Source organism: Brucella daejeonensis (genome assembly GCF_014199265.1).
GTDB classification, from domain to species: Bacteria; Pseudomonadota; Alphaproteobacteria; order Rhizobiales; family Rhizobiaceae; genus Brucella; species Brucella daejeonensis.
In genome coordinates, this window is record NZ_JACIJG010000009.1 from 115,344 (window position 1) to 173,014 (window position 57,671).

A 57,671-nucleotide genomic window follows, 5' to 3' on the forward strand; every position below is an offset into this window, starting at 1 on the left:
TAATTCAAAATTTGAAGCAATGTCAAAATATATTAATACGTTTACGTAAACACGCAGAAATACGGCACTTTATATTTTACATCATATCATTGCGTGCCCGATTGTCGCCACAGACTGACTATCGGCCATTCAATACTGCATCGATCAAGGTTTTTTGCTGCTGTAAACATTTCGACAACCTGAACCGATTTTCGACGGTTCTCCGTGCCGCCGCCCGCATCTGAAGGCAGGCATCCGGGTCGCGCAGAACGTTCATGATCGCTTCGGCCAGCGCGTCACTGTCGAAAAACGGCACGAGCAGGCCGTTCTGCCCGGAACGGATGACTTCGCGTACCGGCGGCGTATCCGAGCCGATGATGAGCGCGCCGCACGCCATGGCCTCGACCACCGACCACGACAGGACGAAGGGGTAAGTGAGATAGATATGGGCGGTGGATATCTGATAAAGCTTGCGCAATTGCACGTGCGGAATGGTGCCGGGAAAAACGACCCGGTCGGGCGGCAAATCTACCGTCTTCAGCAGATGCTCGCGCCATGAACCGCCGCCGGGTGGCGGCGTTCCGTAGCTCACCCCGTCTCCGCCGACGAAGACGAAAACCGCATCATCGTTCTGCCGAATGACTTTGGCCGCCGCTTCCAGCGCCTGCGGGAATCCCCGATAAGGCTCCAGATCGCGGGCCACGAAAGTGATCACCCGCGATTCTCCGGCTTTCAGGACCCGCCCGTCCGGCAACTGGATCGAGGCGTGACGGTCGGGGTAGAAGAGCTTGGTGTCGACACCCTCATGCACCACGGCAATCCGGTTCTGCACCGAGCGCGGGTAAAGGCTTTTCTGCCAATGGGTGGGGCTCAGCCCCCCATCGATCGCTTCGAGCGTCACGAGCTGGGCCATATTCCGCAGCCGAAGCCTTTTATGCGTTTCGATATTGGGACGATCACCGGGAGCGAATCCCACATCCGCGCCCTGGGCACGATAGAAAAACTCGCAATAACCAAGAGCGGGCGCTGCGGGCAGCACGTCCTTTACGAACATCATGCTGCCCCAACCTATGTGACCGACGACGATGTCGGGTGACTGACCATGACGGACCATTGATTCGAGTGTCTCCGCCACGCGGTACCCGATCCTCGTATGATGATCGGGTACTTCGAGATACCGGGCCATTGCACCGCCGGTGCGGGGGCCGGATTCCACTCTGTGACGGATGACGCGGACCGCTGGGAGGCGACGATCCACTGTCTCGCAAATCAGGCTTACATCATGTCCGCTCGTCGCCAGATTTTCGGCCAGTGCAGCAAACTGACCAAAACCACGCCTGTGCACGAATGCTATACGCATGTTACAAAACGTGCTCGACGGGAAGCCAAAAGACGGCGCGGCACATCAAATGCCATAACGTGCGGCATTGCCCCACACGAGTTCAAGTCTGTGTAGGGTCTGATAGGCGATCTCCAGATTACGCAGATCGTCATCGTCACGGGTGAGAATATGGTTGTAGGTCCGGCTTGCATTCCGCAAGCTGGCGCACAGCCTTTCACCCTTTTCCGTCAGGCGGATACGTGCGGATCGTTTGTCTCTTTGCGAGGCTACGCGATCGACATAGCCGCCATCCGTAAGCTGCTTGAGATAATAGGAAATGTTGGATCCGACATAATGTCCGCGATCCAGCAATTCACCAACGGTGAGTTCGACATCGCCGATAGCCATCAGAACCAGTGTCTGGGCCGGACCGATATCTTCCACACCTAATTTCGTCAGCTCTGTTTTCAGCAAACTCACAAAGCGGCGGTTTACTCGTTCTATCATCCGGGCCAGTTCGAAATGCGTAATGACAACTGTATGGGCCGGACGTCTGCGTTCCTGTTTTTCGGCGCTAACTTCAGGGAAATCAACGGCTGTGAAGCCGTCAACTGATGTTTCGACTTCCACTCCCTCGTGTAGAAGTTTTTGCATCTTTTGCTCTCCATTTTCAATTTTACTTCAAAATTTGAAGAAATTTCCGGTTATATTTTCTTGCCTCCTTTCGCATTTCCCCGCCGTAAGAACCTTTTTTCTGTCACATTCTCTGCAGTATTACTTTACTGAACTTGAGAACTAGCACACAGTTTTTAGGGATATCCGCCACCTGTGACCATTCCAAGGCAGATAGCGTATGAATGATACTCGCGAAATCAACTCGATTGGCAAGAGCCCTGCTCACAAAAAAGAGACAGGCGATCCGGCGACAACGCCCAAAGGCCTGATTTTCAGGGCCCGCCGCGTTTTCCTGTCAGGATTGCTTTATGCAGTGCTGCTAAGCGCCTGTATCAATTTGCTACAACTCACTGTACCCCTCTATATGTTGCAGGTTCATGATAGGGTACTGAACAGCCGAAGCATGGATACGCTCACCATGCTGACCATTCTCGCCGTCGGGGCGATGCTGGTTTTCGGCGTTCTGGAATATATCAGGTCCCTTTCCTTCCAGGCCATGGGCAGCGCATTGGTGCGCCGCCTGAACCTTGCCGTATTGACCGCGGCGGTTCAGGCTTCGGTCAATCAGGGTATGCCTAAAGCGACACAAACGCTCCGGGACCTGACCGAACTGCGCAGCTTTCTGACGTCCCCCGCCATCAATGCTCCGCTCGATGCGGCATGGTCCCCGATCTTCCTCGGGGTTCTGTTCATCCTGCATCCGATGCTTGGCGTCATCGGCCTTGTGGCCGTGCTCATTCTGGTCGCCTGCGGCGTCCTCACCGACCTCCTGACACGCAATCTCGTGCAGGAAGCGAATCAGGCCAATGTCGAGGCGATTGCGAAAATCGGCAGCAGCCTACGCCATGCCGAGGTCATCGAAGCCATGGGGATGCTGCCCGCGCTTGCGCGCCGGTGGCGCACGATGCAGCTACAGGCGCTCGAAGTGCTCGACCTTGGCGGAACCCGCGCTCGCGCCCTGTCCTCGTTTGCACGCACGGCGCGGTTCATCATCCAGATCGGATCACTGGGTCTGGGCACGCTTCTGGCCATGCAGCAGGAAATCTCGCCGGGCGCGATGATCGCCACCAGCATCATCATCGGCCGCCTTCTGATGCCCTTCGACCGCATTGTGGAAAACTGGCGTCAGTGGGTCAGCGCCATAGCAAGCTGGAAGCGCGTGCAGTCGCTATTGTCCGAAAACCTTGCCGTGCGCCAGACCATGCCCACACCGCGCCCCAACGGCGACCTGGTGGTGGACAAGCTGATCTATGCCGTGCCGGGTGTCGACGTTCCGATCATCAAGGGCATCTCGTTTTCGATCTCGCCGGGCGAAGTGCTCGGCATTGTCGGCCCCTCCGCCGCCGGCAAATCGACGCTGGCGCGCCTCCTCATCGGCATCGTCAAACCGTCATCGGGCGGCGTCTTCCTCGACGGCAACAATGTCTATCTGTGGGAGCGTGGCTCCTTCGGTGAAATCGCAGGCTACCTGCCGCAATCGGTGTCGCTTCTCGACGGAACCATCAAGGACAATATCGCCCGCATGGGCGACAGCGACCCGCACCGGGTGCTGGAAGCCGCACGCCTTGCCGACGTGCACGAAATGATCGGGCGCATGCCGCTCGGCTACGACACGCCGGTCGGCGACGGAAGGCTGACGCTTTCAGGTGGCCAGCGCCAGCGCATCGGGCTTGCGCGCTGCCTCTACAACCGCCCGCGCCTGATCGTACTCGACGAACCGAATTCCAATCTCGATGCCGTTGGCGAACGCGCCTTGATCCGCGCGGTCGAACATGCCCGCGACGACGGGGCAATCGTCATCATGATTGCACACCGCCCGTCCATCATGCAGGTAGCCGACAAGCTTCTGGTTCTGGAAAACGGCCGCATTTCGCAGTTCGGCCCGCGCACGGACGTGGTCGCCTCGCTGACACCGGCCAATAATGGCCCGAAAATGGGAGCAGCAAACGCATGATGGGCAAATCCGTTATTCCTCGTCGTGTTTCCAGCCTGCTCGCGCCACGTGCAGAATCATCGGATCATCGCGCCCTCACCCGCTTCGGCAGCGTCAAACCCGAATGGGCGCTCGATCTGGAGCGTGAAGATGCGCGTTCGCCGCTGCGCGGCCTCATCATCGCAGGCCTTGCCACAATCGGCGTCGCCTTCGGCGGCTTCTTTGCCTGGGCGTATTCCGCCAATCTTGGAAGCGCGGCCGTTGCCATGGGCACCGTGATCGTCGATTCCAAACGCAAGACGATCAGCCACCTCGAAGGCGGTATCCTCGATCGCCTGCTCGTGCAGGAAGGCGATCTGGTCAAGGTCGGCCAGCCGCTTCTCCGGCTCGACGACACCAAGGCCCGTTCCGATCTTCAATCGCTGGAGAGCAGGCGCATCGGCCTGATTGCAAAACTGGCGCGGCTGCGCGCCGAGCAAGCGAGCGCGAAGGAAATCGCCTTTCCGGAAGGCTTTGCCGAAAGCGGCGAAAATGCCGAGAATGCCGTTCGGGCCGAGAACATCTTTTTCCAGAAACGCCTGGCTCAGAAACTCAGCAAGATCGACATCCAGCAAAAGACCATCGAGCAATATACCGAGCAGGCCAAGGCTTCCGCCGCACAGATTGCCGCCACGGATCGCCAGATCGAACTGATCGGCGACCAGCGCAAGGCGATTGCAAGCCTTGTCGACAAGGGTTTTGCCCAGAAATCGAAACTCACCGAGATCGATACGCGCCTCAGCCAGCTTGCGGGAGATCGCGGCGAATATGCAGGTGACAAGGCCAAGGCCGAACAGGCGAAGGCCGGAGCGGAATTCGCCCTGTCCGGCATCGAAAGCGATCTTCAGTCTGAAATTGCCGGTGAAATCACGTCGAGCCAGGTGGAACTTTCCGACGTTCAGGAACGTATCGTTGCGGCGAAGGATGTGATGCGGCGCGTGGAAGTTCGCTCGCCGCAGGAAGGCATCGTCGCCAATATCCGGCTGCGCACGCCGGGCGGCGTCATTGCGCCGGGCGAAGCGATCATGGATATCGTCCCGGAAAACGAACCGTTGGTCGTCGAAATGAAAATCAGCCCGCGCGATATCGACAGCATATCGGTCGGCGCCAGCGCCCAAATTCGTCTGACCGCCTATAATCAGCGCACCATGGCGCCTCTCGACGGAAAGCTGACCTATATCGCCGCCGACCAGTCGCTCGACGAAAAAACCGATACGGCATTTTTCGTGGCCCGCGCGGAAATCACTCCAGCCGCTCTCGCCGCAAATCCCGCCGCCCGGCTTTATCCCGGAATGCCTGCCGAAATCATCATCGTGCACAAGGAACGCCGGGCCATCGACTATCTCGTCTCGCCGATTACGGACAGTCTCAACCGTGCCTTCCGCGAAGATTAATATGAAGAGTATTTCTCAGTAATACTCAAGCCTGGGTTGAAATCCCGCATCATACAGATGCCGCGCGTGAAGATTCATGCGCGGCACTATCTATTTGAAACCACTTTAAAAATACCCTCCACATGATGAAATTTCGATTTTTGAAATAAATTGCACATAGATACAATGTAAATATAAATTATAATAACAAGAAAATTAATTTATAAATTATTTCATAGAATCGTAATATAAATTACACGTAATAATTTGTTACTTACGCTTGCCTAAATTATACCAATTGGCAATGTTGCAATTCCACTTAATGCATAGCAGACTACTAAGAGCATAATGGTCGGAGCATTCCGGCTTGTGGAAACCCCATACAGGAACACAAGGAGAAGCAGATGGCCACTTTAGAAGGCGGCGCCTACGACGACGTGTTGTTCGGCTCCCGCTTTGACGATTTCATCCGCGCCCATGGCGGTGATGATCTTGTCTTCGGCGGCGACGGCAATGACACGGTCTTCGGCGGCAACGGGAGTGACATCCTTTTCGGCGGCACGGGCGACGACACCCTGTTCGGCGAAAACGGAAATGACATTCTCTTCGGCAATGAAGGAAATGACGTCCTGAGCGGCGGCAATGGCAACGACGTGCTGTTCGGCCACAATGGAGATGACATTCTCCAGGGCGGCAATGGCTCCGACCTGCTGTTTGGCGGCGCTCATAATGACATTCTCGAAGGTGGAAACGGCAGCGACATCCTCGATGGCGGTGCAGGAAACGACGTTCTCATCGGCGGGCATGGCAGCGATACATTCCTGTTCAGCGGTGGCGGCGGCAACGACGTCATTCTCGACTTCAATCCCGGCGAAGACATCCTGCAGATTCAGAAGGGTATCAACGGTCTTGATATTTCTTCGGCGGATGATCTTACCGACCGTGTCACGCAGGTTGGTGGCAATGTCGTTGTCGATCTCGGCAATGGCGACACCGTCACCCTCGTAAACACCGATGCAAGCGATGTGCAGGAACATCCCGATCAGTACTTCACTGTTCACTGATTAAACAATCGAGAGCGTGCCCGGCTATCCTCCCGTCGGGCACGTTTCATCTTCCCGGACCTAGTGGTCTGATTCCGACATTTGCATCCCTCTGATACAGGCGCCGAGCAAATGTCGGAATCGAAAAGACCACTAGTAAGTTTATGTATCTAGTGGATTTTTCGAATTTGACGTTTGAAACAGCATCTCATTCAGTCGGGATCCAAACGTCAAATTCAATCCACTAGTTATCCAAATAACTTCGCGTTTCCGGGCCTCCGAAAGAATGAAAGGGCCTCACATTGAACCTCGACCATTCGGCGGACATTGAAAGCAAAACCGAAAACCTTTCCATCTGCCGTCTTTGCGCCGATGTCGCTGTAGTCATCTGGGATATCCCGGCCCCGGCTCGTACAACCACCAAATGCACGCTTGAAATGCCCGTCCAGCCGGTTCCGCTGGTGAGCGTGGGCATCCCGCTCGAAAGCGGCGGCATACGCATGTTCTGGGCGATGCGCACCGGCAGCGATCCCGTTGAACTCTCGCTCTCCGCCGGTTCTCTCGGCCCGACGGCCCAGACGGTCGTCTATCCGGCCAACGAGCTCGCTCCCTTCGACGTCGAATATGTGACGAGTGATCTCACCCTACCCGGCCACATCAAGCTTCTGACCAATATTCTGACCACGTGGCGCAGCACATTCCGGCTTTCGCGAAACCAGACTTTCGCATCTCTCGTGCGTGACCTGACTTTCGCATTGACGCCCGAACCACGTGAAGCCCAGCATTGCGGCGAGCCCGTCCAAAGCCATCACCTGCTTGAAACGGCGGTCGATCCGATGCTGGGCGAGATTTCCGCCATCTATGGCATCACGTCGGGCAGCGTCATGGTTATTCCGCCCAGATTCGTTGTCGGCAAACAGGCCCGCAATGCCTGGCAGCCATGCCATTTTCTGCTGGAAGCGACACAGGACCTGCCATCGTCGCTCCTGCTGGTACTGACGGGCCAGAAAGGCGTTGCCGTCCGCAAGCTGGCCAGCCCCAAAAGCGAGCAAACGGATTTCGCAAAATGGTGGACCAAATGGCAGGGTAACGGCGCGCTGCGCGAATTTCTTGTCCGCCAGCTCGGCAAGCTCGGCCCCGCCGGCGCGGCCGTCGCCATCGACCTGCAAACGCGTACGCCACTGCCCGTGCGCCAGATCGCACAATCGGCCACCCATCCCGCGGCGGAAATCGACCTCGCGCTTGCGCTTGACGGCGGGCTGATCGTCGGCGGCTGGATGCACGACCCGGCAGCCATGCTTGCCGATATCGAATATCTGCCCGAAAACGGAAGCGCGCTGTCGCTGAAACCTCATTTTCACAAGTTTCCGGGCAAGGTCGCCAAAAGCCCGGATGCCCCGCAGCAGGATGTGACCGGCTTCGTCGCCTGGCTTCCTTCGGTGCAGAATCTCGGACCGCTGCTGCAACCGCGCTTCCAGATTCGCCTTGCTTCCGGCGCGACCGCGCCGCTCGTCCCCGCGCCCCAGCCTTTCGAGCCATCCGCGCAGCGCAACCGCATCCTGCGCTCCGTACCGCCGCAGCAGGCGCGACCCGACGTATTCACGCATATCCTGGCGCCCGCGCTGACCGAAGTCGAAAAGAAGCTGGGCGCAACGGTGCGGATTTCCGAAGTCAAGGATTACGGCCAGACGCCAGCCTCGCCGCTCGCGTCCATCGTCATCCCCCTCTACCGCAATCTCGATTTCCTGCGGTTTCAGTTCTCGGCAATGGCCACCGATCCCTGGCTGATGGAAAACGCAGAATTCATCTTCGTGCTGGATTCGCCCGAAATTCAGGACGATACGGAACACATGCTGGGCGGGCTGCACATCCTGCACGACATGCCCTTCAAACTCGCCGTGATGAACCGCAACGGCGGTTACGCCCGTGCCTGCAATGCGGGCGCCGGCATCGCGACAGGCACCACCATCGTCATGCTGAATTCCGATGTGGTTCCGACGGAACACGGCTGGTTGCAGCAACTCGTCCAGCCTCTGTTCGATCAGCCCAAGCTCGGTGCGATCGGCCCGCGCCTCCTGTTCGAGGACGGCTCCCTCCAGCACGCCGGGCTTTATTTTGCCCGCGACCGTCAGGGCATCTGGCTGAACCATCATTATTACAAGGGCATGCCCGGAAACTATCCGTCCGCGCTGCGCGCACGGGAAGTGCCGGGCGTTACCGGCGCCTGCCTCACCACACGCAGGGATATCTTCGACCTGGTCGGCGGATATACTGAAGATTATATCATCGGAGACTATGAGGACAGCGACCTGTGCCTGAAGATAAGGCAACTCGGCTTCGGGATATACTACGAACCCGCCGTCGCTCTTTACCATTTCGAGCGCCGCTCGATCCGCCGCAGCGCGGACTACATGCGCGGCCTCGCCAGCCAATATAATTCCTGGCTCCACACCCAGCGCTGGGACGACGATATTGCCGAACTGATGGTTCCATCGCAAGACGACGATCGGGCGGCCGATCTGTCGAATGTGATCATGACCAAGTCTGAAAGGAACGCCGCTTGACGGATGTGGTAATGCTGAAACAGCCAGCCCCCGAAACCGGACCCGCTATTCCGGATACGCAGATCGACTGGCTGATGCAGTCTGTTCTGAAGAACCGCTTTCTGCCCTCGCCCGACCCGAACAGCGTCTTCGTCGGAGATGGCGATTATCGCGCGGTAGGCGCCGAATTTCTCGGCCATTTCATCCGCAAGGGCGGGCTGCGGCCCGATGCGCGCGTGCTCGACATCGGTTCGGGCATAGGCCGCATGGCCGTGCCGCTGACGCAATATCTCGACCCTGCCAGGGCGCGCTATTCCGGCATCGACCCGGTGGCGGGCGGCGTCAACTGGTGCCGCCAGAACATCGCGTCGCGCTACCCGAACTTCGATTTCCGCCACATCGATATCGCGCACGATCTCTATAATCCGAAGGGGGTGGTCAATGGCATCAGCCTCGTTCTGCCCTTTCAGGACAAGAGCTTCGATTTCGCGATCATGACGTCGGTCGTGACGCATCTGCCGTCGGATGAGGTCAAGGTCTATCTGCGCGAAGTCGCGCGCGTTCTCGCGCCCGGCGGCAGGCTTTTCATGACCGCTTTCGTCGTGGACGATATTGCGGCGCGCGACCGGCATGGCAAGCGTGACAGGCGTCTCGCCTTTGAACGCCATGGCGACGGTCCATGCTGGTTCGTGCCGGATCTGCCGCCCCTTGCCGCAGTCGGCTTTGAAAGCGGCTTTCTCGACCGCGCGCTGGCGGGTGTCGGCTTGATGCTCGAAACCAAATCTCTCGGCCACTGGCGCGGCGTCGACGCCGATCATTATCAGGATATATTCATTGCCTCGCGAGGTGCCATCTGATGGCTCCGCGTGTCCTGATTGCCGCCCATAACCATCCATCGCTGCACCCCGGCGGCACGGAGATATTCGCTCACGACCTTTTCCGCGCCTATCAGCGTGCGGGGTGCGAAGCGATGTTCATGGGCGCGACCAACAAGGTGCATCGCGAGGCCCGTCCCGGCACAAGCTTCCAGAGCATCGGCAATGGCGGCGACGAAATCCTGCTCTGGTCCGGCCATTTCGACCGCTTCTACATGAGCCAGATCGATCTTTACGGCATCGTGCCGGATATCGTCGAACTGCTCAACGATTTCCGGCCCGATGTCGTGCATCTGCATCATCTGCTTTTGCTTGGCGCGGAATTTCCGCATATCGTGCGCCGCACATTACCAGATTGCCGTATCGTTCTGACTTTGCACGATTATTATCCAATCTGCCATCATGACGGCCTGATGGTCCGCACCACCGGCAAGGAATTGTGCCATGGGGCTGGCCCCGACCGCTGCCATGCCTGTTTCAAGGATATTGCACTCGACAAATTCGTGCTGCGCGAACGCCACATCAAGTCGCTGCTGAGCACCGTCGATGCATTCGTTTCGCCGAGCGAATTCCTGAAACAGCGTTATGTCGAATGGGGCCTGGCGGAAGAACTGGTCAGCGTCATTCCCAACGGCCAGCCCGAGCGCCCCTCAATTCCGACCCGGTCGGCGGAGCGTAAAAAGCCGGTCTTCGGCTATTTCGGCAATCTCAATCCGTGGAAAGGCACGACGGTTCTGCTCGAAGCCGCCCGGCAGCTCATTTCCGAAGGTTTCGATTTCGAATTGCGCGTGCATGGCGCAGCGCCGTTCCAGAGCGAAAGCTTCGTCAACGACCTCGACCGGCTCTTTGCCGAAACATCGCCCTTCGTCCAGCGTCGCGGCGCCTATCGCCGCGAGGACATTGCGCAACTGATCCAGACGGTCGATTGCGCCGTCATGCCTTCGATCTGGTGGGAAAATGCCCCACTCGTCATTCAGGAAGCGCAGGGACAGAACTGCCCGGTCATATGCAGCAATATCGGCGGGATGGCCGAAATGATCGAAAACGAGGTCAATGGCCTCACCGTTCCGCCGAACGATCCGCTGGCACTCGCACAAGCGATGCGGCGCATGGCGGAAAACCCGGATCTGCGCCGCTCGCTCGGTAGCAATGCGCGTCATCCGGATACCATCGACACCACGGCGACACGCTATCTCGATCTCATCGGGAACTTGCGTATCGCCCGTGTCGAGGCAGCATGAGAGGTAAACCATGAACATCGCGACCAAAGTTCCATCTGGGGGGCCATCCGTGGGGGAAGCAAGGCAGGCGACGGCGGCCAATGCCGCAGCCGCGCCTCAAAGGACCGAAGCCATGAAAGGACGCGTTGACGCAATCGAGGAAGGGCGGCTCTACGGCTGGGCCTTCGACCCGTCATTTCCGACGGAGAGACTTCTGATCCGTGTCCTTCTGGACGACAAGCCGATCGCCGAGGCCCCCGCGGACAAGGATCGCCCGGACCTGAAGCGCAACGGCATCGGCGACGGCAAGCACGCTTTTGAAGTGATGCTGCCGCAATTCGCCGCCGCGCGCGCCGGTGAACTCGTGGTCGTTGCTGCCAATGCGGCGGGGACCGAGCAGAAACTGCGCGTGCCGAAACCCGACGAACAGGCCGCCGAAGCACTGATCGCAGCCCCGATGGCGCGCATTCTCGACAAGCTCGACATGCTGATGGCCGCACAGCGCCAGTTGCAGGTCAATCAGCGTTCGCTCCAGCGCGTTGCGCCGACACTCGATGCATCGGGCAATGCCGCGCCTGCCGAACTGCTTGACATTGCAGGCTCGGTCGATGGGCTGCGAAACGACCTGCATCAACGCATGAGCGAACTTGACGTGCATATCATGCGCATGGACGGCGTCGTCGCCGGTCTGGAACAGCGCATGGAGGACGTGCGCAAACGCAGTAATGGCGACATCAAGCTTCTGTTCATGCTGATTTTCGTCCTGGCGGGCTTTATAGCCGGCGCGCTTCTGACACTCGCGGTCATGCCCTGAGGACATGGCAATGTCGCAGGACGAAAGACCAACCGCACAGCCCACCGCCAGACTTGCCCGCGCACCGGATCGCCCACCCATGATGATGGAAGGCGAAATGGTCGTCGGCAGCGTGATCGAAGACACGCTGGTTCTGGTGCTGGGCATCGGCGGCGCCGCCACCGATCAGGTGACGGCCTTCCTCAATGGCGACCCGGCGATGAGTGTGAAGACCAGCCTCATCACCTGGCCGCTCAAGGAACCATCGCCCGCAGGAACTCACGGTTTCGTCGCCATCGTGCCGACCAATGCCCTGCGCCGGGGCATTCTGAAGACGATCATGTTCCAGCATCGGGCCAAGGTCGCGCGCTATAATTTTGCCTCACGCTCCGCCTCCATCGGCGATTTCGTCGCCATGATCGGCGATCTTGCCGGAGCGAGCCTGCCGGGTGTGATCGATGAACTGGTGGAAGGGCTGATTTCAGGTCCGATCAGCAGGAAGAAACTCTCCGCCATCACTGTTCTTCTGCAAGCAGGAGCGCGCTCCGACGGCTGTATCGAACTCATCGGCGGCAGCGACGAAGGCGAGATTTTCGTGCAGGGCTGGGCGCAGGACCTGGCGCCCGCCGTCACGCGCCTGCTCATCAGCGGGAAGAATCCGTCGCTCGCCGAATGCGCGATCAGCGTTTTTGCGCGACCCGATCTCAACGATCAGGCATCGGGCTTCGCGGGCCTGTTGCTCGCCAACGAGCCGGTGGAGCCGACCGACATCGAAAGGCTGTTGTTTCGCGGACGGCGCGGCTGGCGTTTTACCGAAGTTTATGACCGCAGGATGCTTGCCGGCGCCCGCGAAACGCCGGGACACATTCGCGCCATCCTGCCGCGCGTGCGCAGTTCGACCGACATCCTGCTACGGATGCGCTCGGCCGCCAACCGCTTCGACGGGGCCGACACTGTTTCCGGCCTGCCTTTCCCCGTGCGCATGGGGATCGACAATGTCTTTCGCGTCGAGGGCAGCGGGTTGCTTGTTTCCGGCTGGCTTCTCGATCCCGACAGCCATGTGGAAAGCGTGAAGCTGCGCCGTCATCGCGGCGAAATCCAGATCGACACCACATGGACCCGCATCGACCGGCCCGACGTCACCCGCGAATTCGACAACCAGCCGCCGTTCAATGCGGGTCTCGACCCCAGCCGCCATGCCCATGGTTTCGTTGCCTTCGCACCGGAACTTGCGGGTGACAGCACCGCGCCTTTCTATATCGAGCTTGCGATCAGCGACGGGCGCCGCGCCTTCTTCCCGCTGACGCCGACCCGCGTAACCTCGCGCGACGCCATCGTGCGTCAGCTCCGTGCGACCGATCCCAACGCATGGGCGCTGCGCCATATCGTCGACCAGCAACTCGTGCCGTTGCTGCGCGGGGTCAATCGCCCCGCGCCGGAAGTGTTCGGCGTGGTCGATCTCGGTCCGTTCGAGGATGCGGCAGGCCCCGCGATCATTATCGGCATCGATGAGCGCGTCGAGGAAATCGAGCCTTTGCTCGCGCTGCTGGCGCTCGATCCCGAAACGCGGATCGCGCCGATCGTCATTGCGGCCGCAACTGAAATCATCGATCGCGTCGGCGTACAGATCAGGCGGCTTGCGGATTTCTATCGCTTGCGCATCCGTCTCGTATCGGCCAACGGGTCGGAAGACCTTTACGACGCGCTGGAGGTCGGCGCGCGCACGGTTTCCACCGATCAGGTCGTGTTTCTCGCCGGATCGCTGTTGCCGCGCCGCGCCGGATGGCTGAACAAGCTCGTCACCGCCTACCAAGCGCACAAGGATTGCGTGCTTTCGCCAACCCTTGCCTATGAAGATGACTCCATCCGCTGGGCGGGAACCTGGGTCGCGGGACCGCAATCGGACCGCGCCCTCATCAGCCGTTATGCCGGATACCCCATCGGGGCCGTATCCGGCATGTCGCTGACGGAAGTGGCGACGGCCACATTCGAATGCTGCATTCTCCCGCGTGAAGCCCTGTTTTCCGTCGGAGGCTTCACGCGCGGCTATCTCGGCACGCATGAAAAGGGACTGGATCTCGGCTTGAAACTCAAACAATCGGGCCTGCGCTCCTATTGGCTGCCGTCGGCGCAGATGCTTGGCGCGGACGATGCTTCCGTGACGGACAGGGCATCGACCATAGCCCTTATCGAGCGGATCGACCGGCAGGTCTTCGATGCACGCTGGTCTTCCATCCTTGCCGGAAGGCGCAATGTCCAGTTGGAGGAACCCGCATGAGCGACAAACTGCGTGTCCTCGTCATCTCCCATGCCCATCCGTCGATCTCGCTCGGCGGCGGGGAGATTGCCTCCTATAATCTGCACAAGGGGCTGAACAGCATTCCCGACGTGCAGTCGGTCTATCTGGCGCGGGCTGGCCAGCCGCTGCCGCGCCACGGCACCACGGCGCTGATGAGTATGCGTCGCGCCAGCGATGAAATCCTGTTTCACGCCGACGAATACGACCATTTCTACCTGTCGAACAAGAACACGGACGAGATACGCCGCGATCTCCTGCGCTTCGTGCGCGATTTCGACCCGGATATCGTGCATTTCCATCACGTTCTGGGGCTGGGTCTCGAAACGCTCTATGCCATTCGCGAGGCGTTGCCTGACCGGATCATCCTGGTCACGTTCCACGAATTTCTGTCCATCTGCAACAATGATGGACAGATGGTGAAGGCGGGCACGTCCAAGCTCTGCAACGAGGCTTCGCCCATCGATTGTCATGCCTGCTTCCCGCAGATACCGCCTGCGCGTTTCCTGAAGCGCGAGCGTTTCGTGCGCGGTATGCTCGAACTGGCGGACGCTTTCGTTTCACCCAGCGATTTTCTTGCAAACCGCTATCTCGAATGGGGGCTCGATCCACAAAAGATGAGCGTGATCGAGAACGGCATCGCCATCCGCGATGTCACGCCCCCGCGCGAACTGACAGGCCCGAATCCGCGCCGCAGCCGCTTCGCCTTTTTCGGGCAGATCAATCCGTTCAAGGGCATCGACGTCCTGATCGACGCCATTTCACGAGTGCCGGAACAGGTATGGGGCGAGGATTCACGCCTTATGATCTTCGGCGGAAATCTGGAAAAACAGCCTCCCGCCTTCCAGGAGAGGATGCAGAAACTGATCGAGGAGGCCGGGCCGCGCGTGCACTTTTATAGCGCCTACCAGAATGCGGAAATGCCGCGCCTCATGCAGTCGGTCGACTGGGTGGTCATGCCCTCGATCTGGTGGGAGAATTCCCCCATCGTCATTCAGGAAGCGCTGCATCACCGCCGCCCGGTCATCTGTTCCAATATAGGCGGCATGGCCGAGAAGATTCGCGACGGCGAGGACGGCCTGCATTTTCGTGTGCGCAGCGCCGAAGACCTTGCCGACCGCTTCACCGAAGTGCTGAGCGATCCGAGCATCTGGGACCGGCTGCACCGCTCCATCCGCAATCCGGTGCACTATGTCGATTGCGCGAAGGAACATCTCGATCTCTATAACCGGCTGCGCGAGGCAAAGCCCCGCAGACAGAAACCGGCAGTCACAGAAACTGCCCTTTCTCAGGCAAGCTGAGCCTGGTGGATTGAATTTGGCGTTTGAATCCCGACTGAATGAGATGCTGTTTCAAACGTCAAATCCGAAAAATCCACCAGTTTGCCTGTATCATGAAAAAGGAAAAACGCATGGCACGAGCCCTCGTCATGATCCCTGCGGGAGAAGTCTACGATCACGACAATGTACGCTGGTATCGTCATACAGACGTGCAGGGCAGCATCAATCACTACCACAATATCGGCGATGCCTTCGTTTTCGAGTCGTCGCTGAAGCTGATGAATTACGAAAAGGCATCCGAACTGCCGATCACCAATTTCTCGCCGGAGAAGATCGATCAGCTGCGTGAAGACTATGATTATGTGATCCTGCGCGGTTCGAACTACGTCAACAAGGACATGAACTGGCGCGACGCGATCCCGGTGCTGCAACGGCTCAAGCTGCCCGTCATCGCATTCGGCATAGGAGCGCAGGCGCCGGTCAGAGGGGAAATCCAGCTTTCGGAGGAAACCAAGGCCGTCCTTCGTATTATTGCCGATTCCACCACTTCCATCGGCGTGCGCGGTGCCTATACGGCGCAGGTGCTCAACGATATAGGCATCCGCAATGTGCGTATCGTCGGCTGTCCGACGGCCTTCCGCCGCAACAACCAGCACCTTCGCATCAAGCTGCCGCCGATCGAAACCGTGCAGCAGGTGGGTGTCACGGTGCGCCGCGAAGTGTCACCCGCCTATGCGCAGGATATCGAGCAATATCTGACCCGCCACCGCGACCTCGTCAAATCCATGGCCGGGCGCTTCGATGTCACCTTGATGGCGCAGGGCGAGATCGAAGAAAAGAAGATGGTTTTCGGCACGCCCGAGCAGAAGGAAGAAGCCATAGCCGCCCTCAAGGCGCATCGCTGGACCGCCGACTGGTATTTCGACGATGAGATGGAAAACCTCTATCGCCACCGCATGTTCTATTCGGATGTCGTCGCCGATTATGAAAATCTCGTGCGCAGGCAGCAGCTCGTGCTCGGCTATCGCCTGCACGGCAATCTGATGGCGCTGGCCAATGGCGTACCGTCGATCTATTTCACCTATGACAGTCGCACGGCGGAATTTGCCGAAACCTACAAGATTCCGAGCTACGACGTCTTCAGCGACCAGCCTTTCCGGCTGGAGGATTATTGGGATCAGTCGCTGTTCGACAAATATAACCGCGCCTGGTTCGAGACCTATGCCGAGATGAAGCATTTCCTCGATGAAAACGGCGTCGACAACAAGATGACCGAAACCGGCCTGCCCATTGCGGAGTTGAAAGTCGCCTGACGGTCATTCCTTCGGCAGATGGGCGGGATTGCCCTTCTGCTCTTCAGCCAGCAGCGACCATGCGGCGATGAACATCGCCGCAATCAACGGACCGATCACGAAGCCGTTGATGCCGATCAGCGATATGCCGCCCACCGTGGAAATCAAAACCACATAGTCCGGCATGCGTGTGCCTTTTCCGACCAGGGGCGGACGCAGGAGATTATCGACCAGGCCGATCACGAACACGCCGATGAAGACCAGGATTCCACCGCTGATCCAGTCGCCGCTCGCGAAGAACCAGGCCGCAGCCGGTATCCAGACAAGTGCCGCCCCGACAGCGGGCAGCATGGAGAGGAAGGTCATCATGACGCCCCACAGCAGAGCCGCCTCCACGCCGAGGAACCAGAACGTGACGCCGCCTATCATGCCCTGAATGATGGCGATGATGATGTTGCCCTTCACGGTCGCCCGTATGACCGCCGTAAATTTTTCCAGAAACTGGCGCGTATAATCGTCGTTGAGCGGAATGGCCCGCCTGATCTTTCGTCCCAGTTCCGCTCCGTCGCGGAACAGGAAGAACAGCAGGTAAAGCATGATGCCGAAGCCGATGAAGAATTGCAGCGTGTTCTGGCCGAAGCTGACAAGCCTGCCGGCAAAAAGCTGGCTACCCTGCATGATGGCCGAGGAAATGCGCGAGCGCCATTCCGCGAAATTGCCAAGCTCGAACCGGGTCAGCCATTCCTCAAGCGAATCCGGCAGGGCGCCAAGGATGCGGGAGATATAGCTGTTCAGGTCGAATTCGCGGCTGCTCAGGCGCTGGAAGAGAGAATTACCCTCCTGAACCAGCGAGCTGAAGATGGCCAGCATCGGAATGATGACGAGACAGATGCACATGAGCACGGAAAGCAGCGCCGCGATGTTTTTACGCCCGCGCAGCAACCGTTCCAGCCCCTGCTGGACCGGATAGAAGATGACGGCCAGAATAACCGCCCAGAGAACCGCCGTATAATATGGCAGCAGCAACCACGCAAAAGCGATGGTGACCAGAGCCAGTAGGATGTAGAAGCTCGCGCGCTCGACGGACATATTCACCTGTTGGCTCGGGATTTCCGGTTATCTTGGAGCCTGTTCCGGCTTTCGGGAGACATGCCCTATCATGAATCTGCCCGGAAATCTCTTTTTGTTCAATAGCAACGATGGCGAAGCAGCTCACGCCGCTTCCAGCGCGACGGCCTTTTGCTGCGGCAGGGCACGCGCGACCGCGCCCAGAAGATCGGTCTGCGATACCAGCCCTACGATGCGCCGCATTTCGTCCACGATGACGACGGCGTGGGTAAGCCCGTCGGTCAGGGTCGGCAAAAGGCCGAAAGCCGGATCGTTTTCCGAAGCCGTCGATGCGCCGACGATATAATTGCGGAAATCGTCGCCTGGATGCATCAGCTCCCTCAGCCCGACGACGCCCCGCAATTGCCCGTCTTCCGCCCGCACCGGCAGGGTCAGCAAATTGTGCCGCATGATCAGATCGCGTGCATGGCTCGCTGTTTCGCCTTCGTCCACGCTCACGACATCGCGCGACATGATATCGCCGCAGGTCAGATCGCCATGCGAGCGGATGGTAACTTCAAGCTCCACCTGTCGGAAAAGCCGCGCCAGATCGTTGCGGTCGATATCGAAGCTCTCATCGAGGGCAAGCAATGCCCGGTCGATGTCGTCCTCACGAATGCCGAGCCTTACCGAGGGCGGCAGGTCTTCGGTCTTGTGCTGGTTCGCAGGCGCTGGCACCGCCGCATGAGGATATTTCCTGCGTGACAGCTTGTGAAACAGGATGCCGAGCCCGACCAGGAGACAGGAATTGAGCGCCACCGGGACGAGCGGAAACAGCAATCCCCATTTCGCGACGGCCGAACCGCCGAGAATTGCGGTCAGCGCGGCGGCGCCTCCCGGCGGATGCAGGCTGCGCGTAACGGACATCGCCGCAATCGCCAGCGCGACGCCGAGGCCTATGGCCAAAGCCGGATCGCTGACCACATATGTGACCGAGAGTCCGACAAAAGCCGAAATCGTGTTTCCGCCGATAATCGACCATGGCTGTGCCAGCGGACTGCTCGGTACGGCGAAGAGCAGCACCGCCGAAGCGCCCATCGGCGCAACGATGAGCGGCAGATGCGCACCATTGCCGAGCAGAAGGCTCGACACGAGACCGGTCAGCACGATGCCTATCAGCGCGCCGGCACATGCGATCGACCGCTCGCGCAGCGTGGCGCCGGCCAGAACGGGTTTGAACAGCCGAAACCTGCGCGGCTGGCCAGAGCCTATCCCGAAAAATGTAAAACGGTTTTCGGACAAGATGCGCTTCAAAAACAAAGAGCTGGAGCGCCGATCTGATGCAATTGGATCGAAACGCACTTCAGGTTCGGGATCTTTTTCGTTCATTCCGTCAATCAGGGCCGATGATAGGGGCGGTTCAGCGAAACACGCTGAAACCGCGAACTGTCTCTTGGGGGTGAGACACTATCCTGCCCTTGACGCTTTCGAACAAGAAAGCAAATCCGTATCTGGCAAGCGGAACGGGAAAATCGTTCCGCTGCCGTGAGCCCGCCGAGAATAACGGTTCCGGCGGGCAGCTATCCGCGCCTCGTACCCGACGAAACGATATCGAGATAGACCGCCAGCACGAGAATGCTGCCCTTGATGATCTGCTGCCAGAACGTATCGACGCCGAGCATCGACATGCCGTTGTCGAGGCTGGACATGATGAGCGCGCCGACCAGCGCACCGATCACCGAGCCGACGCCGCCGCGCATGGATGTTCCGCCGATGAAACAGGAAGCGATGGCGTCCAGTTCCCCGCCCATGCCCGCCGATGGCGTTCCTGCCGCCAGACGCGACGTTGTCGTGAGCCCCGCCACCGCGGCCATCAGGCCCATGAGCGCAAAGACCGCCATCTTGACGAAATTGACATTGACGCCGGAAAAGCGGGTTGCCTCCATATTGGAGCCGACGGCATAGATATGACGGCCGAACACGGTCTGCTTCGCGACGACGGTGAAGACACCGAGAATGACCAGCAGGATGAGAACCGGAACCGGCACGCCCTGATAGTTGTTCAGGATCAGGATGAAAGCCAGGATCAGCGCCCCCATGCCGAGAAGCCTCGCGACTTCCATGGCGTATGAGAGCGTCTGCAGATTGTGCTTGCGCTTGCTGGCGCGGGTGCGCAGCGCTATCAGGATCAGCACGCCGAAAAGCGCTATCGCACAAAGATTGCCAAGCCAGCCCGGCAGATAGCCCTGCCCGATATATTTGAACCCCGGCGAAATCGGCGCGATGGTGACGCCGCCCATGATGCCGAGCACGATGCCACGAAAGACAAGCTGCCCGCCAAGCGTGACGATGAAAGACGGTATGCCGAGATAGGCGGTCAGCCAGCCATTGAACGCGCCGAACGCCACGCCGAGCGCCAGAACCGTGACCACCGTGGCCCAGAGTGGCCATCCGTAGATCACGTCGAGAACGGCGGCGATGCCGCCCAGAAGCCCCAGAAGCGCGCCGACTGAGAGGTCGATCTCGCCCGCGACGATGACGAACACCATCGCCGATGCGAGCATTCCCGTGATCGCCATCTGGCGCAGCAGATTGGAGAAATTGCGCGCGGTCAGGAACTGCGAGCGCCCCATCTCCGGATCGTAGGTCAGGATCGCGAAAAAGGCCCAGATGAGCGCCACCACGATCAAAAGGGCGACAATCTTGTATTCCGCCAGAAACTTTCGAAGGCTTTTGCCTGTCAACGTCATATCATGCACCGGTCAGATTTATTGCGGATCAGGCCGCATTGGTTGCGGGCTTGCCGATTGCTGCGGCAAGCACCTTCTCCTGTGTGAGATTCTCGTTGGGAAAATCGCCGCGCAGCCTGCCCTCGCCGATGACGAGAACCCGGTCGCTGATACCCAGCACCTCCGGCATTTCCGAAGATACCATCAGCACCGCGACGCCCTGCTTCGCGAGCGCGAAAATGAGCTTGTAGATTTCGTATTTCGCCCCGACATCGACGCCGCGCGTGGGCTCGTCCAGAATGAGCACTCTCGGTTCCGGCAGCATCATTTTCGACAGCACGGCCTTCTGCTGGTTGCCGCCGGAAAGCGCCGCGATTTCAAGCATCGGGTCGGCCGTCTTGACCTTGAGGCGCAGGATTTCACGCTGGATCGCAGCAAGTTCCGCCTCCTTGTCGAGCAGTCCGCGCAAGGAAAAACGCTCCAGCACCGAGATCGTCATGTTGTGGCCGACCGGCATGATCGGCAGGATACCGTCGCGCTTGCGGTCTTCCGGCACCATGCATATACCCTCGCGCACCGCATCGCGCGGCGTGCGGATTTTCAGTTCCCGGCCTTCCAGAAAGACCTTGCCCCCATGCGCTCCGGGCCAGACACCGAACAGGCTCGACACGAGTTCCGTGCGTCCCGCGCCCACCAGTCCGGCGATGCCGAGGATTTCGCCACTCCGCAGCGCAAACGAGACATCATCGACCACCTTGCGGTCGGGATTGGTCACGTCCCAGCAATTGATATTGCGCGCCTCGAAAATGACCTCGCCAATATCGTGCGGCTCACGCGGGAAAAGGTTCTTCATCTCGCGTCCCACCATCATCGTGATAATGGCAGGCGTCGTCAGTTCGGCCATCGGCCTCGTGCCGATATGCGTCCCGTCGCGGATAACCGTCACCGTGTCGGAAATTTCCGCCACTTCGTCCAGCTTGTGGGAGATATAGACGCAGGCCATCCCTTGCGCCTTGAAATCCTTCACCAGATCGAGAAGCACGCGCGTTTCGGATGCCGTCAGCGCCGATGTCGGCTCGTCCAGAATGAGAAGTTTTGCATTCTTGTTGATCGCCTTGGCAATTTCGATGAGCTGCTGCTTGCCGCCCGAATAGTGATAGACCGGAAGCGCGACATTGATGTCGTGAATCTTGAGGCGCGCCAGAAGCTCCGTCGCGCGCGCATTCATCTGGTCATAGTCGATAAAACCGCCGCTGGTCGGCTCCGATCCGAGGAAGATGTTCTCCGCAACGGAGAGATGCGGCACCATCATGAGTTCCTGATGGATGATGACGATACCCGCCGCCTCGGTATCGCGAATGCCGCTGGCCTTGAGTTCCCGCCCTTCCCAGAAAATCTCCCCGGTCCAGCTACCGTGCGGATAGACGCCGGAAAGCACTTTCATCAACGTGGATTTGCCCGCGCCGTTTTCACCGCAAAGCCCGACGCATTCGCCCGCGCGCACCTTGATATGGATTCCATCCAGCGCTTTCACGCCATTGAAATCCTTGCCGATATTGCGCATTTCCAGAAGATATTCCGACATCGCATGTGACCTTGCAGTAATGCAGCAGGATGAGCCGCCCGGAGCCGAAGCGCGCAGTCTTTGAGCGGAAATATTCCAGACAACGCTGTCAGTGACAGATTCAAAAATCTGGCAGGCCGGAGATCGGAGAGTGACATCCATATCTCCGGCCCCACTGCCCCCCGGCCGTGTTCCGGAGCGGTTCCTGTCCCGAGGGAAGTCGGAACCGCTCTGTCCGTTGATCGTATTTCCAGACGCAAAGCCGCATCGCCTTGGCTGGAAACACTGCGGGAAGGCTTACTTCCCGTAGATCTGCTCCTTGGTGTAGAAGCCGTCCTGAACGTAGATGTCGATATTGTCCTTCGTCACCGCAGTCGGCGTCAGCAGAAGCGTGTCGACCTGCTTGCCGCCATTATCCAGCTTGGTGTTGAATTCCGGCGTTTCGCCCTTGACCATCTGGACCGTCAGCTTGGCGGCTTCGGTCGCGATCAGCTTCAATGGTTTGTAGACCGTCACCGTCTGCGTGCCGTCGATCAGCCGCTTGACGGCGGCAAGGTCGCTGTCCTGGCCGGAAACCGCTGTCTTGCCAGCCAGCCCCTGCGCGGCAAGGGCCTGAATGGCGCCGCCGGCAGTGCCGTCATTCGAAGCAACGACGGCATCGATCTTGTTCTGCGCGGCGGTCAATGCGTTTTCCATGATGGAAAGCGCCTCGGTCGGGCTCCACTCCTTGACCCACTGCGAGCCGACGACCTTCACCTTGCCGGAATCCATAGCTTCCTTGAGCGCCTTTTCCTGACCGGCGCGCAACAGCTTGGCATTGTTGTCGGTCGGCGATCCGCCGAGGAGGTAATAATTGCCTTCCGGCTTGGCCTTCAGCACGGCTTCGGCCTGCATGAAGCCGACGCGCTCGTTATCGAACGAAATATAGGCGTCGATATCGGCATTGAGGATCAGGCGGTCATAGGACAGGACCTTGATGCCGGATGCCTTCGCATCGGCGACAACCGCATCGAAAACCTTGGAGTTCATCGGCACGATGACGATGGCGTCCACGCCCTGCGCGATCAGGTTTTCAACCTGCTTGACCTGCTTTTCCTCATTGCCGTCAGCCGACTGGACATTGACCTTGGCACCCAGCTTTCCCGCCGCCTCGATAAAATAATCGCGGTCGCGCGCCCAGCGCTCGACACGCAGATCGTCGATGGAAAAACCGATGACCGGGTTTTCCGGTGAAGCATAAACTGGCGTAGACGCCATCGCGCCAACACCCATAGCGGCGGCAACCAGTGCGCCGGTCAGAAAATTACGACGTTTCATGCACTCCTCCTCCAAACACTGCCGGCTCGTTGCCGGCTGATACCAAACTTCGCCCCCGAACGTGTTCCGCCCCCGGAGTTCGGCACGACAAAACAGCCCCGCATGGAGCCGTTTTCTTTTGAATGGACAATCCTCCCATGGCGCCCGCGCCAGGATCACTCCATCGAGGGCAATGCGAAAAACACACCGCCCCATCCTCCGACATCATTGATACGTGAAGAAAAACGAATGGCAAGCATTTTTTGATTTACGTACCTCATTTTTGCTCTTATGGTCCGCTGCAAGGAGCAGGGATGAAACCTACAGTCCATGATATAGCCAGAACAGCGGGTGTCAGCCTTGCCACGGTGGATCGCGTTCTGAACGACCGCCCGGGCGTCCGGGCCAAGACGCGCGACCGGGTGACGGCCGCCATGAGCACGCTCGGCTATGTGCGCGATGTAGGCGCGGCAAATCTTGCGCGCGGCAGGCTCTATCAGTTCGTCTTCATCCTGCCGGACAATGAAAACACCTTCATGCTGAGCCTGCGCGCGGAACTGGAATCCGCGACCGAGCGCGCGCTTGCCGAACGCGTTCTCGTCAATGTCGTGCTCGTTCCCGCGTTCGATGAAGCGGCATTGGTCGCCGCGCTCGACGAGTGCGTCGCCCGCAAGCCCGATGGCGTTGCCTTCGTGGCGGTCGATACCGATCCCGTGCGCGAAGCCTGCGCGCGTCTCGGCGAACAGGGCATTCATGCGGTGACGCTCGTTTCCGATCTCGGCCACTCGTCGCGGGCGCATTATGTCGGCGTCGACAACGGCGCGGCGGGCCGCACGGCGGCGCGGCTTCTCGGCCTTTTCGCCAATGGCACCGAAGGCGCGTTCGCAGTCGTCGCCGGTTCGCTCAAAGTGCGCGATCACCAGGAGCGCTTCGACGGCTTCAAGGCCGCCATGTCGTCCGACTTTCCCGGCCGCGAAATCCTGCCGGTTCTGGAAGGGTTCGACGAAGGACCGCGCGTGGAAAAGCTCGTCGGCAAGCTTCTCGATGAACGCGACGACATAGCGGGCATCTACAGTCTCGGCGCCGGCAATAGCGGTCTGGTGAAGGCGCTCGAGGCGCATTCGGCCAACCGACCCCTGGTCATCGCCCATGAGCGCGACAGCGTGACCTCCAAAGCACTCGAAGAGGGAACCATCCATGCGGTTCTGGCGCAGGATGCGGGCCATGAAATCCGCAGCGCCATCCGGGTTCTGAAGGCGTCGGCGGACCGTCTGGCCATCGTGCCGGGCCAGGAACATATCCGCATTGAAATCTTCCTCAAAGACAACCTGCCGCATTTCGACTGATGCGCGGGAGATGACGATCATCCGACAGGAGCAAGCATGTATCTCGGGCTCGATCTAGGAACATCCGGTGTCAAGGCGCTGCTGATCGATGACGGGCAGGCGGTGATCGGTTTCGCCCATGGCGAACTGGACGTTTCCCGCCCACATCCCGGCTGGAGCGAACAGGACCCCGCGCAGTGGATCGAGGCCTGCCGCATGGCGATCGAGGCCTTGCGCGCAGCGCATCCCAAAGCGTTTTCCGCCGTTGCCGGTATCGGTCTTTCCGGCCAGATGCATGGCGCGACCCTGCTGGACGAACAAGACCGGGTGCTGCGCCCCTGCATCCTCTGGAACGATACGCGCAGCTATCGCGAAGCAGCCGAACTTGACGCCGATCCGGCCTTTCGCGCCATCACCGGCAATATCGTTTTTCCCGGCTTCACCGCGCCGAAACTGGTCTGGGTTGCAAACAACGAACCCGATATCTTCGCCCGTACCCGCAAGGTACTGTTGCCAAAGGATTATCTGCGCCTCTGGCTGACCGGCGAATATGTGTCGGATATGTCGGACTCGGCGGGCACGAGCTGGCTCGATACGGGTGCCCGCCGCTGGTCGGGCGAACTTCTGGACAAGACGGGCCTGAGCGAAGACCAGATGCCGCGCCTTGCCGAAGGCACCGACACAACCGGGCTTTTGCGTGCCGAACTTGCCGCCGAATGGGGCATTGCGGGCCAGCCGGTCGTGGCGGGCGGCGCTGGCGACAATGCGGCTTCCGCCTGCGGCATGGGCACGGTCAGGCCCGGACAGGCTTTCGTTTCGCTCGGCACGTCGGGCGTGCTTTTCGCGGCCAACGGCTCCTACCAGCCGAAGCCTGAAAGCGCCGTGCACGCATTTTGCCATGCCTTGCCCGGCACATGGCACCAGATGGGCGTGATCCTGTCAGCGGCAAGCGCCCTCGACTGGTATGCGAAGCTCGTCGGCAAAACCCCGCACGAACTCGACCGGGCGCTCGGCGAAACGCTGAAGGCGCCGGGCGGCGCGACCTTCCTGCCTTATCTCTCCGGTGAACGCACGCCGTATAATGACGCAAAGATCCGCGGCGTCTTCGCCGGTCTGGAACATGAAACCGATCAGTGCGCTCTCACCCAGGCCGTGCTGGAAGGCGTCGCCTTCGCGATCCGTGACAATCTCGCGGCTCTGCAATCGGCAGGCACCGAAATCCATTCGCTCATCGCCGTCGGCGGCGGCTCACGTTCCGCCTACTGGCTGAAAGCAATTGCGACAGCGCTCAACGTGCCGGTTTCGCTGCCGGAAGAAGGCGATTTCGGCGCTGCCTTCGGTGCTGCCCGCCTCGGCCTCATCGCGGCAACCGGGGCCGACCCGTTCGCCATCTGCACGCCGCCGCGTACGGACCGCACCATCGAACCGGAGCAGGCCCTGCGCCCGGCCTATGACGAAGCCTATCAGCGTTATCACGCCCTTTATCCGGCGCTTCACGCACTTGCCTGAAGCCGCCGTCACGTACAACCGGACAGACAATACTGGAATGGGAGGACAGGAATGAGCACCGGGTTTTTCGGCGACACCCAGAAGATTAGATATGAAGGGCCGGACAGCGACAACCCGCTCGCCTTCCGCCACTACAATCCCGACGAAATCGTCCTCGGCAAACGCATGGAGGATCACCTGCGTTTCGCCGTCGCTTACTGGCACAGCTTTGCATGGGAGGGCGGCGATCCCTTCGGCGGGCGCACTTTCGACCGGCCATGGTATTCCAATGAACTCGATGCCGCAAAGCTCAAGGCGGACGTCGCCTTCGAATGCTTTTCCCTGCTCGGCACGCCCTATTACTGCTTTCACGACGCCGATGTGCGCCCGGAAGGCCGTAATTTCGCGGAAAACACGAAATACCTCAACGAAATCGTTGATATCTTTGAGAAAAAGCAGGCAGAAACCGGCATCAAGCTCCTGTGGGGAACCGCCAATCTGTTTTCGCAGCGGCGTTATATGAGCGGTGCCGCCACCAATCCAGACCCCGATGTGTTCGCTTTCGCGGCCGCCACGGTCAAGAGTTGCATCGACGCCACCAAACGGCTCGGCGGCGAGAATTATGTGCTCTGGGGCGGTCGCGAAGGTTATGAAACGCTGCTCAACACCGATCTTTCACGCGAACTGGACCAGATGGGACGTTTCCTCAATCTGGTGGTCGAGTACAAGCACAAGATCGGCTTCAAGGGTACGATCCTGATCGAACCGAAGCCGCAGGAGCCGACCAAGCATCAGTATGACTACGACGTCGCCACGGTTTACGGCTTCCTCAAGCGTTACGGCCTCGAAAACGAGGTGAAGCTCAATATCGAACAGGGCCATGCCATTCTGGCCGGGCATTCCTTCGAGCACGAGCTGGCGCTCGCCCGCACGCTCGGCATTTTCGGTTCCATCGACATGAACCGCAACGACTACCAGTCGGGCTGGGACACGGACCAGTTCCCGAACAATGTGCCGGAAATGGCGCTTGCCTATTATCAGGTCCTGCTTGCAGGCGGCTTCACCACCGGCGGTACGAATTTCGACGCCAAGCTGCGCCGCCAGTCGCTCGATCCGCAGGATCTGCTGATCGGTCATATCGGCGGAATGGATTGCTGCGCGCGCGGATTGAAAGCGGCAGCCGCAATGCTGGAAGATGGCGCATTGTCCAGGCCGCTCGATGAGCGCTATGCGGGCTGGGAGGGCGATTTCGGCAGGAAGCTTTTGACCGGCCTGTCGCTGGAACAGATCACGGCTGAAGTTGAAACGAGGGACATCAATCCACAGCCGAAATCCGGCCGGCAGGAATATCTGGAAAACGTGGTCAACCGTTACGTTTGAACGTTACCCCGCTTGGTCAAAGCGGGGTTTTCGTCTCATTCGACGCTACATTATGCGGTGTGCGGCAGGCCGCGAAACGGTCGAGCTTCCCGTCATACGCCGTCGTTTTGACCGCCATCATTCCCAGCACCGTATGGAACAGGTTGTCATGGGAAGACGGCTCGGAAACCGTCTTCTTCAGGCAATCGAGATCAAGCCCCGTATCGGATGCATAATCGGGCGCGAACCAGGCGACAAAAGGCACGTGGGTCTGCTGCGACGGTGCGATGAAGTAAGGCGCGGCATGGAGATAGAGACCGTCCTCTCCCAGAGACTCGCCATGATCCGACATATAGATCATCGCCGAGGCGAACCTGTCTTCATGCGCTTTCAGCATGTCGATGATTTCCGACAAGATGTGATCCGTATAAAGGATTGAATTATCATAGGCATTGACGATTTCGTCTTGCGAGCATTTGGCGAAATCATTGCTGCGGCAATCGGGCTTGAACTGTGCGAGCGCTTCGGGATAGCGGCGATAATAGGCCGGGCCGTGGCTCCCGGTCATATGCAGGACGATGGTTGCATTGCCGGTTGTTGCGTCGAGTTCCCTTGCCAGACTGTCGACCAGAATCTGGTCCTTGCACTCGCCGCCCTCGCAATAGCGTGTATCGCCGGAATCCTGCAGATCGACCTGCTTGATACGGTCCGCGACACCCTTGCTGCCCGTGTTGTTTTCGTACCACGAAACCTGCACGCCCGCGTGGCGAAGCACATCCATCAGGTTTTCTGAGCCGCGGAACTTGGTCGATGAATATTCGCTACGGGTAAAGGGCGAAAACATGCACGGCACGGAGACCGAGGTTTCGGTGCCGCAACTGGTCGTATCTGTAAAGGCTATGACGCCGCGTTGCTTCAGTTCCGGGTTGGTTTCACGCGCATAGCCATTGAGGCTGAAATTTTGTGCGCGCGCCGTTTCGCCCACGGCCACCACCGTCACCAGTTTCCTGGCCGACGGCAACTGCGTCACCGTCTGGCGCGCATCCAGGCCCAGCGGCTGCATCGGAATGTCCCGGTTCTTGAAGGTGTGCGCCGCATATTGGATCGTGCTGGCAATGGGCGTGGCAGGCATGAGCTTCTGCATGATGTCCGGGCCGTGCTCACGAAACATGGAGGAATAGGCCGCGAAATTCGTACCAAGGACGACCACCGCCGCCATAAGGCAGGAGAAGATGACGCCGGTATTGACCATGACCTTGCGCAGCAAGGGCCGGTGTTTGACACGCACCCACGCAATCAGCAGCGAGGGCACAACACCGTAAACGAGCATATGCCAGGCAAAGCTTGGCGTCAGCAATGCGCCGCCTTCCGCCTGTGTCGTCGTCAACGCCGCTTCCACGACGTATTTGTCGATGATGGTGCCGAATGTATCGGTGAAATAGGAACCGCCCGCCGCGATGAAAACGAACAGGATCAACGCCGGCTTGATGACGTATTTGGCCGAAAACGTCACGAGCAGCGATACATAAAGCAGCAGAAGCGTGAGCGCTATTCCCGCGAGTTTCCACGGTGCGTCGGCGTAATAGGTACCGATTGCGTGCCAGAACGAAGCATTGGTGAAAACAAGAACATAGAGCGCCGTCAAAAGGCACAGAGGCCCACTGGCAATCACGGGACGGAATTTCTGCATAGAGGCTTCTTGATACGGCTTTGAATGGGTGCCCATCGCAAAGCCGCATATCGGCGCTGGGACAATGCGTCCCAAAAGGCGCATTGCCCCAGACATACTACTAAAATGGCTTTTCTACGGCGAACGCGACCTCATCAAAGCGCCACCCAGGCACCGTTTCTCTTCGATGAACGGACGCAGGCATCGATGAAGGCGACCCCCTTCACGCCATCATCCACCGTCGGATAGATGACGGCGCGGTCCCGCTCGCGCCCGTCGCGATGGGCCGCGATGGCATTGGCCGCTTCCGAGTAGATCGTGGCGAAGGCTTCGAGATAGCCTTCCGGGTGGCCTGCCGGGATACGCGTCACGCGCGCCGCGTCGCTTCCGGTTCCCGCCCCGCCCCGCGTGACGAGACGCTTCTGCTCGCCGAACGGCGTGAACCAGAGCCGGTTCGGATCTTCCTGCGCCCATTCAATGCCGCCCCTGGTACCATAGACGCGCAGACGCAGCGCATTCTCGTTGCCGGGCGCAACCTGGCTGCACCACAGCATCCCCTTCGCACCGCCCGCGAAACGCAGCATCACATGGGCGTTGTCGTCGAGGCGGCGTCCCGGAACGAAACTGTCGAGATCGGCGGCGAGCCTATCGAGCGTCAGGCCGGTCACGAAGGATGCGAGATTGAAGGCATGGGTACCGATGTCGCCCGTCGCGCCGCCAAGGCCGGACTGGGCCGGATCGGTACGCCAGACAGCCCCCTTCGCGCCGGTGGCCTCCACCGCTTCGGTGAGCCAGTCCTGCGCATATTCCACCTGCACCACGCGCAACGCGCCAAGCTCGCCATTGGCGATCATCTCCCGCGCCTGCCGGACCATCGGGTAGCCGGTGTAATTATGGGCCAGGACGAAGAGCGCGCCGCTTTCGTCGGCCACCTTTTTCAGCTTTTTCGCATCCGCAAGCGTCGAAGTCAGCGGCTTGTCGCAGATGACATGAATGCCGCGCTTCAAAAACTCCTTCGCCGCATCATAATGCACATGGTTTGGCGTCACGATGGAGACGGCTTCGATACCGTTTTTCAGCCGCGCCTCGCGGATCGCCATATCCTTGTAGCTGGAATAGATGCGGGTCTCCGCAAGCCCCAGTTCACGACCGGAAGCCTGCGCCTTTTCCGGCGAGGCGGACAGCGCGCCCGCCACCAGTTCGAAACGGTTGTCGAGCCGCGCCGCCATGCGGTGCACCCCGCCGATGAATGCGCCCGCACCGCCGCCCACCATGCCGAGACGGATGCGGGGGGCTGCGGTTTCCGTGGTTTTGGCTTCAATCGTCATTGCGTCCTCACAATCCCAGCATACGTCGGTTGGCGGCTTCGTCGGTACCGCCGGAGGCGAAATCGTCGAATGCCTTTTCGGTGACGCGGATGATATGCGCCTTCACGAATTCCGCGCCTTCGCGCGCGCCGTCCTCCGGGTGCTTCAGTGCGCATTCCCATTCGACCACGGCCCAGCCATCGAAATCGTTCGCCGCCATTTTCGAGAATATGGCGCCGAAATCAATCTGACCGTCGCCCGGAGAGCGGAAGCGCCCCGCACGATTGACCCAGCCCTGATAGCCGCCATAGACACCCTGCCGTCCGGTCGGGTTGAACTCCGCATCCTTGACGTGGAACATCCTGATGCGGTCCTTGTAGATATCGATATTGTCGAGATAATCGAGGCATTGCAGCACGTAATGCGACGGATCGTAGAGCATGTTGGCGCGCTTGTGGTTCTTCACCCGCTCCAGAAACATCTCGAAGGTCACGCCGTCGTGCAGGTCTTCGCCCGGATGGATTTCGTAGCAGATGTCGACGCCGTGCTCCTCTGCATGGTCGAGGATCGGCGTCCAGCGGCGCGCAAGCTCGTCGAACGCGGTTTCCACCAGACCGGCGGGCCGCTGCGGCCACGGATAGATGAACGGCCAGGCCAGCGCGCCCGAAAACGTGGCATGGGCGCCAATGCCAAGATTGCGCGAGGCCCGGATTGCCATCTTCACCTGTTCGACGGCCCATTCCTGCCGCGCCTTTGGATTGCCGCGCACTTCGGGCACGGCAAAGCCGTCGAATGCCTCGTCATAGGCCGGATGCACCGCCACGAGTTGCCCCTGAAGATGGGTCGAAAGCTCCGTTACCTCGACACCGTTCTGGCGCGCCACGCCGGCGAATTCGTCGCAATAATCCTTCGATTCGGAAGCCTTCTTCAGATCGATCAACTGGCTCGCCCATGTGGGAACCTGCACCCCCACATAGCCTTTTTCGGCAGCCCATCTGGTGATGCCATCCCACGTGTTGAACGGCGCTTCATCGCCCGCGAACTGTCCGAGAAAAATCCCCGGCCCCTTGATCGTTTTCATAGAAACTCCTCCAGAACGAATTAGAGCATGATCCCAAAAAGTGGGAATCGGTTTTGGGGAAAAATCATGCTCAAACAAAGAGTTAGATCGGGATGATTCAACTTGAAATCATCCCGATCCAGGGCGCGCCCCTGATGAGGCGCGCCAGACCGTGATCAGAACGGCGAATCCGGGAAATAAAAGTCCTTGGCATTGTCCTTCGTCACGAGTGTCGCATCGAGGATGTAGCTGCCGCTCACCGGAATCTGATCGTAGAAGTGACCCGCGGCCAGTTCCATGGCGGTGGAAACCATTGCCGGTGGATAAAGCACATCGACCGGCACCAGCTTGTCGCCGTCCATGACCTTCTTGATCATGTCCTTCGAACCCGCGCCGCCAACGATATACTGGATATCGGAACGGTTGGCCTGCTTGATGGCTTCGAGCACGCCGACGGCCATATCGTCATCCTGACACCAGACCACATCGATTTTCGGATATTTGGTCAGGAAATCCTGCATCACGCGGAAGGCGTCATCGCGATTCCAGTTGCCGTACTGACGATCCAGAACCTTGACATTGGAGCCCTCTATGCCCTTGTCGAACCCGTCCTGACGCTGCTGGTCGATGGGGATCGGCAGGCCACGAATGACGACGACCTGTGCGTCGGGCGTGGTCTCCTTGATATATTCACCGGCAACCTGCCCGAGCGCCGGATTGTTTCCGGCGACATAGAGATCGCGGATGGAGTTGTCGTTGGTGCTCGGCGCGCGGTCCACCAGCGCGACGAAGGTGCCCTTGTCCTTGACCTCCCTGATGGCATTGACGAGCGGATCGGGATCGGTCGGCAGAACGACCAGACCGTCCAGCCCCTGCACCGCCAGGTCCTGCAACGCATTGGCCTGCGATGCCGCGTCGGGCGACGTCTTGACGATGACGTTGAGGCCCGGATGCTCTTCCATCAGAAGTTTCGCCACACGTTCGGCGTGATAGACCACGCCTGCCGTCCAGCCGTGGTCGGCGGCCGGAATGGAAACGCCGATCGTTACTTTTTTGTCCTGTGCGCTTGCCGCGCCGGAAAAAGCCAGCGTGCCCGCCGTCAATGCGGCGAAAGCAAGCTTCATCAAATTCCCTCGCATGATCTTCCTCCCGTTATATTTGCGGGGCTCTTCTCCCATTCTGGCCGGAATCGCCCCACCAATCCCGCCAATCCGTAAATCTATCTCCTCGACAAGGACCGCTGCACCAGCATCGCGATAATGATGATAGCACCCTGAATGGCGCCGATGAGATATTCGCTGACGAAATTCGACAGCAGCATGATGTTGCCGATGATCTCCAGAATGAAGGCGCCGCAGATCGTGCCCCATACGCGCCCGACGCCGCCACGCAGCGCCGTGCCGCCCACGACCACGGCGGTAATCGCCTGCAATTCCCACATCAGGCCGGTCGTGGCCGAGGTGGAACCGAGGCGCGGCACATAGAGAAGCACCGCGACGGCCACGCAAAGCCCCTGAATGATAAAGGCGATGGTGCGTACCTTTTTCACCGAAATGCCGGAATAACGCGCCACGTCCTCATTCGATCCGACCGCGATGACATGACGGCCATAGCTCGTGCGATAAAGCACGAAGGCTGCGAGCGCCGCCGTCACGAAAATCACGATGACCGGCACCGGCACGCCGAGCACGGAGCCGAAATAGGCCGGGCGATAAAGCGCCTGTATGTCGGGATTGCGCAGCGTGATCGCGCCGCCCTGCGACAGCCAGGTGGTCAGCCCGCGATAGATGCCCATCGTGCCGAGCGTGGCGATGAACGGTTCGATACCGCCGACGGTGGTTATGACACCGTTGAGCAGGCCGCAGGCCGCACCGACAATGACCGCCAGCATGACGGCGGCGATCAGCATCATCGCCGGATCGGCGATGACCCCGCTATTCATGAACAGGATCATGATGCTGGCAACGAATGCCACCATGGCGCCCACCGACAGGTCCAGCCCGCCCGACGAAATCACATAGGTCGCGCCGAGCGCGATGATCGCGATGAAGGCGCTGCGCGTCGCGACATTGAGAAGATTGTCGATGCCGATGAAATTCGGATTGGCAACGGCACCGAGAATGAGCAGCAGAGCGAGCGCGATAAAGGGCGCAATCGCCCTCAGGTCCCAGTCCTTCGATGTCTTCAGCGCTGTGCTTTTGTCGGTCGCAACCTGTGTCATCTACTTCCCACTTTATTGTTCTTATGCGGCATTTTCGGCATCAACGCCGGTTGCCAGTACGACGATGTCGTGTTCCGTCATGCGGTCGCCGGTCACCTCGCCTGCGATCCGCCCTTCCCGCATCACGACGATGCGGTCGCAGATGCCGATCAGCTCCGGCATTTCCGACGAAACCACGATAATGGATTTTCCGGCCTCGGCCAGGTTTGCGATAAACTGGTAGATCTGCTCCTTCGTGCCCACATCGATGCCGCGCGTCGGCTCGTCTATGATGACGATGGACGGATCGAGCATCATCATCTTGGCAAGAAGCAGCTTCTGCTGGTTGCCGCCGGAAAGCTGACCGGCCAGAATGTCCTTGCGCCCCGTGCGGATATCGAATTCGCGGATCGCATCGTCGAGCGCCGCCCGTTCCCGGTTGCGGTCGATCTGCAATCCGCTGACGAATTTCTTCAGCGAGGCGAGCGTCAGGTTGACGCCGATATCCTTGGACAGAAGCAGGCCCTTGCCCTTCCGGTCTTCGCTCAGATAAACGATCCCCGCCATCTGGCTTTCATGCGCGTTGCGAAAATGAACCGGCCTGCCATCGTGGCGCACTTCGCCCTTGCCGGGACGCAGGCCCGTGACCCCTTCCATCAGTTCCGTGCGCCCCGCGCCCACGAGACCGGCAAAGCCGAGTATCTCGCCGCGGCTCAGGCGAAAGCTTGCATCCCGGACGAAACCCGGCACGTGAAAATGCTCGACTTCCAGAATGGCAGCGTTGTCATGCCTGCTCGCGCGATCGGGATAGAGCTTTGCGACGTCGCGCCCCACCATCAGCCGCGCCATATCGGCGGGCTGGAGTTCGGAAGCCGGATGCGAGGAGACAAGCTTGCCGTCGCGCAGCACCGTCACCCGGTCGGATATTTCCTTTACCTCCGGCAAGCGGTGGGAAATATAGAGAACGGCTACGCCCTTGGCGCGGATGTCGCGGATGACTTTCAGGAGCGCTTCCGTTTCAAACGGGGTCAGCGAAGCGGTCGGCTCATCGAAGATCACCACGCGATGCGGCACCAGCAGCACGCGCGCGATCTGCACAAGCTGCCGCTGGGCGATCGACAGCGAGCCGACCACCGCATCGGGATCAATATCGGCGCCGAGATCGCGGATCGCCTTGCGCGCGCCCTCGCGCATCGACCTGTCATCGACAACCAGCCCGCGATTAAGCTCACGCCCGAGATAGATGTTCTGCGCCACCGTCAGATCGGGTGCGAGCAGAATTTCCTGATGCACCAGCACGATGCCCTGCGCTTCCGCCTCCACCGGCCCGGAGAAGGCCACGGGCCTGCCATCGATGCGGATTTCCCCATCCGTCGGACGCTCGTTGCCCGCAAGGAGCTTCATCAACGTGGATTTTCCGGCTCCGTTCTCGCCTATGACCGCGTGAACCTCGCCGCCATATACGCGTAGGTCGATATTCTTCAGAACCTGAACCGGCCCGAACGATTTGGAGAGGGAAACAGCTTCCAGAAGTGCCGGCCTGTCGTCTTGCGCGGGTGAATTCATCATGCGCGACCACCAATAACGGCCAATCGCGCAGGGCGTTTCCCGGACACCTTCCTTCTCGATGCAGTCGCTTGCACGTGAACTCCTCCCAAAGCCTCGCATTGAAAGCTTAGCTGTCGTTTTGAGGTACGTAAAGCATAATATGTGCTCTTTTCGGAACCTCGCCCCGCTCCGACCGAAACTGAACGTCGATTGGGTCCGAAACGCCTGGGAGTAGTGTCATTCCACCCGAACCGAACGGGATTGATCTTCCATCGGAAATTGCCTAGCTGCTTGATAGGAGCGCGACAAAAGGCGGAGGCTGGGAGCATGAACGAATTGGCCGACTGGTTATCGGACAAACATCCGATCCAACGGAAGAATGCGGCGGAAGCCGTATTCGACGATATACGTTCGGCGATCACATCGGGCCGGCTTGCCATCGGCACCCGCCTGCCCTCTGAAACCCGGCTTGCCGACAGGTTCGGCGTCAGCCGCCCCATCGTGCGCGAGGCGCTGAGATCGCTCCAGACACTCGGCCTTACCCAGACCCGCACGGGCAGCGGCACTTACGTCCTCAACGCCGTGCCTGCAAGCGAACTGGTCTATGGCGGTTATTCGGCACGCGATCTGATCGAGGCGCGCCCCTTCATCGAAGTGCCGGCGGCGGGCTGGGCCGCGCTGCGCCGGACCTCTGCGCAACTGGCGCTGATGCTCCAGCTTTGCGACAAGATGGACCGGCAGACAGACCCTCACAAATGGGAACTGCTCGATTCCCAATTCCATTGCGCCATTGCCGAAGCGTCGGGCAACACGCTTTTCGCCAAGATCGTGGCCGATGCGCGCGATGCGCTCGTGCAGCAATCGGAACTCGTCAACTTCATGGCGGGGCGGCGCGAGGCATCCAATGTCGAGCATCGCCGGATTATCGCCGCCATCGAAGCCGGATCGGAAAGCGAGGCGCGACTGGCCATGCAGGACCATCTGGGCAAGGTCAGAACCGCCGTCGCCTCCATCGTCGGCAAGGAAGATGCATAGAGCATCATTCCCGTATGCCGGTCGGACTCCACCCGATCAACACCCGGAAAACGCGTTTTCACGACTTTGTAACGTCCGCAGCTAAGACTTTCTTTCCGCTTTTATATTTGCGTTTCAACGGAAGCGAACCGCTTTCTTGCGGCGGGCGGGATGCCGCGCGATACTTGACGCGTCATTTTTTATATGCGTAAACCGCCTCCAAACCTGTCATACAGCTTAACAGCATATCCTTTTAAAGGCGGAAGAATTCGCCGCCCGTCGAATGGTCCGGTATCGCGTCCGCACAATTGACGCCCCGGATGACCGCCTGTCGAAAACGCGCTCACAGGGAGGAGCAATGACAATCGAAACCGTGAAAACCGCGCCCGCCGAACCGGATGTCTTCACCAGGGAAGATGCCGGTTATCACAAGGCGCTCAAACCGCGCCAGATCCAGATGATCGCTATCGGTGGCGCGATCGGCACAGGCCTGTTTCTGGGTGCCGGAGGACGTCTCGTGCTCGCCGGCCCAGCGCTGGTTTTCGTCTATGCGCTGTGCGGCTTCTTTGCGTTTCTGGTTCTGCGCGCCCTGGGCGAGCTTATCATGCACCGGCCCAGTTCGGGGTCCTTCGTTTCCTATGCGCGCGAATTCTACGGCGAGAAACTCGCCTTCGCGGCGGGCTGGATGTACTGGCTCAACTGGGCGATGACCTCGGTGGCCGACGTCACGGCGGTGGCGCTCTACATGAATTTCTTCAAGCATTATGTGCCGTGGCTGCAAGGCGTCGATCAATGGGTGTTCGCGCTGACGGCCCTGTTCATCGTGCTTTCGATGAACCTGATGTCGGTCAAGGTCTTCGGCGAGATGGAATTCTGGTTCAGCCTCGTCAAGGTGCTTTCGCTCCTGATCTTCCTCGCGCTCGGCATCTATTTCGTCGTTTCCGGCACGCCCATCGACGGCCACGTTCCGGGGTTCGGCCTCGTTCACGAAAGCGGCTTCTTCCCCAACGGCATATTACCGGCGCTCGTCATCATACAGGGCGTAGTCTTCGCCTATGCATCCGTCGAACTGATCGGCACGACCGCAGGCGAGACGGAAGACCCGCGCAAGATCATGCCGGGCGCGATCCGCACCGTGGTGTTCCGCCTGCTCGTCTTTTATGTCGGCTCGGTCCTCCTCCTGTCGCTCCTGCTGCCCTATACGGCCTATAGCGCCGGGGAGAGCCCGTTCGTGACCTTCTTCAGCAAGATCGGCATCGAAGGCGCGGATATCATCATGAATCTCGTGGTGCTGACGGCCGTTCTTTCCTCGCTGAATGCCGGTCTCTATTCGACAGGCCGCATTCTCCATTCCATGGCGACTTCCGGCTCGGCACCGGCCTGCCTTGCAAAGATGAACAAGAACGGCGTGCCCTTCGTCGGCATCGCGGTCACGGCGGTCGTGACGGTCATCGGCGTCGTCCTCAACGCCATCATGCCGTCGGCGGCCTTCGAGATCGCGCTCAACCTCTCCGCTCTCGGCATCATCACGGCCTGGGGCGTCATCGTGCTCTGCCAGCTCAAGCTCTGGTACCTCGCCCGTCGCGGCGAAATGGAACGCCCGGCCTTCCGCATGTTCGGCGCGCCCTATACCGGCATATTGACGCTGGCCTTCCTGCTTGGCGTGCTGGTTCTCATGGCGTTCGACTACCCGGTCGGCACATGGACGATCGCTTCGCTTCTCATCATCATTCCCGCACTCATCCTGGGCTGGTACCTGATGCGCGAGCGCATCTATCGACTTGCCGGAGAACGTGCGGTAGAGGCAGAAGTGCCGGTCTGATTCCATCCGACCGGCGTTCCAGCCGTTTGCTTCGAGGCGCGTTCCGGGCGCGTCTTGAAACTCCGGGCAAGTGAGGGAATCGTGAATAAAGCGCAATCAACGCCCCTGGTGGCGGTTATCGCTACCGGCGGCACCATTGCAAGCAAGCGCGGAGACAATGGCGCGAGCACGCCGACGCTTTCGGGCAAGGACCTGCTCGCTCTTCTTCCGGACGCCGCAGCCGATCTGCGCGCCATCGAACTGATGGCGAAGGATTCGGCGAGCCTGACCCTTGCCGACATGCAGCGGATCAGCAACGCCGTGAAGGCGGAACTGGACGATACCGCCGTGCAGGGCGTTGTCGTGTTGCATGGCACGGATGCGATGGAAGAGACCGCGCTTCTCGTTCACCTCCAGCACAGGATTGCCAGGCCGGTCGTTTTTACCGGCGCGCAATTCACGGCCGATCATCCCGATGCCGACGGCCCGGCCAATCTCGCAGCCGCCGTCTCGCTCGCCTGCGACGACGCAAATGCTGACCGGGGCGTCCTTATCGCATTCGGCGGTCGCGTCCTGCCTGTCTGGGGTGCATTCAAATACAGCAGCGACAGCGCCGACGCGTTCCGCGCCGCCCGCGACGTGCGGAATGCGAAAGGCCCTGACCTCGCAAAGCCGCTCGGCGATATCCGCATCGACACGGTCGCCATCTATCCCGGCTGCGACGCCACCCATATCGTAGCGAGTCTTGAAGCGGGCGCGCGCGGGCTGGTGCTCGCCGCACTCGGTTCCGGCAATGCCAATCCTTCCATCGTCGAGGCCGTCAGTGAGTGCACGCGGCGCGGTGTTCCGGTCGTCGTGTCGAGCCGTGTGCCCGTGGGCCTGCTTGCGCCGGGATATGGCGGCGGCGGCGGCGGACACGACATGGGCGCGGCGGGCGCGATCCATGCCCTCACGCTGCGGCCCGGACAGGCGCGCATTCTGCTTGCCGCCCTGGTCGCCAGCGGCGCCTCCAGAGAGACGATGGTTCGCGCCTTTGACGATTACCGGTAAATCGCCTCAGCTCCCGAACTGGCGGTAGCATTCCTCCGCGACCTGCTGTAGCCGGTCGCGGGAAATTTCGCCGCTCACGGCATAACCGATATCATTGTCGATCCAGTAGAAGGTCTCGACGCCGTCATTCGACGCGAAGCGGAAACTCGTGTCGCGATTTTCCGGGTTGCGCCCAAGGATGACCGACAGGCGCTTGCCTGCCCCGTCCTCATACATGAACAATGCGCCCGCCTTGCCGTCGACCGGCAGAAGACGCCCACCGACGAGCCTGAAGTCGAGCGCGGCCAGGTCCGGGATATTAAGCGCGTCCATATCGAGCCGCTTGCCGAGCCATGTCGCAAGATGCGTCTCCTGATCGGAAAAGACTTCCACCGGATGCCGGACCTCGCTTGCATAGACGAGATAGGCGGCATGCGCCTGCTGCGGCAGGCTCTGGGCGACGGTTCGCGGCGGCTCCCCAGCGCCAAGAAGGTGCGCACCGCCAAAACCGCCCGCCCCTCCGACCGCGAAAGCCGCGAGAATGGCGGCTGCGATGGCGCCGCGACGAATACCCGCCTGCCTTTTTCCCGCCGTTTGGATCAAAGCGGCATCTTCCGCCTTCGTCCGCGCATAACCGGAAAAGAGCAGCCTTATGCCTTCGTTCTGCCTGCGCCATTCCCCGGCCAGCGCGGCCTGTTCGGGATCGTCCCGCAGAAGGGCGGCAACGCGCTCCTGCTCATCATCCGGCAATTGCCCGTCCACATAGGCGTGCAGTTCCGCTTCGGTGACTGGAGAATTTCGTTCGTTCATCTGCTTCTCCGAAGCGTTACGACATTGGAGCCGCTCATGTGTTCGGCAAGACGCTGGCGCGCCCGCGACAGGCGTGACATGACAGTCCCGACCGGAATATCGAGCATCGCCGCCGCCTCGCCATAACTGTAGCCTTCGACCACGACGAGCATCAGCACGGCGCGATTGTCTTCCGGCAGGGTGTTGATCGCGTTTTCCAGAAGCTCAAGCTGGAAGGGATCGGTCTCCCCGGTGGAGGAACTGACATTTTCTGCCGCGTCCAGCGTTTCATATCGAACGCGGGCCCGGCTCTTATAGCTGTTGCGATAAAGATTGGTCATCATCGTGAGTATCCACCCACGCAGATTGAGGCCGCGCCATTGGCCGCGCCGCGCAAGCGCCTTCGCCACACAGTCCTGCAACAGGTCCTCGCCCTCGGCATCGGACTTTGCAAGGCTGCGCGAATAGCGCCGCATGATCGGCAGGAGGGCCAGAAGCTGGCCCTCGAAACTGTCGGGTACGGACTGGCTCAAGCCGGCCTCATGGCTTTGCTGCGTGCCAGACCCCATTAACGCCGTCCCCCGTCACGTCGCCGGGCTTCTTGTCCTTGACCCAGTAATAGAGCGGCATTCCGTCCTTTGCCCATTGCTTGCTGCCGTCCTTGCGCTTGACGAGCGAATAGCCGCCCGAAGCCTTCGCGCCCTTGCTGGCCATGAAAGGCGGCCAATTCTTCGCGCAGCTATCATAGCAGCTGGACATGCCCTTGCCATCCTTGTCGAACGTATAGAGCGTCATTCCCTTGGCGCCGGTGAGGACCTGCCCTTTGGAGCTTTCCATCGTCTTGACGGCAGGCGCCGCCACAGCCGAAGACGCAGCCATCGCTGCGATTGCCAGTACGGACATAAAACTTGCGGTTTTCATGATCTGCCTCACGAGAGTTTCCATCGCGACATGCGATATGGGAGTTAGACAATCGGAAGGCCCCGTTTATTCCCGCTCATGAAATTTTTCCCGGTTTCGGCACCTTTTTTGATTCAGAGCCTAAAACAGCCGCAGCTTGCGGGCATGAAAAGCTTCGGCATAAGTCTCGGGCGCACGGCACTCCATGCCGCGCAGGCGGGCAAGCCCCCTGAACGTTTCCGGGTCGAACCAGTCTTTGGAGCGCTGCGTGCCGAAATGCTTCATCAGCAGATCGATCTTGCGATCCATCACCGATGCGGGAAGCGCCGAATAAGCGTTGGGCTGGCCCAGATCGCCATCCCATTTCGGTATTTCATATTCGAGGATCACCTGATCGCGAAACAGGTTCCATGTCAGCTCGTTCACCGTGCGGTGGTCCTGATGGGCATCGCCATGACAGTGGGTGAATACCATGTCCGGCCGGATTCGCCCGCGCTGTTCGATGAGCCATTCCTTGATGGCGCGGCGCTCGGTCGGAAAATAACTGTCCTCGAAGGAGGCCAGTTGGATATTGAAACTGTCTGCCCCGCGCAGGAAATCGCGCGCCGAAGCATCCGCCTCCACACGCCTTTCCCCGTTTCCCGACAGGACGCACCATTCGACATGCAGCGGCGTCCCCGTTTCGATGAGGCTCAGGAGCGTGCCGCCACAGCCGATCTCGATATCGTCGGAATGGGCACCCAGACACAGGAGTTGAAGCGGCCTGTCACGACCGGAGAGCCCGCGCAGGTCGATCATAGCGCTATCGCGATATTGGCCGCGCGGCGCTCCGCCTTGTGTCTCTTCCAGGGCATGTCGCCCTTTTCGACCATGTCTTCCAGCGTCTGCCAGTCGCGCAGCGTATCCATGGACCGCCAGAAGCCTTCATATTTATAGGCCATGAGCTGGTTTTCCGCGATCAGGCGGCTGAATGGTTCGAGCACCAGTTCCTCGCCGTCGCGCATATAGTCGAATATCTCCCGGCGGAAGAGGAAGTAACCGCCATTGATCCAGATGTCCGACGTGTTGGAGGTGCGGAATGCCCGCACGTCGCCACCCTCGGCAATATCGGCCAGGTGATAGGTCAGCGGCGGGCGCACGGCGAGAAAGCAGGCGATCCTGCCGCTGGCGCGGAAACGTTCCACCATGTCGTCGAGGTCCACGTCGCTCAGCCCATCGCTGTAATTGGCAAGGAAAATTTCCTCGTTCGCCACATGCGACCGCGCGCTCCACAGCCGCTCGCCTATATTGCGCCAGATGCCGGTATCGAGCAGCGTCACGCTCCAGTCGCGATCGACCTCCTCCAGCAGTTGCACATTGCGCCCGCCGTCCGAGACCACGCAATCGGCGAAGGTCTGCGGGCGGATCGTCAGGAAGAAATCCTTCACCACATTGGCCTTGTAGCCGAGGCAGAGAACGAAATCGTTGTGGCCGTAATCGCTGTAATATTCCATGACATGGTGCAGGATCGGCTGGTGGCCGAGCGGGATCATCGGTTTCGGTATATTCTCCGAATATTCGCGGATTCTGGTTCCAAGACCGCCGCAGAACAGAACGACTTTCATGATTACCGCTCCTCTGTAAGTAGTGCCGGATCGATCAATGTGACGTGCGGGATCGGAATGATGAACTTCGCGCCCCATTCGACCACATGCTGCATCTGCCGGATGATCTCGTCCTTGAAGTTCCACGGCAGAATGAGGATGTAATCGGGCCGGTATTTGTCGATCGCCGAAACGTCGTAGATCGGTATGTGCATTCCCGGCGTGAAACGCCCGTGCTTGTAGGGATTGCGGTCGACCGTGAAATCGAGGAAATCAGTGCCGATGCCGCAATAGTTCAAGAGCGTGTTGCCCTTGCCCGGCGCGCCATAGCCGCAGATGCGTTTTCCCGCATTCTTGGCCGCGATGAGGAAGGACAGGAGATCGCGCTTGGTGCGCCGCGTCTTCTCCGCGAACTGTTCGTAGGTCGCCATCTCATTGAGGCCGAAACTCTCCTCGCGCTTGAGAAGCGCGGCAACGCGCGGCCCCGCCTTTCGCCTGCTGCCGTTACGCGCCAGATAGACCCGCAGCGACCCCCCATGGGTCGGAAGCTCCTCCACGTCGATGATCTTCAGATGATGGCGGTGCGCCATGAAGCGGATCGTCAGCAGCGAGAAATAGGAAAAATGCTCGTGATAGATAGTGTCGAACTGATTGTACTCGATCAGGTTGGCGAGATGCGGAAACTCCAGCGTGATCACGCCTTCGGGCTTGAGCAACAATTGCATACCGCGCACAAAGTCATTGAGATCAGGCACTTGCGCCAGAACATTGTTACCGATGATGAGATCGGCCCGTCGCCCGGATGCGACCATTTCGGCGGCAAGCTCGGAGCCGAAGAAATCCACATGCGTGGGCACCCCCTTGGCGATTGCCGCTTCGGCGACATTGGCCGCCGGTTCGATCCCCAGAACCGGAATGCCCTTCGGCAGGAAATGCTGGAGCAGATAGCCGTCATTGCTGGCGATCTCGACCACGAAACTGTCGCCGTTCAGCTCCAGCTTTTCCGTGATGTCGTCGACATAGTTCCTCGCGTGGCTGACCCAGCTCGTGGCGAAGGACGAGAAATAGGCATATTCGGTGAAGATTTCGGCGGGCGTGAAATATTCCTTGAGCTGCACGAGGTAACAATGATCGCAGACGAGCGCATAGAGCGGATAATAAGGCTCCATGCGGTCGAGATGGTCCGCCGTGACGAAGCTTTCGCAAGGCGGCGACATTCCGAGATCGACGAAAGTGTGCTTGAGCAGTTTACCGCACAGGCGACAGCCGGTCTGTTCTTGCGCCATGCTCGTACTCCGCGAAATAGCCGGCGTCTGGATGGTCATGCGTCATACCTCGCCTGTCCCGTCCCGTCAGGGCCAAGGGTTGTTTCCGATCCCGTCGGATGACCAAAACTACTAAGCGGTCTAAAAATTTCCGAGACTGTCATGGGGGGCGAGCCATACATACCATCGGGCGCAACCTTCACCGGACGGACTAGCGGGGACAGATACCCGATCTGCGCCCTATGGCGACGCAGGCGTAGGAACTTAAGCCTTTTGGTCGAGACGGCATCGCCATGGGGTGGGCCATATGCTTCGAAGAAGGTTCTATCGCCGCGTTTTCCCGCTGTCAGAATGCGCCGATACCGCAATCGGGGCGAGTTCCATGCGTTTCCATCCGCTCGATATAGACGGCGCCTGGTTCATCGAGCCTGACCGGCTCGAGGACGAACGCGGCTGGTTCGCGCGCGCCTATTGCGAAGCCGCCTTTGCCGAGCGGCGTATGGAAACCCGTTTTCCCCAGCACAGCCTTTCCTTCTCCCGCAGGAAGGGAACGCTGCGCGGCCTGCATTATCAAAGCGAACCGCATTCGGAGACCAAGCTCGTCGCCTGCCTGCAAGGGGCGATCTGGGACGTTCTGGTCGATCTTCGCCCGCATTCGCCAACCTTCCGGCGCTGGACCGGAATGGAGCTTTCAGCGAATAATGGCGTCCAGCTCTATATTCCCGAAGGCTGCGCGCACGGTTTCCAGACGCTTACGCCGGATGTGCTCATGCGGTACATGATCTCGAAACCTTATGCGCCTGATCATGCAACGGGTCTGCGCTATGACGACCCAGCGCTCGGCATCGCGTGGCCGAACAAGCCAAGCGTCATTTCCGACAGGGATCTGGCGTGGCCGCCGCTTTGAGGAGATCGGCAGCGCGAAGCCGGTCGGCAGCATCGGCAAGCACTGCAAATGGCAGTTTCGACCGCTCCGCCATGTCGAGTATGGAACAGGCGCCATCTGCCAGATTGAGCACCCAGAGCATCGCCATCGCGTCTCGCGCCGCACGCCCGTCGCCGCCCGTGCTGCCATAAAGACCGCGCCGCCCAAGCTGCGGCTCGCCCTTTGGAGAAGTGTTCAGTGGATTCCAGTTTCTCTCTGCGATTTCAATGGCCTGCATAATCATGTTGAAAGACTGATCGAGACAGTCCGGCCGGATGAAATCCAGATTGTCGGCTGACGTATGATATTCGGGAAAAGCACCGTAGAGACTGCGCTGGAACATACCGACCGGCAGGTTGAACCCCGGCGAGCAGAATTGCCGCTCGTCATATCCATAGGGCCAGAAGTCGTGCATCGCCGCGCCGGGAAGCCCGCATTCCGCGAGCACATGGCCCATGATACGGTCGATCCCGGCATCGCCGCGACGACTGCGCTTGTAATTGGGCCCGCCTGCATCGCCGACGCAAGCGAGCACCAGCCCGTGCCGCACGCGGTCCAGCCCGCCCTCGTTTTGCCTGAGCCATGCCAGCGCGCCGAATGTCGCCGGGCCGAAAAGCAGGCGATAGGTAAGGCGCGTGCGCCGCGATTGCAGCACCTCCCCCAGCCGGGTCAGAAGCGCCAGTCCCGAGCAATTGTCGTTGGCAAGCGACGGGTGACAGAGATGCGCGGAGAGGATGAAGGTTTCGTCCGTTTCGCCCCGATGAACGAACTCCCCGAAGGCGAGAAAGCCGTCGCGGCGCTCCGCATCGATCATGACGTCATATTCGCCGTCCGGCATTGCGACAAGGGCGTCATGCGCCATGCAGAAGCCCCACCCTTCCGTGTGATAGCAGGTGCGATAAGGAATGAGGTCCGGCTGGTCCGGCAGCGTGTGAATATGATCCTTCAGCGCGCCAAGCGGCATCCGCGCCCTGACCGGCATGCTGAAATTCACCACATGCAGGTTGTGACGGGCGAAATCGACGATGCGATTGCCCTGCATGTCCGCGATATAGGCTTCGCGGACAGACCATTCCTGCGGCGCCTTCCAGTCGTAAAGCTGCGTGCCGCTGGCAACCTCATGGATCGCCAGCGGCAGATGCTCCGCGATGATGGCAAGCGTTTCGCGCACGCCCTCGCCGGCAAGGCTGCGGCAGAGCGGATAGAGCCGTGCGGCGAGATCGTAAATGACCACCCCGTTCGACGGAGGCGAAGCCCCCGCCTCGCCCGTTGCGCGATCTGCCCGCCTGTCCATCATGCCGTTGCCCGTAGCGGCTGCGCATCTTCCTCCACCCGCCGCAGGGCGCCGTCCAGAACGCCCTCGGCGATGAGCTTTCGTATATGCGCGATGCGCTGGAAACGCGGGCCTTCGAATTCCTCAAGCGTGAGCGTCGAGCGGCTATAGGCGGCGAGAAGTTCGCGAGCGCCCGCCACCGCATCCCATTCGGGTTTCGCTTCGGGAAGCACCCGCGCCAGCTTTTCGAAACTGACCCGATAGGAACGCGTGTCCGGCCCGGCATCCTCGGCATATTCCAGACGGCAGTCCGGCACATTGTCGGCGACAATCCGGGCAATATCGCGGATACGATAATTATGCGCCGTGGTGCCGACATTGAAGGCCTCGTTCCACACCTTGTCGCGCGGGGCTTCCATCGCGGCCATGAAGGCGCGCGAAATGTCCCTTATATGGACGATGGGCCGCCATGGCGTACCGTCCGATTTGAGATAGATCAGCCCCTTGGTCACCGCCCAGGCCACGAGATTGTTGAGCACGATATCGAAGCGCAGGAAGGGCGAAACGCCATAGGCGGTCGCCGGGCGCAGGTAGACCGGGCAGAAGCTCGCATCCGCCAGTTCTCGGATTTCCTGCTCGGCCCGCACCTTCGAGCGGCCATAGGCCGTGACCGGCTTCAATTCGCCGGTCTCATCGATCAGCTCGGCATCGCTGACACCGTAATTGCTGCACGAGGAGGCAAGGAGAAAGCGTCCGACGCCTGCCTCCCTGGCGGCTTTGGCCATGGCGACGCTTGCCCGGTGATTGATGTCGTAGGTCAGTTCTTCGTTGAGATTGCCCAGCGGATCGTTGGACAGGGCGGCGAGATGGATGACGGCATCCAGCCCCTCCAGATCGCGCGGCGACACATCGCGCACATCCTTGCGGATGGTCGGCACATTCATGACCGCGCCGCCCTGTTCAAAAAGACAATGTTCGTAAAGACCGATGTCGTAGCCGTACACCTCATGCCCCGCATCGATCAGCACCGGCACCATGACCGACCCGATATAGCCCTGATTTCCCGTCACCAGCACTTTCATGTCCGACTCCTCAAGCTTCAGTAAATGTATGTTAGCGAGCACCAATGAGGGCGGCGAGTTGACCGAAGGCATGTCCGGTTAGGACAAGCGTTTATGAGAGGCGCGAAAGGGCGTATCGCCTACCCCTTTCGGATGGGCTGCAATCGCGCGGCGTCCCCGATCAGAAGCAGCCAGTCGCTGCGTTGGGCGTAGGGACGGTCCGGCGGCGGCGTAAAGTGGAGCACTCCCCCGTCATTCACGACGACCGGCTGCGCCTGCCTTATCCCGCCCGAGGCAGGATCGAACCAGAGCGCCTGCCGGTCGCCGCGCACCGCGCTCTTCCTCACCCGGAAATCGTCCCCTTCACCATAGATGACGGTCAGGCTGCGGTCGGGCAGCGCCGCCGCATAGCCCTTCCCGTCGGCGAGGATGTCGTTCTCGCTATCCGGTTCGAGCTGCGGCCAGGGAAGCCTGTCGAACAGCCGCTTCAGTACCGTCATCGACCGCGCACCCGGACTGTTCAGCGCCTCGCGCCAGCTTTGATCGGCGGTAAAGACACCGGGACCGGTGAAATGCCAGACCGGATTATTGCCGAAGAACTGTCCCGCCGCGCCCGCCAGGAGCGCGCCATAGGCGTTGCGCCGGACCATGCGCGCAGTCGTATCCCGCTCGAATTCATAGGCACTTTCCAGCAGAATGACGGGCATTGCCGCCGCCTGCCGCCGTGCGGCCAGCACCGCATGAACGTCGCCATAGCTATAGACCGTGTCCAGGCCGAACCATGGCTCGCCGCGCCAGATTTCCGCTGTATTGCTGTCGCGGCCCGAATGAACAGTCTGGAGAACGCCCGGCGCACCGCGCGCAATGCCTTGGGCAAGGCTTGAGACGAGCCGCCGGTCGGGCGCATCGAAGTCGCCGCCCATCACCCAGACGATGTTTCGAAACTGTGCGAAGCGCTGGGCCACCGCCTCGCCATAAGCGCGCATCGCGTCCGGCCCTGCGGCTTCCGCTTCCGAAAACCAGCCCTGATCGCCACCGTTCACGCCGAGATAGGCCGGGGCGAGGAAGACCGCCAGCCCAAGCTTCTGCGCTTCGCCGATCACCCCGGCGGCATGATCGAAATAGGCCGGATCGAGCCTGCCGAAGGCCTTTCCCGCGAAAGGCCGATCGCCATAGGCGTTCGCGGGCGGATTGCTGGAAAAACGCTTCTCGATCAGATTGACCAGAATGGTGTTGAAACCCCTCGCCTTCCGGTCGCGCAGATAGGTTTCGGCATCCTCGCGCTTCAGTTCCGCGATGAGGGACCAGGCCGTGTCGCCCTGCAACAGGAATGGCGCGCCGGTCGCATCCTCGAAAAAGCGATGACTGCGGCTGACGCGGAGCGGAAACGCGACGTCGGCAAGTGCCGCGCCGGCCGTCGCGACGGACACCATGCCCGCGATGAGCGCCACGACGAGAAATCTCATCGCATTGTCTGCGGATAGGCGGTCGCCTCGTTGAAACGGCGATAGACCACCTGCGACGGGCGCCCGGTCAGGTAGGTATGGACGCCGTCATCGAGCGCCCTTGCATAAATGCCGAGCGCGCCGTCGATGGCGTCCACCGTGCGGGCGATGTCCGTGTCGCTATGGGTGTAGCTCACCACCAGCGACGGCATCAGCACGCCGCGGCGGATCGTTTCCTGAAGGAACAGCGTGCGGAAGGCCTGCGAAGGCTCACCCTTCCGGTCAAGCGTCGCATAGGCAAGGCAGCAGGGCCGCCCGGACAGGCGGACATGGTCCTGAAGGCCATGACGCGCAATGGCCTCGTTCACCCCTTCGGCGAGTTTCGCCCCCTGTTCGTAGAGCCGTTCGATCACCGGTTCGTCGCGATAGATCGCGATGGTCGCCATTGCCGCCGCAAGGGAATGGGTTTCCGCGCCATGCGTGGTCGAGAGCAGGAATACGCGCGGATGGTCGGTCTGGATCAGCCCGCCAAGCTGCATATATTCCGCCTTGCCAGCCAGCGCGGAAATGGCGAAGCCGTTGCCCATCGCCTTGCCGAAACAGGACAGGTCCGGCACGATCCCGTAGAGCTTTTGCGCCCCGCGCCGGTGCCAGCGAAAGCCCGTGATCATCTCGTCCAGAATGAATAGCGCGCCGTTTTCATGCGCGATGCGTCTTGCTTCATGCAAAAAATCGCCACGCGGCTCGTCGGCGCGCGCAGGTTCCAGGATGATCGCCGCAATGCGTCCGGGATAGTCGTCGAACAGCGCCTGCACACTGGCGATGTCGTTGTAGCGGAATGTCGCAGTCAGGGCTGAAACGGTGGCCGGAATGCCCGCATTCATCTTCGTCGTGCCGATAAACCAGTCATCCGTCGAAAAGAACGGATGATCGGCGCAACAGGCGATCATGTCGCGCCCCGTATAGGCGCGGGCGAGCCGGACCGCGCCGGACGTCGCGTCCGAGCCGTCCTTGCAGAACTTCACCATTTCCGCGCCATCGATCAGGTCCAGAAAGCTTTCGGCACATTCGACCTCCATGGCGCCGGGGCGCGTGAAATTGCAGCCGTCCTGCAACGCGTCGCGCACGGCGCGCAGCACCGGCGGATAGGCATGGCCCAGCCCAACGGCGCGATTTCCCATGCCATATTCGATATATTCATTGCCATCGACGTCGAAGACATGCGAGCCGGAACCACGCTGGATAAAGCCCGGCGCCAGAACCGGATACTGGTCGTCGCCCTTGGCATAGGTGTGGCACCCGCCCGGAATGAGCGCGTGGGCCTTGCTTCCCAGAAGCTGGGAATTGCGGAACTGGGATGTGAAAAGGTTCATGCCCGTCTCCTTTCAGGCGCCTGCATGGAGGCGTTCGCGCATCTGCCGCAACCAGTTCTTGACCGGTTTCGGCAGGCGGCTTCTCAAACTCGAATGCAGCGCCGCCGGCATCGCCCATTGCGATAGTGGCAATGGCGACGCTATCGGCGGGCGGTCCCGCTCCAGATTTTCCAGAAGCGCGGCATAGGTGCGCCCGACCGCATCATTGTCGAAGGTCGTCGCGACTTTTTGCGCCGCCGCATCCGCCATGCGGGCGCGCAGCGCCGGGTCCGCCGCCAGACGGTCGATATGCGCAGCCGCCTGCCTGCAATTGCCTATGGCGAACAGGAAGCCGTCCTCGCCGTCGCGGACAATGGTGTCGGTTACGCCCGCAATCCTCGACGCCACGGCGGGACAGCCCTCGCTCATCGCCTCGATCAGCGTCATGCCGAAACCTTCATAGCGCGACGGCATGACCATCGCATCGTGCTCGCGCGCCAGACGGGGCACGTCGCAAGGCGCGACCCAGCCCCGGAACGAAACCCGCTCGCCGAACGGCGCCAGACGGCGGCGCAGTTCGGGCAGGTCCGGCCCGTCTCCCGCGACGGTCAGGTGGTAGCGGCATTTGAGTTCCCGAAGAATATGCGGCAACCAGAACACGCCCTTGGAACTGTCTTCGATCCGCCCGAAACACAGAATCCGCAGCGGCAATCCGTCGGCGGCACCGCGTTCGGGCACCGGACGGGGGCGGCGCGTCAGCCCGTGCGGAATGGCGAGCGTGCGCATGGCATCGAAACCGTGCAGCCGCACCAGATCGTCGCGGCAGCGCCGCGAGACGCCGACGGTCGCATGGACATGATCGCGGATCGCCCGCGCCGCCGCATAGGTGCCGGGCGTGATGTTGTGGACGATCATGACGCGCAAAATGTCGGCAGGAAGATAGCGTACCAGATTGGTTTCGAAGCGCTGCGAGAGCACATTGACGAAAACCGCGTCGAAGCGGTTCTCGCGCAGGAAGTCCATCATGCGCCTGGCGCGGGTGCCCTCGTCCAGAACGCCCATCCGGTCGATTGCGTCTCCGTGGCGCTGCGCATCTTCCAGCCCCGGCCCGTCCGGCAGCATGACCGCATCGCCCGGCGCGCCTGAAGCCAGCCAGCGCAACTCCACGCCGGACCGGGCAAGCGACGCGCGCAGATTGGTAAACACCGTATAGGTGCCGCCGATATGCGGACGAACGAAGTAAGCACATTTCATGGCCGCAACCCTGTTGCCTGCGCGGGGAAAGACTTCGAGGGAAAACGCTCCCTCGAAGCCTTCGTCTGGTATATCGGGGGGCAATAGATATACCGCTTGCCAGTGTATCGAAATCGCGCCGCCGCGTATTTCGACTATCAGGGGTAGGACCCATCCTACATTAGAGGATGGTGTTCACCCTTCTGCCAGTTTTCCCGCAGGCCCGTCTGGCCTTAGCCTATCTGCCCAGCGGGAGACACGCGCATGAAGATTGGACTTCTCGGGCAGTTCGGTTCCGGCAATACCGGCAATGACGGTTCACTGGAGGCCATGCTGCAATTGCTGAAGCGCAATTGTCCCGATGCCAGGATCGTCTGCATCTGCTCGAAGCCCGAAATCGTCGCCAGCAATTTTCGGATCGACGCCCGCCCGGTCGCGCAGGCGCTCCCCTCGAACCGGCTGCTTGCCGCGATCAACGAGGCGCTGATGCACTATCCCCGCCGGGCGGTTGGCTTCGGCGCCGCGTTCTTGCTCGCCCGCAGGCTCGACCTCATCATCGTGCCGGGCACCGGCATCCTCGATGATTTCAACGAGAACCCCTTTGGCTGGCCGTTCACCATGCTGCGCTGGTCGCTTGCGGCGAAACTCGCCGGAACGCGCCTTGCCTTCGTATCCATCGGCGCCGGTCCGGTTCGCCATCCGTTAAGCCGTTTCTTCATCCGGCAGGCCTCGTCATTATCTCCCTTCCGCTCCTATCGGGATCAGGTTTCCCACGATTTCATGAAGGGGCTTGGCGTCGATTCCAGGCGGGATTTCGTCAGCGCGGACATCGCCTTCGCCCTGCCGACCGCCCCGGAAAGCCAGCTTGATGAAAACCGGCTTGGCGAAAGCCAGCGCGTCGGCATCGGCGTGATGACCTATCGCGGGTGGAGAAAGAGCGCGGAGGACGGTGCTGCGATATATGACGGCTATCTGGGCAAGATGACCGCCCTTATCGGCAATCTTCTGGCCGCGGGCCGAAAGGTCCGCCTGCTGATCGGTGACAAGGGCGATATGGAGGCCGCGAAGGACATACTGGCAAGGCTCGGCCCCGAAGAGGCCGAAAAGGTCATCTTCGAACCGTCTGCCTCCCTGCACGACCTCATGGACCAGATCGCCAGAACCGACATCGTCGTCGCAAGCCGCTACCACAATATCGTCTGCGCGCTCGCCATGAAACGCCCGGCGATCTCGGTCGCCTATGCCAGCAAGAACGACGCGCTTTTGCACGATAGCGGCCTCGACGCCTTTTGCCATCATATCGAAAGCTTCGACCCGCAAACCGTGCTTTCCCAGATCGATGGCATGTTCGAAGAACGGGAAAGGCTCGTCGCAGGCGTAGAGACCGGTGTGGAGCGCTATCGCGACCGGCTGGCGCAACAGGAGGAAACGCTCCGCGCCGCGTTCTTCGAAAACATCCGTCAGCCTGCCTGATCGCGATCCGTCACGGCTGGGGTTCTGAACCCCCACGCCGAACGGAGCGCATCAGCAGATAATCGACGGGCGGCACAACCGCCAACAAGGGCCTGCGCTTCAGCGCGAAGCGCATCAGCGAAGCCGCGCCCTTCTCCCGCCGCAGCAGATTGGAGACGGCTGACCAGTAGGCGCGCTTGGTCAGGCAGTTCCGCGCCAGAGCGAACAGGCGCCGCCGGTCGGGCATGTCCGCGCCTTCATGCTCGAAGAAAGAGCGGAATCCCGCCTCGAACTCCCGGTTCCAGTGCAGGATGCCATCGACGGTCGCCGACTGGTTGTGCGGATGGGAACGCGCATAAGCCTGTATCCGGCGGGTCGTGGCGACCGAACCGTGCAGCGCGATGCGCAGCCACATTTCCAGATCGTCCGTATGGGATAGCGAGGGACGGTAATGTCCGGCAGCTTTCTGGACCACGGTCCTCACCACCGCCGTCGGGCCAGTGACCGGATTGAAAGCGTGACGGCAGGCGAATTCGATGAATTCGCTTCCCGATCTTATCCGCCAATCCTCCTCCGCCGCTGTCTCGTCCGCCACTGGAAGCGCGCTGCCTTCGCCCGCCAGCCGGCCCGCCGCGCCATGCGCCAGATGAACATCGGGCCGCAGGGACAGGAGCCGCGCCGCCCGCTCCAGCGCGCCTTTTGCCAGAAGATCGTCCGAGCACAGGATCAGGAAATAATCGGCCCGCGCCCAGTCCACTCCGTCATTGAACGAGGCATGGGGGCCGAGATTTTTCGGACGCAACAGCAGTTCGACACGGGCGTCGCCCGCCGCAAGCTCGTTGGCGACCTCACGGCTGTTGTCGGTCGAGGCATTATCGATGATGAGCAGGCGGACATCGACGCCCGATTGCTGCAACACGCTGTCCGCGCAGGCGGCGAGATAGCGGCCATAGTTGAAATTGGGAATGACGACATCGATTGCCAGCCGTTCCCCTTCGCGCTTGTCCGTGAGCCTCCGCATGAAAGTCGCCCTATTCCGCCGGGGTGGACGCCGCATGGCGCGCGCGTCCTGGAGAGCGCCGTGAAAGAAGCCAGCCCAATACCGAAGCAATCTCGGAAGCGAACGGGTGCCGGAGCATGAAGACGGCGCCGAGCCAGCCGAACAGCGCGACGATGCCCATCGCGATGCCGGTCGCCCAGTGGATTTCCAGCGAGAAACCGTTGGCGGCGACCAGCGCAAGCGGCGCGGCAAGGGCTGCGAGCGTCACGAGACCGCTCGTCAGCAGCGCCCTCGCCAGCACCGCATAGGAAAAGGCCACATGCCTGCGCACGAAGACGATGGCGATGACCATCTGGATCGGCAGGCTGATGAACTGGCTGAGCGCGACGGCGAGCAGGCCATGAAAGGCAGCTGTGCAAATGACCGTCGCGGCAACGGTTCGCGACAGGAAATTGGACAGGAACGCTTCGCGATTGGCTCCAAGCGCCATCAGCAACGGATAGGTCAGGATGACCGGGAACCAGAAAAGGCAGGCAAGGCTGAGGATCGCCAGTATGGGCGCCGCCTCCGACCAGTCGGGGCCGAGGACGATAGTCACTGCCGGGTGGGCGAGCAGGGCCAGCAGCGCCTGCGCCGGCCAGTAGACCACCGTGATATAGGACAAGGCGCGAATATAGGACTGGCTGATATCCGCTCCGGCGCGGACCTGCGCGGAAAGCATCGGAAAAGCGACCGTAAAAACGGCGGACAGGATGATGCGGTCGGGCAGGCCGCTCAGCGTATCCGCACGATTATAGATTCCGACCGACGAGACCGGCATGAAACGCCCCAGCAGAAGCTGCGGCATCGTCGTGCAGATCTTGTTCAGCCCCGCATTGCCGCCAAGATAGATGCCGAACCTCCAGGCCGTATAGAAACTGGCGAGCGACGGACGCATCAGCCGCCCGAGCGGATGGCCGGTGATCGCAAGGCCGGTCGTCGCCAGCGCGCTGGCCAGAAGCCCGAAGGCGAAGCACATATGGCCGAAGCCGAAAAACGCCATGGCAATGGTGACCAGCGCGCCGAAGCCTGACCCGGCGGTGCGGATGCGGGCCAGTGCGCCAAAGGCCATTTCGCGCCGCAAAAGCGCTACGACGGGAAGCGACAGGCTTTCCACCAGAGCGGCGGCGATCGTCACATTGAGGAAGAGCGTCAGCTTCGGATCGTTATAGGACCGGGCGAAATAATCCTGTGCCAGATAGAGCGCCAGCGCCAGAACAAGTGTAACCCCCATGAGGAAGGTGAGCGCGGTGCGGACATCCTGATCGCGCACCCGGTCGATCTTTATGAGAAATTCCGGGCTTGCGAATTCACGCAGTGAAAAAACGATAGCCGTGATGCTGAGGCCGATAACGCCCATGCCGGTTTCCGTCGGCCCCAGAAAACGGGAGACCACGGCCACGGTGATGAAATTGAAGAGCAGCCCCGCATATTGCTCCAGCGCCGCCATCAGGAAGCCTCTGCGGAAGCCCTTGCGAGCGCTATTCATGATGCGCTCCGGTTGCGGGCGCGGTCAGTGCCTTTTCTCTCATCCTCATCCTCTCCGAAAACCGGCGCGCCGGTCATTCCCGACGGAACCGAGGATAAGCTTTTGACGCGGACGTGAAATGTCGCCGTTGGTGTTAGCCCCTGCCCTGAAAGGCGTAAGCGGCACGCTCTATAGCCAAGTCGTGGCCGCACCGGCTTGGCGGTAAAAATTTCCTTCTAGTGGTCTGATTCCGACATTTGCATCCCTCTGATACGGGCGCCGAGCAAATGTCGGAATCGAAAAGACCACTAGCAACTTTATGTATCTAGTGGATTTTTCGAATTTGACGTTTGAAACAGCATCTCATTCAGTCGGGATTCAAACGTCAAATTCAATCCACTAGGATATTTCGAACGCGCCTTGGAGGAGACATGACAGCAGGTCTTTCCTGGATCACGCTTCTGGCTTTTGCCATGTCGGTGGGCTTCTGCCTGTTTTTTCGCGGGCTGGCGCGCGAGTGGTATCTCGTGGACATCCCGGATGCGCGCAAGAAGCACGAGGGTTCGGTGCCCCTGTGCGGTGGCATCGCCATCTTTCTTTCGTTTGCGGTCGCCGCCTGCTTCGCCCTTGGCGCGCCTGGACACGACAATGCGGTGGCGCTGCTGCCGGGGCTGGCCGTGATCCTCGCAGTGGGCGTGATGGACGACCGCTTCAACCTGCCGGTCATGCCGCGCCTTGCGATCCAGCTTCTGGCCGCGCTCCTGATCATTGGCCTGAGCGGCATCCACCACCTCTATCTCGGCCTTGCATCCGGCCTGCCCGATGCAGCGACGCAGTTGCCGGAAACCATGTCCGGTGCCCTGACCGAAACACTGGCTGAAACATGGGCTGAAACGATCAGGGAACCACTTTTCCTGTTGCTGTCGCTCGCCTTCGTGGTCGGGCTGGTCAATGCCGTCAATATGAGCGACGGCGTGGACGGTCTCGCCGGTTCGTCCAGCGCCGCCGCCTTCTTCTGGCTGGCGGTGATCGGCTTCGGTGTGGGAGAACACCGCCTCGGCATCCAGTCGCTGGCGCTTTCCGCAGCCTGCCTCGGCTTCCTCGTCTTCAACATGCGCCATCGCTGGCGCGGCACGGCAAGTCTCTTCCTCGGCGATGGCGGCAGCACGCTTCTGGGCGCGGCGCTTGCCGGGATCGTCCTCAATCTCGCAAGCGGAGCCGATGCCATCGCCTTTCCGGTTCTGCTATGGGTCGTTATCGTTCCCGTCATCGACACGCTGAGCCTCATCGTGCGCCGTCTGGCTCAGCGCAGAAGCCCGTTCTCGCCGGACCGCCAGCACCTGCATCACCTGCTGATGGATGCGGGACTGAACTGCGGGCAAACCGCCGTTCTCGTAATGGCGTTCAACTTTATAGCGGGCGCGATCGCATGGGCCGCGGTGCGGTTCGGCCTGCCGACATGGGCCATGCTGTCGGCGCTTCTCGTTCCGGCTGCGGCGCACATGCTGTTCGTCTATCGCATGACGAGGGGCGCGCGCCCAGTCGCCACCGCGCCGAAGGCCGACACCGCACAGGCCGGCAAACCGAAAATCACGCTTCCGGGAGCCACGTCATGAGCGTTTCCGTCCTCATCATGACCTTGAACGAGGAAATCAACCTGCCCGCCTGCCTCGCCTCGCTGGACTGGTGCGACGACATTGTCGTTCTCGATTCCTTCAGCACCGACCGCACGGTGGAAATCGCACGGGCCGCAGGCGCGCGGGTATTCCAGAGGGCCTATGACACGGAAGACCGCCAGCGCATGTATGGTCTCTCCGAAATCCGGTTCAGGCATGGCTGGGTCTATACGCCGGATGCCGACGAGATCACGCCACCGGACCTGCGCGACGAGATGCTGGCCATCGCCGCCGATCCGTCGCGGCCCGAGGTCTTTTTCAAGGCCCGCTACAAGAATATGTTCATGGGGCGCTGGATTCGCCATGCGAGCCTTTATCCGACCTGGATAACCCGCCTCGTGCGGCCCGACCGCGTCCGCTTCGAACGCTCCGTGCACTCGCGCGCAAGCGGCGGACCGGAAGGAGCCTTGCAGGCGCATTTCATCCATTACAGCTTCAACAAGGGCCTTGAGGCCTGGTATGACAAGCACAACCGCTATTCCTCCGCCGAGGCGAACCTGTCGGCGGCGAGGCTTCCCGAACGCAGGATCGACTGGCCGGGCATCCTGTCGGCGGCGCCCGAGCGGCGGCGGCGCGCGCTGAAGTCCCTCTCCTACCACATGCCCTTCCGTCCGGCCCTGCGGTTTTTCTATATGTATGTGCTGCGCGGCGGGTTTCTCGACGGCAAGCCCGGCTATCTCTACTGCCGCCTGCTTGCCGCCTACGAATTCATGATCGTCGTCAAGATGGAAGAGCAGCGCCAGCGCCTGGCGGCGGCGGAAAAATCCCCGGCGGATCATGCGCCCGAAACGGAAGCGCGGGAACGGCGCATGGTATGATGCTCCTGATTTTCGTGCCATGCGCCCTGCTCGTCGGGCTTGCCGCCATGTTCTTCTCCGAACCCGTCCTCACCCTTGCGGACGACGGCAGCAAGGCCGATGTGATCGTCGTGCCGGGCGGGGACGGCCCGCCCCGGGCGGCGCAGGCCGCCCGCCTCTGGAAAGAGGGTCGCTCGCCGCTCATCCTCGTCACCGGCGACGGTGACTGCCTCTTCAACAAAAGGATCATGGTGCGCGACGGGGTGAAGCCCTCCGCCATTTTCGTGGAATGCCGCTCCGGCAGCACGTGGCAGA

At 60.5% G+C, this 57,671-nt stretch carries 47 protein-coding genes (1 of these 47 only partly in view); 21 read left to right on the plus strand and 26 right to left on the minus strand.

Features of this window, described 5'->3' with window-relative positions; genetic code table 11:
* Positions 1–118: 118 nt before the first annotated feature.
* Both FHS76_RS13150 and FHS76_RS13155 read right to left on the minus strand, forming a co-directional pair.
* Positions 119–1,339, minus strand: coding sequence for a glycosyltransferase family 4 protein (locus FHS76_RS13150; RefSeq protein ID WP_183653243.1), 1,221 nt, complete (start codon positions 1,337–1,339; stop codon positions 119–121).
* A 45-nt stretch (positions 1,340–1,384) separates the two neighbouring features.
* On the minus strand, positions 1,385–1,954 hold the full coding sequence (locus tag FHS76_RS13155; RefSeq protein ID WP_183653246.1) for a MarR family transcriptional regulator: 570 nt from the start codon (positions 1,952–1,954) through the stop codon (positions 1,385–1,387).
* Positions 1,955–2,153: 199 nt separating this feature from the next.
* On the opposite strand from FHS76_RS13155, the gene FHS76_RS13160 reads away from it, so the two are divergent.
* From FHS76_RS13160 to FHS76_RS13205, 10 genes are all read left to right on the plus strand, one after another.
* Positions 2,154–3,929 carry a type I secretion system permease/ATPase gene (locus FHS76_RS13160; RefSeq protein WP_183653249.1) on the plus strand — a complete coding sequence of 592 codons (1,776 nt, stop codon included), beginning with the start codon at positions 2,154–2,156 and terminating at the stop codon, positions 3,927–3,929.
* The gene (locus FHS76_RS13165; protein ID WP_183653251.1) at positions 3,926–5,341 is read left to right on the plus strand and encodes an HlyD family type I secretion periplasmic adaptor subunit; all 1,416 of its coding nucleotides are present in this window, start codon (positions 3,926–3,928) and stop codon (positions 5,339–5,341) included. The genes FHS76_RS13160 and FHS76_RS13165 overlap by 4 nt, the downstream gene beginning before the upstream one ends.
* A gap of 383 nt (positions 5,342–5,724) precedes the next feature.
* Entirely contained in the window at positions 5,725–6,384 is a 660-nt protein-coding gene (locus FHS76_RS13170; RefSeq protein ID WP_183653254.1) for a calcium-binding protein, read from the plus strand.
* A gap of 281 nt (positions 6,385–6,665) precedes the next feature.
* Positions 6,666–8,927, plus strand: coding sequence for a glycosyltransferase (locus FHS76_RS13175; RefSeq protein WP_183653257.1), 2,262 nt, complete (start codon positions 6,666–6,668; stop codon positions 8,925–8,927).
* The gene (locus FHS76_RS13180; protein WP_183653260.1) at positions 8,924–9,763 is read left to right on the plus strand and encodes a class I SAM-dependent methyltransferase; all 840 of its coding nucleotides are present in this window, start codon (positions 8,924–8,926) and stop codon (positions 9,761–9,763) included. The genes FHS76_RS13175 and FHS76_RS13180 overlap by 4 nt, the downstream gene beginning before the upstream one ends.
* Positions 9,763–11,022: a glycosyltransferase family 4 protein gene (locus FHS76_RS13185; RefSeq protein WP_183653263.1), complete on the plus strand. Its 1,260-nt coding sequence runs from the start codon at positions 9,763–9,765 to the stop codon at positions 11,020–11,022. The genes FHS76_RS13180 and FHS76_RS13185 overlap by 1 nt, the downstream gene beginning before the upstream one ends.
* 10 nt (positions 11,023–11,032) lie before the next feature.
* Positions 11,033–11,815 (plus strand): hypothetical protein, encoded by a 783-nt coding sequence (locus FHS76_RS13190; protein ID WP_183653266.1) that lies wholly within the window; start codon positions 11,033–11,035, stop codon positions 11,813–11,815.
* A 10-nt stretch (positions 11,816–11,825) separates the two neighbouring features.
* On the plus strand, positions 11,826–14,072 hold the full coding sequence (locus FHS76_RS13195) for a glycosyltransferase family 2 protein (protein ID WP_183653269.1): 2,247 nt from the start codon (positions 11,826–11,828) through the stop codon (positions 14,070–14,072).
* On the plus strand, positions 14,069–15,391 hold the full coding sequence (locus tag FHS76_RS13200) for a glycosyltransferase family 4 protein (protein WP_183653272.1): 1,323 nt from the start codon (positions 14,069–14,071) through the stop codon (positions 15,389–15,391). The genes FHS76_RS13195 and FHS76_RS13200 overlap by 4 nt, the downstream gene beginning before the upstream one ends.
* Before the next feature lie 110 nt (positions 15,392–15,501).
* The gene (locus FHS76_RS13205; RefSeq protein ID WP_183653275.1) at positions 15,502–16,683 is read left to right on the plus strand and encodes a polysaccharide pyruvyl transferase family protein; all 1,182 of its coding nucleotides are present in this window, start codon (positions 15,502–15,504) and stop codon (positions 16,681–16,683) included.
* Between the two features lie 3 nt (positions 16,684–16,686).
* On the opposite strand, the gene FHS76_RS13210 is transcribed toward FHS76_RS13205, so the two are convergent.
* The 5 genes from FHS76_RS13210 to xylF all read right to left on the minus strand — a co-directional run bounded on the left by FHS76_RS13210 (position 16,687) and on the right by xylF (position 23,319).
* On the minus strand, positions 16,687–17,751 hold the full coding sequence (locus FHS76_RS13210) for an AI-2E family transporter (RefSeq protein WP_183653472.1): 1,065 nt from the start codon (positions 17,749–17,751) through the stop codon (positions 16,687–16,689).
* Between the two features lie 123 nt (positions 17,752–17,874).
* A complete protein-coding gene (locus FHS76_RS13215; protein ID WP_183653278.1) occupies positions 17,875–19,098 on the minus strand; it encodes an HPP family protein in 1,224 nt (407 codons plus the stop codon).
* 191 nt (positions 19,099–19,289) lie between these two features.
* A complete protein-coding gene (locus FHS76_RS13220; RefSeq protein ID WP_183653281.1) occupies positions 19,290–20,459 on the minus strand; it encodes a sugar ABC transporter permease in 1,170 nt (389 codons plus the stop codon).
* 28 nt (positions 20,460–20,487) lie between these two features.
* Entirely contained in the window at positions 20,488–22,023 is a 1,536-nt protein-coding gene (locus tag FHS76_RS13225) for a xylose ABC transporter ATP-binding protein (RefSeq protein ID WP_183653284.1), read from the minus strand.
* A gap of 276 nt (positions 22,024–22,299) precedes the next feature.
* Positions 22,300–23,319: a D-xylose ABC transporter substrate-binding protein gene (gene xylF / locus FHS76_RS13230; protein WP_183653286.1), complete on the minus strand. Its 1,020-nt coding sequence runs from the start codon at positions 23,317–23,319 to the stop codon at positions 22,300–22,302.
* 293 nt (positions 23,320–23,612) lie between these two features.
* Between xylF and FHS76_RS13235 the strand changes: the two genes are divergently transcribed.
* From FHS76_RS13235 to xylA, 3 genes are read left to right on the plus strand one after another with little or no spacing between them, the layout of a single operon-like run.
* On the plus strand, positions 23,613–24,644 hold the full coding sequence (locus FHS76_RS13235) for a LacI family DNA-binding transcriptional regulator (protein ID WP_183653289.1): 1,032 nt from the start codon (positions 23,613–23,615) through the stop codon (positions 24,642–24,644).
* A 36-nt stretch (positions 24,645–24,680) separates the two neighbouring features.
* The gene (gene xylB / locus FHS76_RS13240; RefSeq protein ID WP_183653292.1) at positions 24,681–26,132 is read left to right on the plus strand and encodes a xylulokinase; all 1,452 of its coding nucleotides are present in this window, start codon (positions 24,681–24,683) and stop codon (positions 26,130–26,132) included.
* A gap of 51 nt (positions 26,133–26,183) precedes the next feature.
* Entirely contained in the window at positions 26,184–27,491 is a 1,308-nt protein-coding gene (gene xylA / locus FHS76_RS13245; RefSeq protein WP_183653296.1) for a xylose isomerase, read from the plus strand.
* A 16-nt stretch (positions 27,492–27,507) separates the two neighbouring features.
* On the opposite strand, the gene FHS76_RS13250 is transcribed toward xylA, so the two are convergent.
* The 6 genes from FHS76_RS13250 to FHS76_RS13275 all read right to left on the minus strand — a co-directional run bounded on the left by FHS76_RS13250 (position 27,508) and on the right by FHS76_RS13275 (position 35,272).
* Entirely contained in the window at positions 27,508–29,160 is a 1,653-nt protein-coding gene (locus FHS76_RS13250; protein WP_183653299.1) for a phosphoethanolamine transferase, read from the minus strand.
* 134 nt (positions 29,161–29,294) lie between these two features.
* Complete coding sequence (locus FHS76_RS13255) at positions 29,295–30,467, minus strand: Gfo/Idh/MocA family protein (RefSeq protein WP_183653301.1); 1,173 nt, start codon at positions 30,465–30,467, stop codon at positions 29,295–29,297.
* 7 nt (positions 30,468–30,474) lie between these two features.
* A complete protein-coding gene (locus FHS76_RS13260) occupies positions 30,475–31,527 on the minus strand; it encodes a sugar phosphate isomerase/epimerase family protein (protein WP_183653304.1) in 1,053 nt (350 codons plus the stop codon).
* Between the two features lie 155 nt (positions 31,528–31,682).
* A complete protein-coding gene (locus FHS76_RS13265) occupies positions 31,683–32,645 on the minus strand; it encodes a substrate-binding domain-containing protein (protein WP_183653307.1) in 963 nt (320 codons plus the stop codon).
* An 80-nt stretch (positions 32,646–32,725) separates the two neighbouring features.
* Positions 32,726–33,727: an ABC transporter permease gene (locus FHS76_RS13270; protein WP_183653310.1), complete on the minus strand. Its 1,002-nt coding sequence runs from the start codon at positions 33,725–33,727 to the stop codon at positions 32,726–32,728.
* Positions 33,728–33,748: 21 nt separating this feature from the next.
* Positions 33,749–35,272 carry a sugar ABC transporter ATP-binding protein gene (locus FHS76_RS13275; protein WP_183653476.1) on the minus strand — a complete coding sequence of 508 codons (1,524 nt, stop codon included), beginning with the start codon at positions 35,270–35,272 and terminating at the stop codon, positions 33,749–33,751.
* Between the two features lie 309 nt (positions 35,273–35,581).
* Here FHS76_RS13275 and FHS76_RS13280 point away from each other — a divergent pair, with 309 nt between their 5' ends.
* The 3 genes from FHS76_RS13280 to FHS76_RS13290 all read left to right on the plus strand — a co-directional run bounded on the left by FHS76_RS13280 (position 35,582) and on the right by FHS76_RS13290 (position 39,119).
* Positions 35,582–36,289 carry a FadR/GntR family transcriptional regulator gene (locus FHS76_RS13280; RefSeq protein WP_183653313.1) on the plus strand — a complete coding sequence of 236 codons (708 nt, stop codon included), beginning with the start codon at positions 35,582–35,584 and terminating at the stop codon, positions 36,287–36,289.
* A gap of 337 nt (positions 36,290–36,626) precedes the next feature.
* Complete coding sequence (locus FHS76_RS13285; protein WP_210306097.1) at positions 36,627–38,090, plus strand: amino acid permease; 1,464 nt, start codon at positions 36,627–36,629, stop codon at positions 38,088–38,090.
* A gap of 81 nt (positions 38,091–38,171) precedes the next feature.
* Positions 38,172–39,119, plus strand: a complete 948-nt coding sequence (locus FHS76_RS13290; RefSeq protein ID WP_183653315.1) for an asparaginase domain-containing protein — start codon at positions 38,172–38,174, stop codon at positions 39,117–39,119.
* A 6-nt stretch (positions 39,120–39,125) separates the two neighbouring features.
* On the opposite strand, the gene FHS76_RS13295 is transcribed toward FHS76_RS13290, so the two are convergent.
* The 6 genes from FHS76_RS13295 to FHS76_RS13320 all read right to left on the minus strand — a co-directional run bounded on the left by FHS76_RS13295 (position 39,126) and on the right by FHS76_RS13320 (position 43,695).
* Positions 39,126–39,908: an anti-sigma factor family protein gene (locus FHS76_RS13295; RefSeq protein ID WP_183653318.1), complete on the minus strand. Its 783-nt coding sequence runs from the start codon at positions 39,906–39,908 to the stop codon at positions 39,126–39,128.
* A complete protein-coding gene (locus FHS76_RS13300) occupies positions 39,905–40,456 on the minus strand; it encodes an RNA polymerase sigma factor (protein WP_183653321.1) in 552 nt (183 codons plus the stop codon). The genes FHS76_RS13295 and FHS76_RS13300 overlap by 4 nt, the downstream gene beginning before the upstream one ends.
* Entirely contained in the window at positions 40,428–40,808 is a 381-nt protein-coding gene (locus tag FHS76_RS13305) for a COG4315 family predicted lipoprotein (RefSeq protein ID WP_183653324.1), read from the minus strand. Before FHS76_RS13305 ends, FHS76_RS13300 begins: the two co-directional genes overlap by 29 nt.
* Positions 40,809–40,928: 120 nt before the next feature.
* Positions 40,929–41,585, minus strand: a complete 657-nt coding sequence (locus tag FHS76_RS13310; protein WP_183653327.1) for a PIG-L deacetylase family protein — start codon at positions 41,583–41,585, stop codon at positions 40,929–40,931.
* Entirely contained in the window at positions 41,582–42,391 is an 810-nt protein-coding gene (locus FHS76_RS13315) for a sugar phosphate nucleotidyltransferase (RefSeq protein WP_183653330.1), read from the minus strand. The genes FHS76_RS13310 and FHS76_RS13315 overlap by 4 nt, the downstream gene beginning before the upstream one ends.
* A 2-nt stretch (positions 42,392–42,393) precedes the next feature.
* On the minus strand, positions 42,394–43,695 hold the full coding sequence (locus tag FHS76_RS13320) for a class I SAM-dependent methyltransferase (RefSeq protein ID WP_183653332.1): 1,302 nt from the start codon (positions 43,693–43,695) through the stop codon (positions 42,394–42,396).
* 322 nt (positions 43,696–44,017) lie between these two features.
* On the opposite strand from FHS76_RS13320, the gene rfbC reads away from it, so the two are divergent.
* Entirely contained in the window at positions 44,018–44,542 is a 525-nt protein-coding gene (gene rfbC / locus FHS76_RS13325; RefSeq protein WP_183653334.1) for a dTDP-4-dehydrorhamnose 3,5-epimerase, read from the plus strand.
* On the opposite strand, the gene FHS76_RS13330 is transcribed toward rfbC, so the two are convergent.
* From FHS76_RS13330 to FHS76_RS13350, 5 genes are all read right to left on the minus strand, one after another.
* Positions 44,505–45,857 (minus strand): DUF4910 domain-containing protein, encoded by a 1,353-nt coding sequence (locus FHS76_RS13330; RefSeq protein WP_183653337.1) that lies wholly within the window; start codon positions 45,855–45,857, stop codon positions 44,505–44,507. The two genes, rfbC and FHS76_RS13330, sit on opposite strands and share 38 nt — an antisense overlap.
* Positions 45,854–46,915, minus strand: a complete 1,062-nt coding sequence (locus FHS76_RS13335; RefSeq protein WP_183653340.1) for an NAD-dependent epimerase/dehydratase family protein — start codon at positions 46,913–46,915, stop codon at positions 45,854–45,856. Before FHS76_RS13335 ends, FHS76_RS13330 begins: the two co-directional genes overlap by 4 nt.
* Before the next feature lie 119 nt (positions 46,916–47,034).
* Positions 47,035–48,360: an apiosidase-like domain-containing protein gene (locus FHS76_RS13340; protein ID WP_183653344.1), complete on the minus strand. Its 1,326-nt coding sequence runs from the start codon at positions 48,358–48,360 to the stop codon at positions 47,035–47,037.
* Positions 48,357–49,712, minus strand: coding sequence for a glutamate-1-semialdehyde 2,1-aminomutase (locus tag FHS76_RS13345; protein WP_183653347.1), 1,356 nt, complete (start codon positions 49,710–49,712; stop codon positions 48,357–48,359). The genes FHS76_RS13340 and FHS76_RS13345 overlap by 4 nt, the downstream gene beginning before the upstream one ends.
* Before the next feature lie 12 nt (positions 49,713–49,724).
* On the minus strand, positions 49,725–50,945 hold the full coding sequence (locus tag FHS76_RS13350) for a glycosyltransferase family 4 protein (RefSeq protein ID WP_183653350.1): 1,221 nt from the start codon (positions 50,943–50,945) through the stop codon (positions 49,725–49,727).
* A gap of 243 nt (positions 50,946–51,188) precedes the next feature.
* On the opposite strand from FHS76_RS13350, the gene FHS76_RS13355 reads away from it, so the two are divergent.
* Positions 51,189–52,397 carry a polysaccharide pyruvyl transferase family protein gene (locus tag FHS76_RS13355; protein WP_183653353.1) on the plus strand — a complete coding sequence of 403 codons (1,209 nt, stop codon included), beginning with the start codon at positions 51,189–51,191 and terminating at the stop codon, positions 52,395–52,397.
* Positions 52,398–52,407: 10 nt separating this feature from the next.
* Here FHS76_RS13355 and FHS76_RS13360 read toward each other — a convergent pair whose 3' ends face one another.
* Together FHS76_RS13360 and FHS76_RS13365 are read right to left on the minus strand one after the other, a co-directional pair.
* Positions 52,408–53,397 (minus strand): glycosyltransferase family A protein, encoded by a 990-nt coding sequence (locus FHS76_RS13360; protein WP_183653356.1) that lies wholly within the window; start codon positions 53,395–53,397, stop codon positions 52,408–52,410.
* Positions 53,398–53,407: 10 nt separating this feature from the next.
* Positions 53,408–54,904, minus strand: a complete 1,497-nt coding sequence (locus tag FHS76_RS13365) for an oligosaccharide flippase family protein (protein WP_183653359.1) — start codon at positions 54,902–54,904, stop codon at positions 53,408–53,410.
* Between the two features lie 410 nt (positions 54,905–55,314).
* Here FHS76_RS13365 and FHS76_RS13370 point away from each other — a divergent pair, with 410 nt between their 5' ends.
* The 3 genes in view from FHS76_RS13370 to FHS76_RS13380 are tightly spaced (each overlapping or abutting the next) and all read left to right on the plus strand, a layout consistent with a single transcriptional unit that may run on beyond the window.
* Positions 55,315–56,499, plus strand: coding sequence for an MraY family glycosyltransferase (locus FHS76_RS13370; RefSeq protein WP_183653362.1), 1,185 nt, complete (start codon positions 55,315–55,317; stop codon positions 56,497–56,499).
* Positions 56,496–57,377, plus strand: coding sequence for a glycosyltransferase family 2 protein (locus tag FHS76_RS13375; protein WP_183653365.1), 882 nt, complete (start codon positions 56,496–56,498; stop codon positions 57,375–57,377). The genes FHS76_RS13370 and FHS76_RS13375 overlap by 4 nt, the downstream gene beginning before the upstream one ends.
* Positions 57,377–57,671: the beginning of a YdcF family protein gene (locus FHS76_RS13380; protein WP_374828627.1), read on the plus strand. Its footprint extends 326 nt past the window's final position; 295 of the gene's 621 nt are visible here — the first part of the coding sequence; it begins with the start codon at positions 57,377–57,379; the stop codon falls past the right edge of the window. Before FHS76_RS13375 ends, FHS76_RS13380 begins: the two co-directional genes overlap by 1 nt.

Excerpts from the sequence above, each read along its gene's own strand:
- xylF (WP_183653286.1), bottom strand. The coding sequence starts at position 23,319 with ATGAAACGTCGTAATTTTCTGACCGGCGCACTGGTTGCCGCCGCTATG.
- xylA (WP_183653296.1), top strand. The coding sequence starts at position 26,184 with ATGAGCACCGGGTTTTTCGGCGACACCCAGAAGATTAGATATGAAGGG.
- FHS76_RS13255 (WP_183653301.1), bottom strand. The coding sequence starts at position 30,467 with ATGACGATTGAAGCCAAAACCACGGAAACCGCAGCCCCCCGCATCCGT.
- xylB (WP_183653292.1), top strand. The coding sequence starts at position 24,681 with ATGTATCTCGGGCTCGATCTAGGAACATCCGGTGTCAAGGCGCTGCTG.
- FHS76_RS13165 (WP_183653251.1), top strand. The coding sequence starts at position 3,926 with ATGATGGGCAAATCCGTTATTCCTCGTCGTGTTTCCAGCCTGCTCGCG.
- FHS76_RS13195 (WP_183653269.1), top strand. The coding sequence starts at position 11,826 with ATGTCGCAGGACGAAAGACCAACCGCACAGCCCACCGCCAGACTTGCC.
- FHS76_RS13160 (WP_183653249.1), top strand. The coding sequence starts at position 2,154 with ATGAATGATACTCGCGAAATCAACTCGATTGGCAAGAGCCCTGCTCAC.
- rfbC (WP_183653334.1), top strand. The coding sequence starts at position 44,018 with ATGCGTTTCCATCCGCTCGATATAGACGGCGCCTGGTTCATCGAGCCT.
- FHS76_RS13260 (WP_183653304.1), bottom strand. The coding sequence starts at position 31,527 with ATGAAAACGATCAAGGGGCCGGGGATTTTTCTCGGACAGTTCGCGGGC.
- FHS76_RS13150 (WP_183653243.1), bottom strand. The coding sequence starts at position 1,339 with ATGCGTATAGCATTCGTGCACAGGCGTGGTTTTGGTCAGTTTGCTGCA.
- FHS76_RS13315 (WP_183653330.1), bottom strand. The coding sequence starts at position 42,391 with ATGAAAGTCGTTCTGTTCTGCGGCGGTCTTGGAACCAGAATCCGCGAA.
- FHS76_RS13270 (WP_183653310.1), bottom strand. The coding sequence starts at position 33,727 with ATGACACAGGTTGCGACCGACAAAAGCACAGCGCTGAAGACATCGAAG.
- FHS76_RS13205 (WP_183653275.1), top strand. The coding sequence starts at position 15,502 with ATGGCACGAGCCCTCGTCATGATCCCTGCGGGAGAAGTCTACGATCAC.
- FHS76_RS13295 (WP_183653318.1), bottom strand. The coding sequence starts at position 39,908 with ATGAACGAACGAAATTCTCCAGTCACCGAAGCGGAACTGCACGCCTAT.
- FHS76_RS13225 (WP_183653284.1), bottom strand. The coding sequence starts at position 22,023 with ATGTCGGAATATCTTCTGGAAATGCGCAATATCGGCAAGGATTTCAAT.
- FHS76_RS13355 (WP_183653353.1), top strand. The coding sequence starts at position 51,189 with ATGAAGATTGGACTTCTCGGGCAGTTCGGTTCCGGCAATACCGGCAAT.
- FHS76_RS13285 (WP_210306097.1), top strand. The coding sequence starts at position 36,627 with ATGACAATCGAAACCGTGAAAACCGCGCCCGCCGAACCGGATGTCTTC.
- FHS76_RS13235 (WP_183653289.1), top strand. The coding sequence starts at position 23,613 with ATGAAACCTACAGTCCATGATATAGCCAGAACAGCGGGTGTCAGCCTT.
- FHS76_RS13345 (WP_183653347.1), bottom strand. The coding sequence starts at position 49,712 with ATGAACCTTTTCACATCCCAGTTCCGCAATTCCCAGCTTCTGGGAAGC.
- FHS76_RS13365 (WP_183653359.1), bottom strand. The coding sequence starts at position 54,904 with ATGAATAGCGCTCGCAAGGGCTTCCGCAGAGGCTTCCTGATGGCGGCG.
- FHS76_RS13330 (WP_183653337.1), bottom strand. The coding sequence starts at position 45,857 with ATGATGGACAGGCGGGCAGATCGCGCAACGGGCGAGGCGGGGGCTTCG.
- FHS76_RS13340 (WP_183653344.1), bottom strand. The coding sequence starts at position 48,360 with ATGAGATTTCTCGTCGTGGCGCTCATCGCGGGCATGGTGTCCGTCGCG.
- FHS76_RS13335 (WP_183653340.1), bottom strand. The coding sequence starts at position 46,915 with ATGAAAGTGCTGGTGACGGGAAATCAGGGCTATATCGGGTCGGTCATG.
- FHS76_RS13320 (WP_183653332.1), bottom strand. The coding sequence starts at position 43,695 with ATGACCATCCAGACGCCGGCTATTTCGCGGAGTACGAGCATGGCGCAA.
- FHS76_RS13170 (WP_183653254.1), top strand. The coding sequence starts at position 5,725 with ATGGCCACTTTAGAAGGCGGCGCCTACGACGACGTGTTGTTCGGCTCC.
- FHS76_RS13215 (WP_183653278.1), bottom strand. The coding sequence starts at position 19,098 with ATGAACGAAAAAGATCCCGAACCTGAAGTGCGTTTCGATCCAATTGCA.
- FHS76_RS13280 (WP_183653313.1), top strand. The coding sequence starts at position 35,582 with ATGAACGAATTGGCCGACTGGTTATCGGACAAACATCCGATCCAACGG.
- FHS76_RS13275 (WP_183653476.1), bottom strand. The coding sequence starts at position 35,272 with ATGAATTCACCCGCGCAAGACGACAGGCCGGCACTTCTGGAAGCTGTT.
- FHS76_RS13190 (WP_183653266.1), top strand. The coding sequence starts at position 11,033 with ATGAACATCGCGACCAAAGTTCCATCTGGGGGGCCATCCGTGGGGGAA.
- FHS76_RS13375 (WP_183653365.1), top strand. The coding sequence starts at position 56,496 with ATGAGCGTTTCCGTCCTCATCATGACCTTGAACGAGGAAATCAACCTG.
- FHS76_RS13300 (WP_183653321.1), bottom strand. The coding sequence starts at position 40,456 with ATGGGGTCTGGCACGCAGCAAAGCCATGAGGCCGGCTTGAGCCAGTCC.
- FHS76_RS13155 (WP_183653246.1), bottom strand. The coding sequence starts at position 1,954 with ATGCAAAAACTTCTACACGAGGGAGTGGAAGTCGAAACATCAGTTGAC.
- FHS76_RS13220 (WP_183653281.1), bottom strand. The coding sequence starts at position 20,459 with ATGACGTTGACAGGCAAAAGCCTTCGAAAGTTTCTGGCGGAATACAAG.
- FHS76_RS13210 (WP_183653472.1), bottom strand. The coding sequence starts at position 17,751 with ATGTCCGTCGAGCGCGCGAGCTTCTACATCCTACTGGCTCTGGTCACC.
- FHS76_RS13360 (WP_183653356.1), bottom strand. The coding sequence starts at position 53,397 with ATGCGGAGGCTCACGGACAAGCGCGAAGGGGAACGGCTGGCAATCGAT.
- FHS76_RS13350 (WP_183653350.1), bottom strand. The coding sequence starts at position 50,945 with ATGAAATGTGCTTACTTCGTTCGTCCGCATATCGGCGGCACCTATACG.
- FHS76_RS13250 (WP_183653299.1), bottom strand. The coding sequence starts at position 29,160 with ATGCAGAAATTCCGTCCCGTGATTGCCAGTGGGCCTCTGTGCCTTTTG.
- FHS76_RS13200 (WP_183653272.1), top strand. The coding sequence starts at position 14,069 with ATGAGCGACAAACTGCGTGTCCTCGTCATCTCCCATGCCCATCCGTCG.
- FHS76_RS13310 (WP_183653327.1), bottom strand. The coding sequence starts at position 41,585 with ATGATCGACCTGCGCGGGCTCTCCGGTCGTGACAGGCCGCTTCAACTC.
- FHS76_RS13185 (WP_183653263.1), top strand. The coding sequence starts at position 9,763 with ATGGCTCCGCGTGTCCTGATTGCCGCCCATAACCATCCATCGCTGCAC.
- FHS76_RS13370 (WP_183653362.1), top strand. The coding sequence starts at position 55,315 with ATGACAGCAGGTCTTTCCTGGATCACGCTTCTGGCTTTTGCCATGTCG.
- FHS76_RS13265 (WP_183653307.1), bottom strand. The coding sequence starts at position 32,645 with ATGCGAGGGAATTTGATGAAGCTTGCTTTCGCCGCATTGACGGCGGGC.
- FHS76_RS13305 (WP_183653324.1), bottom strand. The coding sequence starts at position 40,808 with ATGAAAACCGCAAGTTTTATGTCCGTACTGGCAATCGCAGCGATGGCT.